The sequence below is a fragment of the Marilutibacter penaei genome (genome assembly GCF_014145395.1).
GTDB classification, from domain to species: Bacteria; Pseudomonadota; Gammaproteobacteria; order Xanthomonadales; family Xanthomonadaceae; genus Marilutibacter; species Marilutibacter penaei.
Window position 1 is genome coordinate 1 of sequence record NZ_JACHTE010000010.1, and the last position, 55,059, is coordinate 55,059.

A 55,059-nucleotide genomic window follows, 5' to 3' on the forward strand; every position below is an offset into this window, starting at 1 on the left:
CCGAACCGCCGCCGGCCCGCGAGCCCGAACCGGCGCGTACGCCCGAACCCGCCCCGGTCGCCAGCGCGCCCGCGCCGCGTGCGCCGGCGGCCGCGGACGTCGGCTTCGCCGTGCAGATCGGCGCCTTCAGCCAGGCGGCGCAGGCCGGCCAGCTGCGCGACAAGGCGCGTGCGGCCGGCTTCAGCAGCTTCATCGAGCAGGTCCAGACCGACCAGGGCACGCTGAGCCGGGTCCGGGTCGGACCGGTGGGCAGCCGTGCCGAGGCCGAAGCGCTGAAGGCCGAGGTGGCGGCGAAACTGGGCGTCGACGGCATGGTCCGACCGCACCCGTGAGGGCGGTGACCGGGGTCGGTGCGAACGGGCGGTCGCGGCCATGACGGCGATCGACTGGGTGCTGTTGGCGATCGTCGCGATGTCGGCGCTGTTTGGCGCGCTGCGCGGACTGGTCGGCGTGATCGCTTCGCTGGCGGCCTGGCTGCTGGGCGGCTGGGCGGCCTTCCGCTACGGCGGTGATGTCGCGCTGATGCTGGCCGGCGGCACCGCGCCCACGACCGGCCAGCTGTTCGCCGGATATGCACTGAGTTTCATCGGCGTGATGGTGCTGGTGGGCGTGGTCGGCTGGAGCGTGAAGAAGCTGCTGCACACGGTCGGGCTGTCCGGCCTGGACCGCGCGCTCGGCCTGGTGTTCGGCGTGCTGCGCGGCGTGTTCGTGGTCTGCGTGCTGGTGCTGCTGATGGGCTTCACCGGCCTGCCGCGCGAGCCGGAGTGGCGGCATTCGCGGCTGGTGCCGCTGGCGCTGCCCGGGGCCTTGTGGCTGCAGGGCTGGCTGCCGGAATGGGCGGTGCAGCAGATCGATTTCAGCGGCGAGGCCCCGGTGGCCGCGTCGGACGTATTGCAGGACGTTTCGCAGGGCGTGCCCCTGCCCCTGCCCACCCCGGTGCCGCCGGCACCGGTCGACACTGACCAGGATCCATAAGCTATGTGCGGCATCATCGGTATCGTCGGCCAGAACGACGTCGCGGCCCAGTTGTACGACGGCCTCACGGTGCTCCAGCACCGCGGCCAGGATGCGGCGGGCATCGCCACCGCGCAGGGCACCCGCCTGCGGGTCCACAAGGGCAACGGCCTGGTGCGCGACGTGTTCGACGAAGCGTCGATGCAGGTCCTGCAGGGCAATATCGGCATCGGCCATTGCCGCTACCCGACCGCGGGCAGCGAGGGCTCGGACGAGGCGCAGCCCTTCTACGTCAACTCGCCCTACGGCATCGTGCTGGCGCACAACGGCAACCTGATCAACACCGAGGCGCTGCGCGACGAGGTGTTCGCTCAGGACCGCCGCAACATCAACACCGAGTCCGACTCCGAAGTGCTGGTCAACGTATTCGCGCACGAGCTGGACACCCAGAAGGGCCTGACCCCGGAGACGGTGTTCCGGGCGATCGAGGGCGTGAACCGGCGCTGCCAGGGTGGCTACGCGGTGGTCGCCGCAGTGCTGGGCCTGGGCCTGGTCGCATTCCGCGACCCCAACGGCATCCGCCCGCTGGTGCTGGGCAAGCGCCACCGCGACGGTCGCGACGAATACGCCGTGGCCAGCGAGTCGGTGGCACTGGACCTGACCGGCTTCGAGCGCGTGCGCGACGTGCGCCCGGGCGAGGGCATCGTGGTCACCATGGACGGAGAACTGCATGCGCGCGCCTGCGCCGAGGAGAAGCCGCACACGCCGTGCATGTTCGAGTACGTCTACTTCGCGCGTCCGGATTCGATGATGGACGATGTGTCCGTGCACAAGGCGCGCATGCGCATGGGCCAGACGCTGGGCGAGAAGATCCTGCGCCTGCGCCCGGACCACGACATCGACACCGTCATCCCGATCCCCGACTCCTCGCGCGACGCCGCGCTGGAGGTCGCCAACGTGCTGGGCGTGAAGTACCGCGAGGGCTTCATCAAGAACCGCTACGTGGGCCGCACCTTCATCATGCCGGGGCAGGGCGAGCGCGCGAAGTCGGTGCGCCGCAAGCTCAACCCGATCCCGCTGGAGTTCCGCAACCGCGTGGTGCTGCTGGTGGACGATTCGATCGTGCGCGGCACCACCAGCCAGCAGATCGTGCAGATGGCCCGCGAGGCCGGCGCGCGCAAGGTGTACCTGGCTTCGGCGGCGCCGCCGGTGCGGCACCCGAACATCTACGGCATCGACATGCCGACGCGCGAGGAACTGATCGCGTACAACCGCGAGGAGCAGGACATCGAGGCGCTGCTGGGTTGCGACTGGCTGATCTACCAGGACCTCGAGGACCTGGAGAAGGCCGTGTCCGGCCCGAAGAGCCGCATCGCCCACTTCGATTCGTCCTGCTTCAACGGCGTGTACGTGACCGGCACCGAGGCCGACTACTTCGAGCGCATCAAGCACCTGCGTTCGGACGAAGCGAAGATCCAGCGCCGCGCGTCGTGAGCGTGGCCGGGGCGCGGGCATGACGTCGTTGCATGAGGCGGCCCGTGCCTGCCTCGACGCCGCGACCCCTGATTCGAAGCCCGAGGCCACGCTGGCCGCGGCCGCGGCCTTCGCGCGCGGTGAGCTGGACATGGACCCCGATGCGCCGCCCGCGGAGGCGATCCGCATGCCCGGCCGGCCCGCGCGGCCGCGCCTGGTGCACCCGCGCGAGTTGCCGCGCCGCGGGCTCGGCAGCGAGGCCGGGCGCGCCGCCTTCATCCACGCAATCGCGCACATCGAGTTCAACGCCATCGACCTGGCCTGGGACGCGGTCTACCGCTTCCGCGGCCTGCCTGCGGCGTTCGCCCGCGACTGGGTGGGCGTGGCCGCCGACGAGGCCCGGCACTTCCTGATGCTGCGCGAGCGCCTGCGCGCGCTCGGCCATGACTACGGCGACTTCGATGCCCACAACGGGCTGTGGGAGATGGCCGAAAAGACCGCGCATGACGGCATGGCGCGGATGGCGCTGGTGCCGCGGGTGCTGGAGGCGCGTGGCCTCGATGTCACCCCGGGGATGATCCTCAAGCTGCGCGCGTTGGGCGACGACGTCACCGCCGACGTGCTGGAGGTGATCCTGCGCGAGGAAGTGGCGCACGTGGCGGCCGGTTCGCGCTGGTACCGCTGGTACTGCGAAGGCGCCGGGGTCGAGCCGCGCGCACGCTTCCGCGAGCTGTTGCGCGAGTACGCCAGCGGCTACCTGTACGGGCCGTTCAATGTCGAGGCGCGGCTGCTGGCGGGTTTCGATGAAGACGAACTGGCGTCGCTGGACGCGCTGGCCACGCGTCGCGACCCGGCGCACTGAACGCGCTCAGGCGGTCAGCGCCTCCAGACGGGTGCCGGTCGCGTCGACGCGCAGCACCGAGCCCTGTTCGTACCAGTCGCCGAGCACGATGCGCGTGCAGGCCTGCCCGTCGACATCGACCGCATGGATCGCCGGCCGGTGGGTGTGGCCGTGCACCAGGGTGTCGATGCCGTAGCGGTACAGGGTGTCGTGGACGGTGGCCGGGGCGACGTCGGTGATCGTCTCCATCCGGCCTTCGTCCTTCAGCCCCGACTGGTGCGCCTGGCTGGCGGCGCGCGCCTGCCGGGCGAAGGCCAACCGCGCGTCCAGCGGCTGCGCGAGGAAGCCGGCCTGCCAGCGTGGATCGCGCACCTGTGCGCGGAAGGCCTGGTAGGCGGTGTCGTCGGTACACAGCAGGTCGCCATGCATCAGCAGGGTCGGGCGGCCCTCCAGCATCACCACCGCGGGATCCGGCAGCACGGTCATGCCGGCGCGTCGCGCGAAGGCGTCGCCGAGCAGGAAGTCGCGATTGCCGCGCATGAAAAACACCGGCACGCCGGCATCGACGAGGGCGCGCACTTCATCGGCCACCGTGGCGCCCACCTCGGACGGATCGTCGTCGCCGACCCAGGCCTCGAACAGGTCGCCGAGGATGTACAGCGCGTCGGCCTGCCGGGCCTCGCCGCGCAGGAAGGCGACGAACAGATCGGTGATGGCGGGCCGCTCGGGATCGAGGTGCAGGTCGGAGATGAAGAGGGTGGCCATCGGCGCATTCTACCCGGCCGATCCAGGGGCACTGGCACCGACACCGGCGCTGGCCGGCGCGCTCCGGTAAAATCGCGGGTCTCCCCGTTTCGCGTCGAGCCCCGCATGACCTGCCGTACCCGCTTCGCCCCCAGTCCCACCGGTTACCTGCACATCGGCGGCGCGCGCACCGCGCTGTACTGCTGGCTGGAGGCGCGTCGCAACGGCGGCGAGTTCGTGCTGCGGGTCGAGGACACCGACCGCGAGCGCAGCACGCAGGCGGCGATCGACGCGATCCTGCAGGCGATGGACTGGCTGGGCCTGGACTATGACGAGGGCCCGGTCTACCAGACGCAGCGTCTCGACCGCTATCGCGAAGTCGCCGACCGCATGCTGGCCGACGGCACCGCGTACTACGCCTACGAGAGCAAGGAAGAACTCGAGGCGATGCGCGAGGCGGCGATGGCCGCGGGCCAGAAGCCGCGCTACAACGGCGCCGCGCGCGATGCCGGCCTGGCGTATCGCGACGACCCCAACCGGGTGGTCCGCTTCCGCAACCCGCAGGGCGGATCGGTCGTCTGGGAGGACAAGGTCAAGGGCCGCATCGAGATCAGCAACGACGAGCTCGACGACCTGGTGATCTTCCGCTCCGACGGCTACCCGACCTACAACTTCGCGGTGGTGGTCGACGACATCGACATGGGCATCACCGACGTGGTGCGCGGCGACGACCACGTCAACAACACGCCGCGCCAGATCAACATCTACCAGGCGCTGGGCGCGCCGGTGCCGCACTTCGCGCACCTGCCGATGATCCTCGACGAGCAGGGCGCCAAGCTGTCCAAGCGCACCGGTGCGGCCGACGTCATGCAGTACCGCGAGATGGGCTACCTGCCGCACGCGCTGCTGAACTACCTGGTCCGGCTGGGCTGGTCGCATGGCGACCAGGAGATCTTCTCCATCGAGGAGATGACCCGGCTGTTCGACCTCAAGGACGTGAACGCCAAGGCCTCGCGCCTCGATACGGCCAAGCTGGGCTGGCTCAACCAGCAGTACCTGAAGTCCGACGACCCGACGGCGGTCGCGCCGTACCTGGAATGGCACCTGCGCGACCAGGGCCTGGACCTGGCCATCGGGCCGGCGTCGGCCGATATCGTCATCGCGATGCGCGACCGCGTGCAGACGCTGAAGGAGATGGCGGAGCGCTCGAAGGTCTGGTTCGGGCCGCTGTCCGGCTACGACGATGCAGCCGTGGCCAAGCACCTGACCGACAAGGCGCGTGCACCGCTGGCCGATGCGCGCGAGCGGATCGCCGCGCTGCCGGCCTGGAGTGCCGAGGCGATCACCGGCGCGTTGCAGCAGAGCGCCGAGGCGCTGGGCGTCGGCATGGGCAAGGTGGCGCAGCCGATGCGCGTGGCGATCACCGGCACCCAGGTCAGCCCGGACATCGGCCACACCGTCTACCTGTGCGGCCGCGACGAGGCGCTGTCGCGTATCGATGCCGCGCTTGCCCTGTTGCCCGAGGGCGCATAGACGAGGGAGATGAGCATGTCGCACGCCTGCACCGACCCCAAGCACCATGTCCACGACGCCGAGGCGTTCGTGCGCGAAGTGGAACGCCAGTGCGAACGGCGCGGCCTGCGCCTGACCCCGATCCGCGCGCACGCATTGCAGTTGATCGCGGACGCCGGGCGGCCGGTGAAGGCCTATGACCTGCTCGACCAGATGAAGGAAACACACGACTCGGCCGCGCCGCCGACGGTGTATCGCGCGCTGGACTTCCTGCTCGAGCACGGCTTCATCCACAAGCTCGCGTCGATCAACGCCTTCGTCGGTTGCCACCATCCCGGCGCGGAAGCGCACGCGGTGCCCTTCCTGATCTGCGACCGCTGCCAGTCGGCCACCGAGCTGGAGGACGAGGACATCGTCGCGTCACTCGACCGCCGCGCGCGTGCGCTGGGCTTCGTCCCCCAGGCGCAGACGCTGGAGGTGCACGGCATCTGCGCGGAGTGTGCGAAGCAGGAGTGACGGGACGGCCGTCCGGGACGGCCGCCCGCGTGGCGCTGGTGCCCTAGAAGTAGCTGCGGATGCCGAAGGCGAAGCCGCGGCCGGGCAGGGGCGCGAGGTCCTTGAGAAAGGACGTGTGCACGCGCGCTTCCTCGTCGAGCAGGTTGCTGCCGTCGACGAAGACTTCCCAGGAGCCGCCGCTCGCGGTGTCGATGTGCCAGGCGAGGTGGGCGTCGACCAGGGTGTAGCCGGGGGTCGGCGTCTCGTTGGCGGCGACGTCGTCCTGCTCCATGTAGCGGATCGCGCCGAGCGAGGCACGCCACGCACCCAGCGACCAGTCGAGGCTGCCGCCGACGCGGGCCGGTGCGATGCGCGGCAGGGCGCCGCTGCGCTCCAGCGTGACCGTGTAGTCGTGGCTGTGGTCACCGTGCGGCACCGAGATGTCGACGTCGCGCGTGCCGCTGCCGGTCAGCTCGGCATCGACGATGTCGCCGAACACGGTGAGGTCCCACAGGCCGCTGGCGTTCTGGGCGAAGGTCCAGGTGCCCTCGACCTCGCCACCGGTGAAGCGGGCGTCCTCCTGCGTCCACAGATAGACCGGCCCGCCGTCGTCGACGCCCGTGTCTGCGAGGTAGATGAAGTCGTCGAACCGGGCCTGGTACAGCGAGGCCCCCAGTTTGAAGGGTCCGGAGTGCCAGTGCAGGCCGATCTCGGCGCGGTTGGCGGTCTCGACGTCGAGCGTCGGGTCGCCCAGTTCGACACTGCCGGTGGCGACGTGCAGGCCGCTGGAGTACAGCTCCTCGGCGACCGGTGAGCGCTGCGCGCGGTCGAGTCCGAAGGACAGGTGGAAGTCGTCGCTGATGTCCCAGCGCAGCGCCGCGGACGCGCTGAAGGTGTCGAAGTCGTTGTCCGGGAACGCCACTTCCGCGTTGTTGACGACACGGGTGGCGCCATCGACGCCGATGCTGTTGCGGTCGTAGCGGGCGCCCAGTTCGACCCTGACCGGGTCGAAGTCACGCTGGCCGATCCAGAACAGGCCAACGTCGCGGGTCTCCGAACCCGGAACGAAGGCCTCGTCGCCGATGGCTTCGAAATCGCGCTGCGCCCACTGCAGGCCAAATGCACCGTCCCAGCCGGCGATCGGCGAGTGGAGCGCTTCAAGGCGCGCCTCGGTGCTGGTGCTGTGGAACACGGTGCCGACCTCGTCGCCCTCGTACTCGGTGTGGGTGTAGTCGGTGTGGGCCATCTTGGCCTTGAGGGAGGCGAACGGACCGATGTCGTCGAGTCCGCCCCGCACCTCGTAGCGACGCTGGTCCATCACGATGGTCACGCCCTCTTCGTGTGCGTTCGCCTCGTCGTGGTCATGGTCGTCGTCGTGATCGTCATCGTCATGACCGTGGTCGTGGTCCTCTTCCTCTCCATGGCTGTGGCCGGGGACCCCGTAGCGGGTGCTGTACAGGCTCGCCGAGGCGCCGAGAAAGCCGCGCTCGCCGACCCAGGACAGGCCGAAGGCACCGGCGTCGGTGCGGATCGCGCTGTTGGGCAGGGTGCCGAACGCGCCTTCCTCCTCGTGCTCGTCGTGGTCGTGGTCATCGTCGTCGCCGTCGTGATGCTCCTCCTCGTGGGCATGCTCGCTTTCCGCGTACCCCGGGATGTCGTAGTCACCGGTTTCGCGGTGCAGGGCATCGACATGGAACACCCAGCGCCCATCGCTGGACGTACCATCCAGGCGCACCATGCCGGTCTTCTCGTCGTTGACCGTGCCGCCGCGCAGTTCGGCGCGGCCCTGCAGCGGTTCGGCGGTGGTGCGCTCGGGCACGCGGCCATCGACCACGTTCACGGCGCCGCCGATCGCGCCGCTGCCGTACAGCAGGGTGGCGGGGCCCTTCAGCACTTCGATCTGCTCGGCCAGGAACGGCTCGACGCTGACCGCATGGTCGACGCTGACCGTGGACACGTCGCCGGTGCCCAGGCCGTCGCTCAACACCTGCACGCGCGCGCCGTCGAGGCCGCGGATGGTCGGGCGGCCCACACCGGGGCCGAAATAGCTGGACTGCACGCCGGGCAGCTTCGCGACGGTCTCGCCCAGCGAATTGGCTTTCGCATCGTCCAGCTTCTCGCCCGCCAGCACGTCCACCGGACGCATCAGGTGTTCGGCGTCGTCGGCCAGCGGCGTGGCCTTGACCTCGACCGCGTCCAGGTCAACGGGCGCGTGGTCATGCGACTGGATCGCCGGATCGGCGTGGGCGGCGAGGGGCAGGGCGGTGGCGAGCGCGAGCGCGAGGGGCAGGCGACGGAGCGGGGGGACTGGATTCATGGGCAGCATGGGGTGGATGAGGTAAAGTGGCGTCGGGACATGTCGGAATGTTATATTATAACAATCCGCTGTCCAGCCCCTCCCATTCGTCACGTTCATGTCCCCTGCCTCCCGCCACCGCCTTATCGACCGCTTCGGGGCCCTGGGTTCCCTGTTGTGCGCCGTGCACTGCGCCCTGTTGCCCATCCTGATCGCGACCCTGCCTTCGCTGGGGATCGCCGGCTGGCTCGATGACCGTTTCGAAGTGGCCTTCGTCGTGTTCGCCACGGCGCTGGGCCTGTTCAGTGTGATCTGGGGCTACCGTCGGCACGGGGCGGTCCGCGCGCTGTCCCTGCTCCTGCCCGGGTTGGCCGTCCTCTGGATTGGCGTGCTGTACCGGCCGCTGCACGAGTCGCTGGTCCCGCACGCGGTGGCGATGACCTTCGGCGGCACCCTCGTCGGCCTGGCCCATCTGGCCAACCTGCGGCTGAACCACGGGCACGTGCACGACGCCAGCTGCGCGCATTGACGTCGCCAGGGGCCGTTACCGGCAGAGCTGCGTGTTACAATGGCCGGTCACGCACCGTGCGTATTCACTACATCCAACGATTCCGGAGCACCAACCATGGGCAAGGGCGACCGCAAGACCGCCAAGGGCAAGCGCTACAACTCCAGCTACGGCAACGCCCGTTCCAAGGCCGTGACCAAGTCGACCGGCGCCGCTTCGGCCCCGGTGACCAAGAAGACCACCAAGACGGCCCGCAAGGTCGTGGCAAAGAAGGCCGCCAAGGCCTGAGGCCCGCAGCGCGGCCCTGGCCGCGACGCCGCTGAAAAACCCCGCTCGCGCGGGGTTTTTTCGTTCATGGCGCCCGGACGGTCCGGCGCGGTACGCCGGAGGTACCCTCAGCCGATGAAACGCCCCCCGGCATACACCCCGCGACACAGGCGACCGCCGAGCCAGTAACCGAGCTCCGACGGATGGCGGATGTCCCAGAGCGCGAAGTCGGCGCGCGCGCCCACGCGCAGCACGCCACGGTCGTGCAGGCCCAGCGCATGCGCCGCGTTCACGGTCGCGCCGCGCAGGGCTTCCTCCGGGGTCAGGCGAAAGTGCGTGCAGGCCAGCTGCATGGCCTGTCGCAGTGACAACAGGGGCGCGGTGCCGGGGTTGCAGTCGGTGGCCACGGCCATCGCCACGCCCTGTTGGCGGAACGCCTCGAGCGGCGGCAGTTTCGTCTCGCGCAGGACGTGGAATGCGCCGGGCAGCAGCACCGCGACCACGCCGGACGCCGCCATTGCCGCCACGCTTTCCGCGCTGCTGTACTCGACGTGGTCGGCAGACAGGCCGGCGAAGGCCGCGACCAGGCCGGCGCCGCCCAGGTCGCTGAGCTGGTCCGCGTGCAGCTTGACGGGCAGGTCGAGCAGGCGTGCGGCCTCGAACACCCGGCGGGTCTGCGCGGGCGTGAAGCCGATGCCTTCGCAGAAGGCGTCGACGGCGTCGACCAGGCCCTCGCCGTGCAACACCGGCAGCCATTCGACCACGGCATCGATGTAGGCCTCGGCGTCGCCGGAGAACTCAGGGGGCAGCGCATGCGCGGCGAGGTACGTGGTGCGGACCTCGATGCCCAGCACCTCGCCGAGGCGGCGCGCGACCCGCAGCATCTTGCGTTCATTGTCGAGGTCCAGCCCGTAACCGGACTTGATTTCGAGCGTGCTGACGCCGTCCGCGACGAGCGCGCGTGCACGCGGAAGCGATTCGCGCAGCAGGTCGTCCTCGCTGGCGGCGCGGACCGCGCGGACGCTCGACAGGATGCCGCCGCCGGAGCGGGCGATGTCCTCGTAGCTCGCACCCTCGAGGCGCATCTCGAATTCGCGTGCGCGGTCGCCGGCGAATACCAGGTGGGTGTGGCAGTCCACGAGGCCCGGCGTGATCCAGCCGTCCGCTTCGATCACCTGGTCGGCGAGGCTGTCTTCGTCCCCCGGCAACTGGACCCGCGCGCCCACCCAGGCCAGTCGACCGTCCTTCCAGGCGATCGCGCCGTCGGTGACCTCGCCATAGCCCCGGGTGTCGTCGAGGGTGGCCAGCGAAGGGCCGACGATCAGGCCATCCCAGCGGGAGTCAACGTCGGGAACGGGCGTCATCATGCAGCAGGCTCCGGTGCGAGGCGCGGCGCGAGGCGTTGGGCCAGCGCCTTGTAGATGGGCGTGGGGCACAGCAGGTTGGAACTGGCACGGGCCAGCAGCACCGTGGCGAGGATGGGCAGCAGCAACTCGTGGTTGTCGGTCAGTTCGATCGAAATGACCGCGGATGTCAGCGGTGCCTGGGTCACGCCGGCGAGATAGGCGCACATGCCCAGCAGCACGATCGCGGAGGGGTCCACGCCTGGAAACAGCAGGGCGAGGTTGTCGCCAATCCCGGCCCCCACTGCCAGTGCCGGCGAGAACAGCCCGCCGGGGATCCCGGCGACGTAGGACACCAGATTGGCGGCGAACTTCGCGATGCCGAACCCGGCGCCCGGTTCGCCGTGCTGTTGCAGCAGGGCATGGGCCTGTTCGTAGCCGGTGCCGAAGACCGTGCCGCCGAGGGCGATGCCGAGCAGCGCGAGCAGCATGCCGCAGGCCGTGGCGAACAGCACCGGACGGTCTGCACGGAGGCGTCCAAGCCAGCGCGGCCGGCCATCGACCGCGCCGATCACGAGGCGTGCGAACAGGCCCCCGAGCAGCCCACAGACGATGCCGCAGGCCGCGATGGCCAGCCAGCCCTCGCCCAGTGGCAGGCGCGCGCTGATGTGGCCGAAGTAGGCGTAATCGCCGAGCAGTCCGAGTGATACCACGCCGCCGATGATCACCGCCGTCAGCAAGGTGCCCGAAAAGCGTTGCTCGAATGCGCCGCTCAGCTCCTCGATCGCGAACACCACGCCGGCGAGCGGCGTGTTGAAGGCAGCGGCGATGCCCGCGGCGCCGCCTGCCAGCAGGAAGCGCGAGGCCTGGTACGGATCGGAATATCCGAGGCGGCGGCCGATGGCGTGCATGATCCCCGCGCCGACGTGCACCGTGGGCCCTTCGCGACCGACGGAGGCGCCTCCGAGCAGCGCGACAAGCGTGAACGCCATCTTGCTCAGCGACACCCAGAGGGACAACTGCGCGGCGCGGAAGTCGTCGCGCGTGACCTGCAGCGACGCGATCACCTGGGGGATGCCGCTGCCTCGCGTGGGCGCCAGGCGGCCACGCGTGGCCCAGGCGAGCAGTGCGAACGCACCGGGCGTCAACAGCAGCGCCCACCAGGGCGAATGCTCGCTGACCCGCACGAAGACGCCGAAGGCGGCATCGCCGACCTTGGCGAAGACGATCGCGGCCAGCGCCACCGCGACGGCGCCGCCCCACAGGGCCAGCCGACGTTTCCACTCGGATGGCGACCAGAGCGGCGCCGGCCCGCCGGGATCGGGGGCCGGTTGGGGAGGACGGCCAGGACTCATCGGTCCATTGTAGGGGTTGGGCATGTCGAGGTCCGGTCGAAACTCGCCAGCCTGCGCGCCGCGCGAGACAATGGCGGTGCCTCCCATCGTCCATGGATTGCCTGCATGAGCCGAAAATCGCTTCCCGAGGGTGCGTTGTGGACGCCAGATGGCTGGCGGGAAGGCCAGCGGGCGACGGTGGATGCACGGGGACGGATCGAAGCCCTGGAGACGCACGCGCCGCGCGGACGGCGCCTCCTGCCCGGCATCGCCAACCTGCATTCGCATGCGTTCCAGCGTGCGATGGCCGGCATGGCCGAGCGGCAGACGGATCCGAACGACTCGTTCTGGACCTGGCGCGAGACCATGTACCGGTTCGCGGCGCGTTTCTCGCCCGACACGTTGTATGCGGTGGCCGCGCAGCTCTATGTCGAGATGCTCGAAGCGGGCTACACCACCGTGTGCGAATTCCATTACCTGCACCATGCGCCCGGTGGCCGGCCGTATGCCGACCCAAGCGCGATGTCGCAGGCGCTGGTGGCCGCGGCGCGTGATGCCGGCATTCGCATGACCCTGCTGCCGGTGCTGTACATGACCGGTGGCTTCGACGGGCGCGCACTGGGCGAACGCCAGCAGCGCTTCGGGCACGCGGTCGACGATTACCTCGCATTGATCGACAGGTTGTGCGAGGACGCCAACGAGATGCTGCACGTGGGGTGCGCGCTGCACAGCCTGCGCGCGGTGCCGCCCGATGCGATGCAGCAGGTGCTGGCCACGCTGCCGCCAGCGATGCCGGTGCACATCCACATCGCGGAGCAGGTGCCGGAGGTCGAGGACTGCCTTGCGGTGCGCGGCGCGAGGCCGGTGCAATGGCTGCTCGACAATGCCGACGTCGACGCGCGCTGGACCCTGGTGCATGCCACCCATCTCGATGCGGACGAAGTCGCCGGCATCGCGCGCAGCGGCGCGACCGTGGCGATCTGCCCGACCACCGAGGGCAATCTGGGCGACGGCCTGTTCCCGCTGCAGGACTACCTGGCCGCTGGCGGTCGCTGGGGCATCGGGTCCGATTCGCACATCTCGGTGTCGCCGGTGGAGGAGCTGCGCTGGCTGGAGTATGGCCAGCGGCTGGTGGCGCGGCGTCGCAATATCGCCGTGTCTGCCGACACGCCCAGCGTCGGCGAAACCCTGCTGGCCGGCACGATGGCAAGTGCGGGCGCTTCCACCGGACATGACATCGGCTTGCTGGAGGCGGGCCGGTACGCGGATGCAGTCGTCCTCGACCCGGACGCCCCGGTGCTGGCGGGTGCGACTGACGAAGACCGGGTCGACCGCTGGCTCTTCAGCGGCAACCGGCCGCTGGTCGACGAGGTGTACGTGGGCGGCCAGCGCGTCGTCGAGTCGGGGCGCCACCGCGACCGCGCCGCCATCGCGGCCCGCTATCGCGATGCGCTCGCCGCCTTGATGCGGGAATGATCCGGTTTCGCGACCCGTGCGGGCGTTTCGTCATCCGCAGCCGGGGTTTCGTCGCGGGCCCCGGCAGGCGGTCCGCGGCGGCGTGACACTGGCGGCTCCATCCATGGAGGACTCCCGATGAAGATCCGCAAGCCGCGCTTCGTTTCCATCCTGGCGCTTGTGCTGGGTACGTCGGCCGCTACTGGCGCTTGCGCCGGCGTCCAGCCGGAAGCCGATATCGATCCTGGCCTGCAGGCGACCGTCGAACGACGCATCGGCGGCGACCGCAGCGGTGCGTGCCTGGCGGTTGGCGTGGTGAAGGTGGAAGGCAATGCGCCGCGGATCCGTCGCGCCTACGCCTGCGCCGACCCGAAAGAAGCGGGCCGGATCGGCGCGAACAGTGCCTTCGAGATCGGCTCGGTCAGCAAGACGATGACCGCGACCCTGCTCGCGGGCCTGATTGAATCCGGCCAGGCCAGCCTCGACGATCCGCTGGCGGACTACCTGCCTGAAGGCACCGGGGTGCCGCGATACGGCGAGCAGGTAATCCGGCTCCGGCATGTCGTCAGCCACACCAGCGGCCTGCCTGCGTTGCCGCCGGGCGTGCCGCTGGCCGACCCGCGCGACCCCTATGCGGCCATGACCCCCGATGCGCTGCTCGGAGCGCTGGACCGGGTGCAGCTCACGCAGGCGCCGGGCGAAACGTTCGCGTATTCCAACTTCGCGTCGATGCTGTTGTCGCTGGCCGTTGCGCGCCGCGCGGGCGAAGATTTCGATGTGCTGCTTCGCGAGCGCCTCTTCCAGCCGCTGGGCATGGGCGGCGCGCATCTGGATGCGCCGCCGGAGGGCATCGTCGCCGCCGAAGGGCACCTCCCCAATGGAAGTCGCACCCCGGCCTGGCACTTCGACCCGGCACTGGCTGGCGTGGGCGGCGTGCGGGCCACCCTCGACGACATGCTGCGCTATGCGGAAGGCGAGCTGGGTCGCGCACCGCAGCCCCTCGCCGATGCGATCGAACTCACCCAGCAACCGCTGCAGACGCCTGCGGGCACCCCGATCGCGATGAACTGGATGCTGGCCGATGTCGGTGGCCACGCGATACTGGCGCACGAGGGCGGCACCGGCGGGTTCTCGTCGCTGGTCGCGATCGACCGCGAGCGAGGGCGCGGCGTGGTGGTCCTGTCCGACACCGCGCTGACGTCGCTCGGCGGACTGGGCGACCTCGGGATGCACCTGCTGGACGAGCGCCAGCCGCTGCCCGGCCCGCGCAAGGCGGTTCCGGCACCGGACGCGTTGATCGATGCGCTGGTGGGCGAGTGGCAGTTGCAGGGCGGTCCGGCCATGAGCGTCCGGCGCAAGGGCGACGCGCTGGAGATCCAGGCGCCCGGACAACCGGCCTTCGAGATGGGCCATGACGACCGTGGCGACTTCTACCCACTGGCCTTCGATGCGCTGATGCACCCGCTGCAGGGGCCTGATGGCGGGTACACCTTCGTCTGGCACCAGGGCGGTGGCGCCATGCCGGCACGGCGCCTCGACGCTGTCGCAGCGGGCGCGGCCGCTGGGCTGCTGTCGGACTATGCGGGCACCTATCCGCTGGCACCGACGGACATGACGCTGACCGTGAGCGAGCGTGACGGCGTACTGCACGCACAGGCGACCGGGCAGGGCGCGTTCGCGCTGGTGCCGGCGGGCGGGGACGTCTTCCGCGCGGATGCGTTCGGCATCGAGATCCGTTTCCAGCGCGACGGGTCTGGACGGGTGGTGGCGCTCGCCCTGCACCAGGGCGGCCAGGTGCTCGGGGGCGAGCGTCTGTGAACGTATCGCCGGCCAGCGCCCCGAGCTATCCGCTGGGCAGACCGTTGCCGGCCGAGGTGCTGGTCGGCGGTCATTCGGTCTGGTCGCGCTACCGCCAGTATCCGGTGTTCAGCCTGCCCTGGTTGCGGGGCCGGAGCCTGCTCTTCGCGGGCGTGTTGCTGGTCCTGGCACTGATGACCGGCTTCGGCTCCGGGTTCGCGTTGCAGGACTACCGGATCGGAGTGCTGGCCGGCGCGCACATGTTCGCGGCCTTCATGCTGATGGCCACTGCGGGTCCCGCGCTCGCCAGCTGGGTGCGCTATCGCCAGTGGCCGCTGCGCAAGGAGCGCTGGGCCGTGGTCTTCGCGGTGCTGGTCGGCATCGTGGCCAGCTATGCCGTCGACATGTGGGCATCGGGCTACATCGAGCGCACGGTCGGTGCGGCCCTGCGCGCGGACGGCATGGCACAGCCCGACATTTCGGGCGCCTCCACGCCGGAGCGGATCCTGGCCCTGCTGGTGAACCTGGCGTCCCTGTTCGTGGTCTATGGGGCGTTCGGCGGTGGGCTGGCCCTGCGTGCGTACTTCAGCGAGCAGCGCCGCTGGCAGTCGGCGTTGCAGCGCGACGCGCTCGCGCGTTCGCGCCAGGCGCGCCACGACAGCGACCTTCGCCTGGGGGCGCTGCAGGCGCAGGTCGAGCCGCACTTCCTGTTCAATACCCTGGCGTCGGTGCGCGCACTGGTCAGGCAGTCGCCGGAACAGGCCGAGCAGACGCTGGATGCGTTGGTGGACTACCTCAGGGCGACCATCCCGCGCATGCGCGGCGGCGACGCACCCTCGACGCTGGGCCAGCAGATCGACGTGTGCACGGCCTACCTCGACGTGATGCGGCTGCGCATGGGCGGGCGCCTGGCGTGGGGCGTCGATGTCGACGGTGGCCTGCGCGCGCACCCGTTCCCGCCGCTGCTGCTCATCACCCTGGTCGAGAACGCGGTCAAGCACGGCATCGAGCCGCTGCGCGGCGACGGGCGGATCGACGTACAGGTGGCGGTCGAAGACGATGCCCTGGCCGTGCGCGTGGTCGACGACGGCGTGGGGCTCCAGCCGGGCATCGGCAGCGGTGTCGGCCTGGCCAACGTGCGCGAACAGTTGCAGGCCCGTTTCGGACCGAAGGCAAGCCTGGCGCTGCGACCCGGCGCGGTCGGCGGCACGGTGGCGGATGTGCGGGTGCCCCTGGAGATTCCGTCATGAACGTGGACGCGCCGCGCATCCTGGTCGCCGAGGACGAAGCCCCGCAGCGCCGCGCCCTGGTCGCGATGCTGGCCGAGGCGTGGCCGGGCCTGCCGGCGCCCATCGTCTGCGAGGACGGCATTGCCGCGCTGCAGGCCATCGCTGCGCAGCCGCCGGACGTTGCCTTCCTCGACATCCGCATGCCGGGGGTGAGCGGACTCGATGTCGCACGCGCGGTGGTGGCCGCCGGGGGGCAGGTCGTATTCACCACCGCCTACGACGAATACGCGGTCAACGCCTTCGAAGCCGGCGCAATCGATTACCTGCTCAAGCCGGTGCAGCCCGCGCGCCTGGCACAGGCCGTCGAGCGCCTGCGCGAGCGGCTCGAGCAGGCACCGGACGAGGGTCGCGTGCGCGCAGTCGAAGCGCTGGAGGCGCGGATGCGCCCGTCGGCTGATCGCCTGGTGCGCTGGATCACCGCCAGCGTCGGCGACAGCATCCGCATGATCGGCATCGACGAGGTGCTGTACTTCCAGGCCCAGGACAAATACGTCTGCGTCGCCACCAGCGAAGGCGAGGCGATGATCCGGACCCCACTGAAGGACCTGCTCGTGGGGCTGGATCCGGATGTGTTCTGGCAGGTGCATCGGGGCGTGGTCGTGCGTGTCGCGGCGATCGACCGCGTCCGGAAGGATGAACTCGGCAAGTGGCGCCTGTCGCTGCGTGGGCAGGAGACATCGCTCCCGGTCAGCGCGGCCTTCGTGCATCGTTTCCGGGGGATGTGAGGCGGCCTCAGGCGGCGAACAGGTCGTCGTCGACCGCAGGCAGGGCGCCTTCGAGGCGAAGCAGGAAGCGCTTGGCGGGCAAGCCACCGCCAAAGCCGGTCAGCGATCCGTCGGCGCCGATGACCCGGTGGCAGGGCAATACGATCGGCAGCGGGTTGCGGCCGTTGGCGGCGCCGACGGCGCGGGTGGCCGAAGGCCGGCCCAGCCGCGCGGCCATCTGCGCATAGCTCCGGGTCTCGCCAAAGGGGATGCTTGCGAGCCCGAACCACACGCTGCGCTGGAAGTCGGTGCCCTCGGGCGCGAGCGGCAGGTCGAAACGGGTGAGGCGGGCTTCGAAGTACGCGTCCAGTTGCGCGGCGAGCGCGTCCAGCAACGGGTGCGCGCCTTCGTGCCAGCGACGATCGCGCGGCACCGGATGGCGTTGCGCATCGAACTCGATCGCGTGCACGCCGGCGTCGGAGGCCGCGATGCGCAGGGGGCCGACCGGACTGGGTTGGATGCGATGAAAGATCGGGGCGGGCGTGTTCATGCTGGGGACCTCCGCTTGGCGGTGGGGCGTACAGGCGCGGCCGCGTCCGCGGCGCTGCGCCAGAGGTGGATGACGGCGTAGGCGCGCCACGGTCGCCACGCCTCCGCATCTGCGGCCAGCTGGCGGGCGGTCAGTCGCGTGCCGTCGGTCGGCAGCGTCCTCTGCAGTACCAGGTCTTCCGCCGGAAAGGCATCGGGATGGCCGAGCGCGCGCATGGCAACGTACTGCGCCGTCCACGGGCCGATGCCGGGCAGGGCCGTCCAGCGCTCGACGAACTCATCCAGCGTCTGTTCCGGGCGGAAGTCGACCTGGCCATCGAGCAGTGCGCGCGCGACCGCCCGTATCGAGCCGGCACGTGCGGTGGTCAGACCGATGCCCGCGAAGTCGGCGTCGGCGAGTGCCGCCGGCGTGGGAAACAGGTGGGTCAGTCCCTCGGCCAAGGGGGCGTCGCAGGGGGTGCCGAAGCACTGGGCGAGGCGCGCGGTGATCGTGCGGGCCGCCGCCACGCTGACCTGCTGGCCGACGATCGCGCGTACTGCGATCTCGAAGCCGTCCCAGCCGCTGGGCAGGCGCAGGCCGGGGCGCCGGTCCAACCGTGGCTGCAGGCGCGCGTCGGCGGAGAGCGTGCCCGCGATGGTGCCGGGGTCGGCGTCCAGGTCGAACATGCGCCGCACCCGGGTCACGACCGGCTGCAGGCGCAGCGGCGGCACGCCGTGCAGTTCCAGCTTCAACGCGGGCTCGTCGCCCGGCCATGCGCGGACCTGCAGCCAGCCGGGCGCGGCCTGGCCATCGTCCACGGCGATGACGCGCCGGTACGAGGCGTCGTCGACCACTTCCACGCCGGGCAGGGCGCGCCCGCGCAGGAAATCCAGCATTGCACTGAAATCGTATGGCGGCCGATAGGCCAGCCGCAGCGCCAGCGTCTCGCCGCCGGTCGCCGCGGTGTTGCGGCGCAGTTCGCGCGGCGCCATCCGGTAGGCGTCCTTGAACGTTGTGTTGAAGCGGCGCAGGCTGCCGAACCCGGCGGCCATCGCGATATCGGTGACCGGCAGGTCGGTCTCGGTCAGCAACTGCTTGGCGAACAGCAGGCGCCGGGTCGCATGCACGCCGAGCGGCGCGGCGCCCAGGCGCTCGACGAACAGCCGCCGCAATTGGCGTTCGCCCAGATGCACGCGCTCGGCCAGCGTGGCGACCGGCGCATCGGCCAGGAGACCGTCGTCGATGAGACGGATCGCCCGCGCGACCGTGGCATCGCCGCGGCGCCAGTGCCCGTCGGCGGGCGACAGCTCGGGCCGGCAGCGCAGGCAGGGACGATAGCCGGCGGCCTCGGCCGCGGCGGCATTGGCGAAGTAGCGCACGTTCTTCTCGCGCGCCGGCGGCGCCGGGCACACGGGCCGGCAGTAGATGCCGGTGGTCGCCACCGCGGTGAAGAACAGGCCGTCGAAGCGGATGTCCCGGCTCAGCCGCGCCTGCGCGCAGACGTCGGCTGGGAGGTCGGGCCGGGCATGTTCAGCGTGGGCGAGGGCGTCGACGAAGGACATGGGTGCAGGCTAGCACCGCAGGCCCGCACGAACTCGCCGGATTCGGACATCAATGCAGGCGGCGTCGGACGGCCTGTGGGTTCACTCGTCGGAGGGCCCCGCGTCCGATGCCAGGGCCGGCAGCAACGGCGTGATGTCGCCGTCGTTGCGCGCGGGCGCGATGCCAACCAGCCGCGCCAGCAGCGGGTAAACATCGACATTGTCGAACGCGGGAAGAGTCACGCCGGCGCGGAACGCGGGGCCGCGTGCAATGAACAGGGCACGCATCGAGGGAAGCGCCGGATCGAAGCCGTGCGAGCCGCGCGTGCCGGCCGCCTGGCGCATCGGGAGGTACTCGGCGGGAATCGCGTCCCAGCCTTCGTCCATCTGGCAGACGATGCTCGGCACGCGCGCATGGCGGCCATAGGCCCAGCGGGCGGGCAGGTCCTGCTTGCGCCAGCACTCGTAATGGTCGTGGCGACCGACAACGCGGCTTTCGATCCCGGCGCCGCGGCCACGCACCGGCTCGATGCCCACGGACTGGCCATAGGACACCACCTTGCCGTCGCGGGGCGACACGATGTCCTCGACCGCGATTGCCTGCGTCGCCGGCACCGTGGCCATGCCGTGGTCCGAAACGACGATCAGGTTGACCGCGTCGAGTTGCCCCTGCTCACGCAGGCCGTCGAGCAGCTGGCCGATCGTGGCATCGGCTTCGCGGATGGCGGCGTGTGCTTCCGGCGAGTCGGGGCCATGGTCATGGCCGGCCTTGTCGACGCGCTCGAAGTACAGCGTGGCGATGCGGGGCCGGGTTGCCTCGGGTTCGGCCATCCAGCCGAGCACGGTATCGACCCGTGTATCGAAGGACAGATCGGGGTCGAAGGCCTGCCAACGGTCCGGCCGGACGCCCTGCACGGCAGCCTCGCTGCCCGGCCAGAACAGGGTTGCGGTGGGCAGCCCCGCCTTGTGGGCGCCGACCCAGACCGGTTCGCCCGCCCACCAGCGGCCGTCGCCCACGGCCTCGCGATTGCTCAGGCGGAAGGTCCCCAGTCCCGCGTCTTCCATGCTGTTGTGGACGATGCCGTGGCGGTCCGGGCGCAGGCCCGTGACGATGCTGTAGTGGTTGGGAAAGGTCAGCGACGGGTACGACGGGTTCATCCATTCCGCGCGCACCCCGCCTTCGACGATGCGCTGCAGGTTCGGCGTGATCCCGAGGTCGAGGTAGTCGGCGCGGAAGCCGTCGATCGAAACGAGGAGCACCGGTGGACGGTCGTTCGCGCCGTTCGGGGAAGACGGGACGGGTGACGATGCGCAGGCGGCCAGCAGGAGGGTGGCGAGCAGGACCGCGGTGCGCGTGGCAAGGGCCCGAAACGGCATGAAAGGCATGGCGCCATGATACCGGGCGCATGTTTCGTCTCGCGGACAGCGGAGGCGCGTGCTGCCGGGTGGGCTTGGCCAACGGCATCCGCGGCGCGAATCGCGGCTGCCGCCAATGCGGCTCAACAGGCGTCCGTCCGTCGCAGCACGTAGTCGAGTCCGCGCGCCAGGTGCCGGCGGAACAGCCGGTCCGCATACATCTCCGGCGTGTGGCCCAGCCCCGTGTACCAGCTTCGTCCGCCGTCGAAGGCGCGGCACCAGGCGATCGGATGGTCGTCGCCCATGGTGCCGCCGGCGTAGGCGGACTCGTCGACGGTGGCGATCACGGTGACATCGGTCCGTGGATTGCGCCGGTAGTTGTAGAGCTCGTCGGTGACCGTCCACGCCTCGCCGTCGGCAAGCACGCCGGGCTGTTCGAAACGCACCGGACTGCGTTGCAGGCCTTCCGGGTGCCCTTCGAACCAGGCCCCCACGAGTTCGCCGTACCAGGGCCAGTCGTATTCGGTGTCCGCCGCCGCATGGATGCCCATGAAGCCGCCGCCGTCCCGGATGAAGGACTGCAGCGCATGCTGCTGGGCATCGTCGAGCACGTCGCGGGTGGTACTCGCGAACACCACTGCGTCGTAGCCGGTCAGGCGACGCTGTTCGAAGAAGGTCGGATCCTCGGTAGCGTGGACGTCGATGTCCGCCTCGGCCGACAGGGCTTTCAAAGCGGCGAGCGCGGCCGGAATCGAATCATGCCGCCAGCCCGAGGTCCGTGTGAACACAAGGATGCGGGCGGGCGCGTCGGCCCTCGGCACCGGGGCGACGGCCGGGCCGGCGGTCGTGGGCCGCCAGGCAGCGGCGAGGAGGGCGAGGGCGATGAAGAGGATCGGGGTGCGAGGCGCGTTCACATGGCCAGAGTGCCACATCGGCGGCGTGCGACGGCTCGCGCGCGTCGTGCGTAACGAAGAAGGCGGCAACCGGCCGCCCCGGAGGAGTGCCACCGACATGGACCGTTTGCCAATCCGCGCCATCTTTTGCATCCCCGTCCTGGCCTGCCTGTCCGTGCCCGTCTCCACGGCCATGGCGGCGGCGCAGGACATCGACGATCCAGGCGTGCATCTGGTGGAGCCCGAGCGCCCCGGACGGGCTCCCGCCGTGCCGTTGCCGATCGTGCCCAAGGCGGGCGCCACCTGCGCCCGGGAGGTGGGCGCGGGCATGTCCGGCGATGCATGCCCGGCGCGTCGGGGGCGGGCCGTCCAGCCCGAAGTGGACGAAGCGCCAGGCAACGGCTACGAGGCTGGCATCCATGTCGAGGATCGTGCCTCCCGCATCCCGGACCGTCGCGGCCGTTGACGCGCGTCAGCGGGCTTCCAGGCCCTCGACGAGCCGGCGCAGCGAGGTTTCGTAGAAGCGGCGGAATGCCTCGTCGTCGTAGGTGAAACGCTTGTTCCGGTACAGCACCACCAGGCCGTGCGTGTGCGCCCACAAGGTCATCGTGACCTCCCAGGCGTCGTCCGGCTTCAGCGCGCCCACGGCCATCGCATCGGCCACCGCATCGGCGACCACGGTCAGCGTGGGCGATTGCCGCGCCTGGAAGTCCTCGGGATAGCGCCGGGCGTCGCGCCGCGTCATCGAGAAGGCCAGGTCGAACAGGTGTGGATGCGCAAGTGCGTAATCGAGGTACAGGCGATGCACCGCGATCAGCCGCGTCATCGGATCGAGCCCGCGCGCCCGCGCGTCCCAGTGGCGTGCGATGGCCTCGAAACTGTCTTCGCCGATGCGCGCGAGCAGCGCGTCGCGGTTCTCGAAATGGCGGTAGATCGCCATGGGCGTCAGTCCGACGGCAGTGGCGACGGCGCGCATCGTCACTGCCCCGGCGCCGCCGCGTTCGAACAGACGGCGAGCGGCCTTGAGGATGCGTTGGGCGGTGTCGGCGCGGGTCGGCATGTATACAGCGTATACAAAGTGGCGCCGTTCGGCGGATTTGCGACAGAAACGGCCGTTCCGCAGGCCGGTCGGGTTGCCCGGGGCGGGCGGGCCAGCGCGGGTCGGCGGGATAATGGACGCCACCGCACGCCCCCAAGCCCGCATTCCCATGGAGCCCGCCATGAGCCAGAGCGCCCGCACCCGCCACGACCCCTCCCGCACCATCCACGCGCCGCGTGGCAGCGAGCTGAACTGCCGCTCGTGGCTGACCGAGGCGCCGTTCCGGATGCTGCAGAACAACCTCGACCCGGACGTGGCCGAACGCCCCGAGGACCTGGTCGTCTACGGCGGCATCGGTCGTGCCGCGCGCGACTGGGAGAGCTACGACGCGATCCTGGCATCGCTGAAGACGCTGGGTGACGACGAGACGCTGCTGGTGCAGTCGGGCAAGCCGGTCGGCATCTTCCCGACCCATGCCGACGCGCCGCGCGTGCTGATCGCCAACTCCAACCTGGTCCCGGCGTGGGCGAACTGGGAGCACTTCAACGAGCTCGATCGCAAGGGCCTGATGATGTACGGGCAGATGACCGCGGGCTCGTGGATCTACATCGGCTCGCAGGGCATCGTGCAGGGCACCTACGAGACCTTCGTCGAGATGGGCCGCCAGCACTACGGCGGCGACCTCACCGGCAAGTGGATCCTGACCGCCGGTCTGGGCGGCATGGGCGGGGCGCAGCCGCTGGCGGCGTCGCTGGCCGGCGCCTGCAGCCTGACCATCGAATGCCAGCAGAGCCGCATCGACTTCCGCCTGCGCACGCGCTATGTCGACGAGCAGGCCACCGACCTCGACGATGCGCTTGCCCGCATCGAGAAGTACACCGCCGCAGGCGAGGCGAAGTCGATCGCACTGCTTGGCAATGCCGCGGAACTCCTGCCGCGCATGGTCGAGCGCGGCGTGCGCCCGGATGCGGTCACCGACCAGACCAGCGCGCACGATCCGGTGCACGGCTACCTGCCGATCGGCTGGACCGTCGAGCAGTGGGAGCGCATGCAGAAGGAAGATCCGGGCCGCGTGCGCGATGCCGCCAAGAAGTCGATGCGCACCCACGTCGACGCCATGCTCGCGTTCCATGCCCAGGGGATCCCGACCGTCGACTACGGCAACAACATCCGCCAGATGGCCAAGGACGAGGGCTGCGCGAATGCCTTCGACTTCCCCGGCTTCGTGCCGGCCTACGTGCGCCCGCTGTTCTGCCGCGGCGTCGGGCCGTTCCGCTGGGTCGCGCTGAGCGGCGATCCGGAAGACATCTACAAGACCGACGCCAAGGTCAAGGAACTGATCCCGGACGACGCGCACCTGCACCGCTGGCTCGACATGGCGCGCGAACGCATCAGCTTCCAGGGCCTGCCGGCGCGCATCTGCTGGGTCGGCCTGGGCCTGCGCCACAAGCTCGGCCTCGCGTTCAACGAGATGGTCCGCAACGGCGAGCTGAAGGCGCCTGTGGTGATCGGCCGCGACCACCTCGACAGCGGCTCGGTGGCGTCCCCCAACCGCGAGACCGAGGCGATGGCCGACGGTTCAGATGCCGTGTCGGACTGGCCGCTGCTCAACGCCATGCTCAACGTCGCCGGCGGCGCGACCTGGGTCTCGCTGCACCATGGCGGCGGCGTCGGCATGGGCTACAGCCAGCACAGCGGCGTGGTGATCGTCTGCGACGGCAGCGAGGCCGCCGACAAGCGCATCGCGCGCGTCCTGTGGAACGATCCGGGCACGGGCGTCATGCGCCATGCCGATGCCGGTTACGAGATCGCCAAGGCCTGTGCGAAGGAGCAGGGCCTCAAGCTGCCGATGCTCTGAGCTTCAATCCGCCCTGGACCTCAACCCGGGGGATCCCCGGCGGTGTCTGCCCCGGGGCGCGGGCGCAGGACGATCCGTGGCCAGCGCCCCTGGCGTTCGATCGCGATCCGTCCTGCGTGCGCCAGGTAGGCGACGCCGACCGCGGTCGCGGCCAGCCCGGACGCGGCGCCGATCGACATCGCCCAGCGTGGCCCGAAGGCGTCCGCGACCCAGCCGACCAGCGGCGCGCCGAGCGGGGCGCCGCCCAGGGTGATGGTCATCAGCAGGGCCATCACGCGACCCCGCAGCGCCGGCTCGGTGCTCAGCTGGACGGCGGCGTTGGCGGTGGTGGTGAAGGTCTGCGCCGCCAGGCCGATGACTGCCAGCACTACGCCGAAGCTCCAGTAGCCGGGCATCACCGCCGCCACCGCGAAGCCGGTCCCGAACAGCAGCGCACCGCCGAGCAGCGAGGCCACGCCTGGCTTCTCGCGCCCGGCGGCGAGCAGCGCACCGCTCACTGAACCGACCGCCATCATCGAGGTCAGGAAGCCGTACTGCCCGGCATCGCCGCCGAACACGCTGACCGTCATCGTCGAGATGTAGATGGCGAAGTTCAGGCCGAAGGTGCCGATCAGGAACAGCATCACGAACACCGTGCGCAGGTCGCCTCGGCGCCACACGTAGCGCATGCCTTCGCCGAGGCTGCCGCGCGTGCGCACCGGCCGGGGTCGGGGCTGCAGCTCGTCCGCGCGCAGGAACCCAAGCGACGCGATTACGCCGGCATAGGTCAGCGCGTTGACCAGGAACACCCAGCCCACGCCAATGTGCGAGATCAGCACGCCCGCCACCGCCGGACCGATCATCCGCGCCGCGTTGAACGAGGTGGAGTTCAGCGCCACGGCGTTGGCCAGGTCGCGCTGTGTGACGAGGTCCGACACGAAGGTCTGGCGGGCGGGGGCGTCGAACGCGGTCACGCAGCCGAGGAGGAATGCGAACACGTATACGTGCCAAAGTGCGACGTGGCCGAGCAGGCACAGCAGGCCGAGGCCGAAGGCGAGCACGCCCATGCCCGCCTGGGTGGCGACCAGCAGCTTGCGGCGGTCGAAATGGTCGGCGGCATAGCCGGTCAGCGGCAGCAGCAGCACGCGCGGCCCGAACTGCAGCGCGGTGACGATGCCGACCGCGGTCGCGTTGTTGTCGGTGAGTTCGGTCAGGACCACCCAGTCCTGGCCGATGCGCTGCATCCAGGTGCCGACGTTCGACACGATCGCGCCGCTGGCCCAGATCCGGTAGTTGCGGTTGCGCAGCGAGCGGAAGGTGCCGGGCCTCATGCCGCCGGTGTCCCGGCGTGGCAGGTGTCGCAGGGGCCTTGGCGAGACGGCGCGGACGTGCGGGCTGATCGCATCCCGGGAGTGTAGTGCGGCTGGCGTCCCGCCCGTGTCGATCCCGGCATGACACGATCGTCGCAAGGGACAGGCAGAATCCACCCACAGCCCGGATGGACGAATCCCGCGTGAACCCCGATCCCGCCGCCGACGCCGTTCCGGAACCCCACCGCTCGCTCTGGGGCGAGCTGCGGGCTGCCGTGCGCGGTACCGATGCCGACTACACCACCATCCCGCTGCGCCGCGCGGTGTTCCTGCTCGCGGTCCCGATGGTGCTGGAGCTGGTGCTGGAGTCGACCTTCGCGGTCGTCGACATCTTCTTCGTTGGCCGCCTGGGCGCATCGGCGGTGGCCACCGTTGGCCTGACCGAGAGTTACCTGTTCCTGCTGTATTCGATCGCGATGGGGCTGTCGATGGCGGTGACCGCGGTGGTCGCGCGGCGCATCGGCGAGCACCGCGGGCACGAAGCCGCCGTGACCGCGGTGCAGGCCATCCTGGTCGCGGCCCTGGTGTCGGTGCCGTTCGCATTCGCAGGCATCCTGTACGCACGCGAGTTGCTGGCGCTGATGGGCGCGGATGCGTGGACCCTCGAGCACGGGGTCGGCTACATGCAGTGGATGCTTGGCGGCAACGTGGTGATCATGCTGCTGTTCGTCATCAACGCGGTCTTCCGCGGCGCCGGCGACGCGGCGGCCGCGATGCGCGTGCTGTGGGTCGCCAACGGCCTCAACATCGTGCTCGACCCGATCCTGATCTTCGGCCTGGGCCCGATCCCGGCCATGGGCGTGGAGGGCGCGGCCATCGCGACCAACATCGGCCGGGGTGCCGGCGTGCTGATGCAGCTGTGGATCCTGGTTCGCGGCGGCCGCCACCTGCGCATCACCGCGGCCGACCTGGTGGTGCGCGGGGCGACCATGTGGAACATCGTGCGGACCTCGCTCGGTGGCATCGGTCAGATGATCGTCGCGACCACGTCCTGGATATTCCTGCTGCGCATCCTCGCCAGCCTCGGCAGCGAAGCCGTGGCCGGCGCGACCATCGCGATCCGCGTGATGATGTTCACCCTGATGCCGGCCTGGGGCATGTCGAATGCCGCGGCCACCCTCGTGGGCCAGAACCTCGGTGCTGCACAGCCGGCTCGTGCCGAGGCCGCCGTCTGGCGCATCGGCTGGTACAACATGGTGTTCACGGTGCTGGTGTCGGTGGCCTTCTTCTTCGGCCACGAGGCGATCGCCGGCGTCTTCAGCGAGGACCCGCGCGTGGTCGCCATCGCCTCGGAGTGGCTGCGCATCCTGTCGTATTCGTTCTTCGTTTACGGCTGGTGGATGGTCGCGGTGCAGGCCTTCAACGGTGCCGGCGACACCGCCACGCCGACCTGGATCAACGTGGTGTTCTTCTGGATGATCCAGATCCCGTTGTCCTACCTGCTCGCGATCACCCTCGGTCACGGGCATTCCGGCGTCTTCTGGGGCGTGTTCGTCTCCGAGACGTCGGTCGGCGTGTTCACGCTGTGGCTGTTCTCGCGCGGGCGCTGGAAGCAGTCGAAGGTGTGAGCGCCTCAGGCATGCAGGCCCAGCACTGCCGCGGCGGCACGGTCGGTGCTGGCTTCGTCATTGACCAGGCTCGGTGCCAGCCGCGCATAAGTCGGCGAGTAGGGGCTGGTGCTGGCGACGATGCGTCGCGCCATCAAACCGGCGACCACCGCTTCCGGCGACATGCCGGCGACTTCGAACGCGACGACGCCGGCCGACAGCGCCGGATCGCGTGGCGTATGCAGGGTGATGCGGCGGTCGTCGGCCAAGCGTTCCTTGAGCCGGGTGTTGAGCGCAGCGATGCGTTCGCCGATGCGTTCGCGGCCGATCGCCAGGTGCAGGTCGAAGGCCGCGCCCATCGCCCACTGGTGCTCGAAGGCGTGGAAGCCGCCGGGCTCCATCCGCAGTGCATTCATGGGCGTCGCCACTGTGCGCTGCTCAAGCCAGGCCTCGTAGGTCTCGATGTCGCTGAAGCTGGGGATCACCGGGCGCAGCTTCGCCCATGCGTCCGCGTGTGCCCAGAGGATGCCGGTGCCGCGCGGGGCGAACATCCACTTGTGGCAGCCCGCGCAGAAGTAGTCCGCGCCCAGCCGGGCGGCGGCGTCCGGGGTGCTGCCGATGCCATGCACGCCGTCGACGACGATCAGCAGCTCCGGGTGGCGCGCCTTCAGCGCCGCGGCCATCTGCGGGATCGGTAACCGCACGCCGCTGCTGGAATGCACCCAGGTCAGGCCGACGACCCGCGTCTTCGGCCCGACGGCGGCGACGATGCGCTCGACCAGGCGGTCCACGTCCACCGGCTCCGCCGGCGCGTACAACTGCACCTGGCGCGAGGTGGCACCGACGCGTTCGCAGGCATAGCGGATCGACTCGTGGTGCGAGTAATGGTCATGGGTGGTGCAGAGCACCTCGTCACCGGCGCGCAGCGGCAGGCCGTGGTAGACCAGCGCCAGGCTCTGCGTGGTGCTGGCGGTCAGCGCGATCTCTTCGGGTTTCGCGCCGATGTACTTCGCGACGCGCTCGGCGACCTGCATCGCGGCGTTCTCGGCGCCCTCGGAGAACTGGTGGTGCTCCACCGTCTCGTACGGATTGCGGTCCAGCCGCGCACGCCAGCTCTCGATCGCGTCGCGCACCGGGCGCGGGTGGCTGACCAGGAAGAAGCTGGCGAAATGGTCGAGCGCCGGATCCAGCTCGAACAGCCCGCGGATCGCGTTCCAGTCGGTGACGTCGATCGGCATCGAACGGTCGCCCGAGAACGCGGAGGTGAAGCCCCCGGACCACAACAGCCCGGTGGCACCGGCACCCGCCGACAGGCCGAGGAAACGGCGACGCGAGGCGGAAAGGGCCATGGTCGACTCCGGGAGGGATCCTCCCGGGGCCAACGTGGCCGCGCAGGCCGCGCGGCCAGACGGGGGCGTGGTGTCCGACAGGCGGTAGGCCTAGCGCACGCCCTGCGCCCACGCACAGCGCCCGCTCGGCCTGGCCGAAAGCTGCTTGATGGCATGTTCCCCACGGCTTCAGGCGCGCGTGTCGGCATTGAATATGTGGGTCATCAAACTGTAATGAAGCAAAGCCTGGGAGGTATCATTGCGGGGGGCCGCGCCGGCTGGGCGGCGACACGATCGACACGGAAGCGAACATGCAGCAGACAGGACCGATGAATGCCTATCCGTTGACGTCGGCTCCCATTGTTCGCCACCACCGGCTGGTGTTTTTCCTGGCGATTTACGTGGCCTACGTGGTGGCGCTGTTCTGGTTCGCGAATGTACGGGATGCCGGCGATCCCGGCCGGTCCCTGGTACGCCTCCTGACGCCTGTGGTCGAGCTTTCGCTCCTGGGCATGGCCTGTGCCGCCTGCATGCGCATGGCCACGCGTCGCACACGGCGCTGGCCCTGGATCCTCATCACCGGGGTCATCGCCGCGACGGCTGCAGGGGTGTACCTCGTGCAGATCTATTCGCTTCGAATTTCCAGCAACTTCATCAGTGTATTGGCGTTGCAGAACGCCGATTCGATTGCATTCGTGCAGTCACCACGGCTGAAGCTGGCGGTGGCCTTGGCGATGCTGTGGGTGGGCCTCTTCTGCATCGCTGCAGCCCTCGCGAGCGCCGCGCCGGCGACCCTCCGCCGGGCAATGTCCGAAGGCTGGCGTTCCAGCGTTTTCATCTCCGCCAGTAGCGGCTTGTTGCTGCTGTTCGCTTACGCCATCACCTTGCAAGGCAGGAATCCCCGGCTGGAACCCGGATTCCGCGAGGCCCCCATGGCCAGCCTGTTGGCGAACCTCTACCGTGCGAACACCGACCCGGCGCCCGAAGTGCCATCGCCGGTCGTCCCACGTACAGCGGACCTTGGCTGCTTTTCCTTCCCCGAAGCCGGGCCCGAAGCGCCGTTTCCTTTCCAGCGGACGCGCGCCTTCCGGTCGCTGTTGCCAGCGACGGGTGGCGACGCGTCGCGGCCACCGAACATCATCGTCCTGTTCACCGAAGGCCTGTCCGCGCGCCTGGTAGGAGCCTATGGCGGACGGTATCCGGGGCTCACCCCAAACATCGACCGCCTGGCCGCGCGGTCGATGCGGGTTGACGACTACTTCAACCACACCGCGGCGACGTTCCGTGGGCTGATCGGCCAGTTGTCATCGGGGTTCTCCTATGCCGGCGGTGGTGGCGCGGGCGGTTGGACCCAGGAAGGAACATTGGAAGGACTGAGCAGCATCCGCCGCCAGACCTTGCCGCTCATCGCCAACGAAGCCGGTTACGACACGCACTTCTTTGCGCCCCACAAGGCGCACCGGCCGATCATCGGCATGCTCCATTCGATGGGATTCGGCACGGTGCATACCTATGAAAGCATCAGCCACGACTGGCTGGGGGGGCGTGCGGTGACCCGTCATGGGACAGCAGCGCTGGATGACGCGAGCCTGTACGCTGGCGTCGTCGCCTTCTTGCACGACAGGGAGGCTGCCGGCGAGAGGCAGCCCTTCTTTCTGGCGACCTACAACATCGGCACGCATGCCTTCCTGTCCAGCGCGGATGGCGAAGTCCCTTACGGAAGCGGCGATAACCCGGTGCTGGACAAGGTCCACAACCTCGATCGTGCGCTTGGTGAATTCCTCGCCTATTTCGAGGCCAGTCCGTACGCCAGGAACACCCTTCTGGTCCTGACCAGCGATCACGCGACGTATCCGGAGCCTCCCTACCGCGAGGTGGCCGGTTCCGACCTCAAACCGCTCTTCGTCGATCGGATCCCCTTGCTCGTGCTGGACCCATCGCGTGCGCTCCCGGCGACCCTGGAGGCGGAGGGCCGCACCTCACTGGACCTGGCACCCACCGTGCTGCAGCTGGCGGGCCTGCAGACACGTTCCAATGCGTTCCTGGGGGCCTCGTTGTTCGAGCCGCGGCGCTTGGATGTGGGAATCGCCGCGCTCGGCTCGCGATACTTCCTGACGCGCCCGGATGGGGTATATGGCATGGACGAGATTCCTGAAGGGGACCGGGCGGACTTTGATTGCGCCGTCGAAGTGGTGCGCCGCTTCTATGAGGTGGAGCGTGATAACCGGATATTCAGCGGCTCGAATGCTGGCAGCGTGCCCGTTGCGCGTTGAGGACACGCTTGATCGTACGGGGTTAGCCGACGCACAGCGCCCGCTTGCGTTCGGCCGACAGCTGCTTGATCGCATGTTCCGCACGGCTGGCACTGCCACGGTCGGGGTATTCGAACCGCGCGAGCAGGCGCTCCGGCGGCCACGCACGGGTGAAGCGCGCGCCCTTGCCGGCGAGGTGCTGCGCGTAGCGGCGCTCGACGTCGGTGGCGATGCCGGTATAGATGCGGCCGCCACGGCATTCGATCAGGTAGACATACCAGGGGGCCATGCATGGCGAGTCTAGGGCAGGGCGACACATCGCGGGTACCGGGACCGGCTGCTAGGCTCGCCGTGTCTCAACGCGCCCGGTTCGCCATGTTGCCATCTCGCGTCTTCGCGCTGTGCCTTGTCCTGCTGCTTGCCGCGTGCGCATCGGCGCCGACCGATCGCGCGCCCTATCGCAGCCCGGCCGAGATCCGCGCCGAGATCGTCCGCCGCATGCCCGCGGGCACGCCCGACCGCGAGGGTTGGGCGACGGACATCCAGGTGGCCTTCACCGCGCAGGGCATCGAAGCGTCGCCGGAGAACCTGTGCGCGGCGCTCGCCGTCACCCAACAGGAGTCCACCTTCCAAGCCAATCCGGAAGTGCCTGGCCTGGCCCGGATCGCCCGCGAGGAGATCGACCGGCGTGCCGGCGCGCTGCACGTGCCGGGCTTCGCCGTCGACGCCGCGCTGAAGATCCGCTCCACCGACGGCCGCTCCTATGCCGACCGCATCGCCGGCGTACGCACCGAGCAGGAACTGAACACGATCTTCGAGGACTTCACCGGGCGCGTGCCGCTGGGCGACACGTTGTTCGGCGAGCTCAACCCGGTGCGCACCGGCGGGCCGATGCAGGTCAGCATCGCTTTCGCGGAGGCGCATGCAGGCGACTATCCGTATCCGGTGGACACTTCCATCCGCCACGAAGTGTTCACCCGCCGCGGTGGCATGTACTTCGGCATCGCCCACCTGCTGGGCTATCCCGCGAACTACGAGCGTCCGCTGTACCGCTTCGCCGACTTCAACGCTGGCTGGTACGCCAGCCGCAATGCCGCATTCCAGGCCGCGGTGTCGACCGCGACCGGCATGCCGCTGGCCCTGGACGGCGACCTGCTGCGGCCCGGCGCGCCACTCGACGATCCTGGGCAGACCGAACGCGCCGTGCGCGCGCTGAAGCCCCAGCTCGGCATGGACGACGGCGACATCCGGCGCGCGCTCGAGCGCGGCGACCGCTTGGATTTCGAGGACACCCCGCTGCATCGCGAGGTCTTCGCACTCGCGGAGCAGGCGGCCGGAAAGCCGCTGCCGCGCGCGGTGTTGCCCGGGATCAAGCTGGAAAGCCCGAAGATCACCCGTGACCTGACCACCGCGTGGTTCGCCGAACGCGTCGACACGCGCTGGGCGCAATGCATGCAGCGCTGAGCGTGCCTACCAGTCGGTACGCGTCGGCAGCAGCTTGTGCAGCTCGGCGTCCGTGAGGTTGCGCCACTGGCCGGGCTTGAGGTGGCCGGCCTGCACATTGCCGATGCGCACGCGCACGAGCCGCTTCACCCGGTAGCCAAAGTGCGCCGCCATCAGCCGGATCTGCCGGTTGAGACCCTGCACGAGGGTAATGCGGAAGCCCATCGGGCCGAGCTTCGAGGTGCGGCAGGGCAGGGTCATCTGGCCGTGCACCGGCACGCCGCGGGCCATGCCACGCAGGAAGGCATCGTTGACGTCGTGGTTCACCGCGACCAGGTATTCCTTCTCCAGCTTGTTCTCGGCGCGCAGGATCTCGTTGACGATGTCGCCGTTGCTGGTCAGCAGGATCAGCCCTTCCGACTCCTTGTCGAGCCGGCCGATCGGGAAGATCCGGCGCTCGTGGCCGACGAAGTCGACGATGTTGCCCTTCACCGAGGACTCGGTGGTGCAGGTCACGCCGACCGGCTTGTACAGCGCGATGTAGACATGCTGCTTCTTGCCGCGCGCGACAGTGCGCGGGCGCAGGGGTTCGCCGTCGATCGCCACCGCGTCGTCCTCGGCCAGCTCGGCGCCGATGCGCGCGCGTTCGCGGTTGACGGTGACGCGGCCCGCGGCGATCAGGCGGTCGGCTTCGCGGCGCGAACAGACGCCGGCATCGCTGATGAACTTGTTCAGGCGCATGGGAGTGGCGGGGCGGCCCGCGGCGCTGCCACGGGACCGGCAGGCGGGCGCGCATGCTGGCACATCCGGCGCGCCGGCGCATGTGCGGGCGCCCGGGCCGGTGGACGCTGTTCAGCCGCGCCCGACCGTCCAGGTGAGTTCCGCACACCGTCCACGCCAGCGGTACCCTGTGTCCCCCGGACCGGAGGATCGCCATGAAGCACGCCCTGTACCCCCACCGCGGCCCCGTGCCGCAGGACGTCATCGACGCGGTCGAATTCGAACTGCCGGCGCCCGGGCCCGGCCAGGTCCGCGTCGAGGTGCTGGCCGCGGCGATCAATCCGTCCGACGTGCTCACGCTCACCGGCGAGTACGGCATGCTGCCGCCGTTGCCCGCGGTGGGTGGCAACGAGGGCGTCGGCAAGGTGGTCGAGCTGGGGAGCGGGGTGCAGGGTCTGGCGGTCGGCCAGACCGTGCTGCTGCCGGTCGGCTGCGGCACCTGGACCACCCACCTCAATGCCGATGCGGCCGCGCTGGTGCCCCTGCCCGAAGGGGCCGACCCACGCCAGCTCGCCATGCTGACCGTGAACCCGCCGACCGCGGCCCTGCTGCTCAGCGACATCCTGCCGCTGCAGGCCGGCGACTGGGTGATCCAGAACGCCGCCAACTCTGCCGTCGGCGGTTACCTGGTGCAGATCGCCCGGGCGCGCGGCATCCACGTGGTCAACGTTGTCCGTCGCGAGAGTGCCGTGGCCGACGTGAAAGCCTCGGGCGCCGACATCGTGCTGGTCGACGGCGATGACCTGGCCGAACGCGTGCGCGACGCGACCGGCGGTGCGCCGATCAAGCTGGGCATCGACGCCGTCGGCGGCGCGGCGACCGGCCGCATCGCCGCGGCGCTGGCCTCGGGCGGCACCGTCGTCAACTACGGCGCGATGTCCGGCGAGCCCTGTGCGCTCTCTCCGGGCGAACTGATCTTCCGCGGCATCACCCTGCGTGGCTTCTGGCTGGCCTACTGGTTCAAGGTCACCGATGCCGCGACCCGCAACGCGCTGTTTGCCGACCTGGTACGGCAGATCGCGACCGGCGCGCTGTCGGCGCGGATTCAGGCGACCTACGGCCTGGACGACATCAAGCAGGCGGTCGCCGAGGCGGCGGCCGGCGAGCGTTCGGGCAAGATCCTGCTGCTTCCCAACGGCTGAGGCCGCGGGCGGGCGTCAGGCCGACGCGCCGCTTTGCGCGGCGCGCTCGTGCAGCAGTGCGCGCTCGCGTCCGTTGCGCGCGAGCGAGGCCGCATGCTCGAAGGCCTCGCGCGCCTCTGCATGGCGACCCAGCCGGGCCAGCAGGTCGCCGCGCACGGCCGGCAGCAGGTGGTAGTCACGGAGCGCGGTTGCGTCGACATGGGCCTCCAGGTGGGCGAGCCCGGCGGCGGCCCCGTCGGCCATCGTGATCGCGACCGCGCGGTTCAGCTCGACGACCGGCGAGGGCATGGCGCGGGCGAGTCCCGCATACAGCGCGGCGATGGCGCGCCAGTCGGTGTCCTCCGCGCGGGCAGCACGCGCATGGCAGGCCGCGATCTCCGCCTGCAGCGTGTAGGGACCCGGCTCGAACCCGCGTGCCGCGGCGATCCGCCGGGCGCGTGCCAGCGCCTCCAGCCCGCGGCCGACCAGCAAGCGGTCCCAGCGGCCGCGGTCCTGGTCCTGCAGCAGCACCGGATGGCCATCGGCATCGACCCGTGCATGGGTGCGCGAGGCCTGGATCTCCATCAGCGCGACCAGGCCATGCGCCTCGTCCTCGGCGGGCACCAGGCCGACCAGGATGCGGCCCAGCCGCAGCGCCTCCTCGCACAGTGCCGGACGCAGCAGGTCGTCGCCGGCGGTGGCGGCATAGCCTTCGTTGAAGACCAGGTAGATGACCTCGAGCACCGAGCCCAGGCGTGCGTGCAGTTCCGCCTCGCGGGGCAGCTCGAACTGCACCCCGGATTCCGCCAGCGTGCGCTTGGCACGGACGATCCGCTGCGCGATGGTCGCCTCGCGCGCCAGGAACGCGCGGGCGATCTCGCCGGTGGTCAGCCCGCCGAGCAGGCGCAGGGTCAGCGCGACGCGCGCCTCCGGCGAAAGCACCGGATGGCAGGCGACGAACATGAGTCGCAGCAGATCGTCGCCCACCGGGTCGTCGAGCGCGTCCTCCTCCACGCTGCGCCGTTCGGCCTGTGCGTCCTCCAGTTCCAGCGCGACCTGCAGGTGCTTCTGCTGCGCCATCTGGCCGTGGCGGAGGCGGTCGATCGCACGGCGCCGGGCGGTGGTCGTCAGCCATGCTCCCGGGTTGTCGGGAATGCCATCGCGCGGCCAGGTTTCCAGCGCCGCGACCAGCGCGTCCTGGGCCAGGTCCTCGGCCAGGCCCACGTCACGCAGCATCCGGGCCAGCGTCGCGATCACGCGGGCCGACTCGATGCGCCAGATGGCGTCGATGCGCCGGTTGAAGTCATGGTCCGTCATGCCCGGGCGATCACAGCACCGCCGCCCGCACGCCGCAAGTGCAGCCCGCGACCGGCGCCGGGGTCACGGGCCGTCGATGCGCGCGCGCAGTTGCTCCTCCTGCTCCCGCAGCTCGGGCGTGAAGGCCTCGCCGAAGTCGTCGGCCTCGAACACCGGGCGGATTTCGATGTCGGACACGCCGGGCATCGGGTTGGGGCAGCGCTTCACCCATTCGATCGCCTCGTCCATCGAACGGACCTGCCACAGCCAGTAGCCGGCGACGAGTTCGCGGGTTTCGGCGAAAGGGCCGTCGGTCACGTGGCGCGCCGGGCCGTCGAAGGTCACCCGCACGCCGCGCGACGACGGGTGCAGGCCCTCGCCGGCAAGCATGATGCCGGCCTTCACCAGCGCTTCGTTGTAGCGGCCCATGTCGGCCAGGAGCTGCTGTTCGGGCATGACGCCGGCTTCGGAGTCGGCGGTGGCCTTGACGATGACGAGTACGCGCATGGGGAATCTCCCGGATCGGTGGCGAGGGCGCCGGTGCCCCCGTTCAAGAGTGCGACGAGCCGCGCACGCGGTTTTCGACACGGGCGCGATCCGCAAGGGGGCCCCTCGGTCCCCTGGCCCGTGCCGGGTACAGGCGACGTTCAAGCCGGTGTTCACCCTGCGTTGAACACCTCGGCGCCGCGGCCCCCTAGACTGGACCCACGCGGCTCCGCGCCGTGACACCCCTTCTCCGGACTTCCATGCGCCGTTCCGCCCCGATCCACCTGTGGTTGTCGACCTGCCTGCTGGCGGCCTGTTCCTCGCCCGCGCCTGCGCCGGTGTCCGGCACCACCGCCGACGCCGCGCCCCCCGCGATCACCGATGCGGGTCCACTGCTCGACACCGGACCCACGCGCGACCGCGAGCGCACCGACTACGGCGCGACCGTCATCGAACTCCCGGAGCCGCGCGCGCCGGAGGACGAGGCCTACGACCAGGCCCCGCCCGAGACCGACTGGACCCCCATGCAGCTGCCCGAGGGCGAAGCCTCGATCAGCTGCGACCGTGACTACGCCACCGCCGGCGATGGCGTGCCCCTGGCCTCGCTGGGCTTCAGCAATGTCTGGAAGACCCTGCAGCCCTGCCAGGACAGCGACGTGGTGCGCGTGCGTTACACCGGCAAGGTCGATGCCGGCTTCACCGCGCTGGTCCAGCGCGTCGCCGACATGGCCGACACGCTGGGCATCACGTCGCGCATCCTCGACATCGACTCCACCGGCGGCCAGGTGGAGGAGGGGGTGCGCGCCGGCGACTCGATGGCCGAGGGCGGCTGGCTGGTCTGGGTGCGCGAGGACTCCGTGTGCCACAGTTCCTGCGTGCTGATCCTCGCCGCCGGCGACATGCGCATGGTGTCCGGCCCGGTGGGCATCCACCGGATGCTGCGGATCGGCTCGAAGGCAACCTCCCGCGCCGAGCTCAACCAGGAGCTGCGCGAGATCCACGAGCAGGTCGGCCAGTACCTGCAGCGCAACGGTGCCGCCACCCAGGTCGCCGACCTGATGATGACCGTGCCCAACCGCAGCCTGCGCCTGCTCACCCCGGCCGAACTGTCGCGGTTCGGCCTGTCCGGCCGCAATGCCGCCGAGGACGACCTCGACCGCATCCGCCTGGGCCGCAAGTGCGGCGACGGCTTCGTGCGCCGCAAGGACAGCTTCTTCCGCGATTACGACATGCTCTGCTCCAATCCCGGCGATGAAGTCGCCGACATGGGCCAGTGCGGGCGGGACCTCAAGTCGCGTTACGGTTTCCCCGACGCGGCCTGTCCCAACGACGGCCCGATGCCCGAGTACGACTGACGCGCGCTGGCGCGGGCGACCGCCAGCGGCCAGAATGGCCGCGGTTTCAAGGGGAGCGTCGGCGGGGAGCGCCGACGGGGGCAGCACATGATCATTCCGGAGTTCTGGGCCGAGGCCCGGATCGAGCACGGCCGCCGCAGCCGGCACCGCGCCTTCACCGTGCGCCGCTTCGGCTGGTCGGACGAAAGCCAGGAAGCCGCGCAGGCGCACGCCGATGCCCGCGTCCGCGAAGCGCATGCGCGCATCGTCGCCGGCGAGCCGCTGCTCAAGCGCGAACCCAAGGTGCCCTACAACGGCGCCGAAGGCATGCCGATCCGCGAGGAAATCGTGCAGCGCCAGGGCGACACGATCATCTCGCGCAACAGCTACGGCGCGTTATGCCTGAACACGCCGGACGTGCTGTTCGCCGACATCGACTTCCCGAAAGGCGTGCCGACCCGGTTATGGGGGAGCGTGCTGGCGCTGTGGGTCATCGGCGCGATCGCCTTCGGCAATGCAATGGATTCGGCCGGAAAAGGGGTCGCCCTGGTCATCGCCGGCCTTTTCCTGTCCTGGCCGCTGGCAAGTGGCGTACACCGGGCATGGCAGGCGCTGCGGGGTGGGCCGGAACGCATGGCACTGCGGCGCGTGCAGGCGTTCGTGGCGAAGCATCCGGGCTGGCGCCTGCGGCTGTACCGCACGCCCGCTGGCCTGCGCCTGCTCGCCCTGCATCGCCGCTTCAGCCCGGGCGATCCCGAGGTTCAGACGCTGTTCGAGGCCATCGGCACCGACCGCCTCTACGCGCGGATGTGCCAGCGCCAGCAGTGCTTCCGCGCCCGTGTCAGCGCCAAGCCCTGGCGCATCGGCATCCGCCGCCATCTGCGGCCGCGCACCGGCGTCTGGCCGCTGACCGACGAGCAGCGTCCACTGCGCGAGGCCTGGGTGCGCGAATACGAAGCCCGCGCGCAGGACTTCGCTGCCTGCCGCTATCTGGAAACGCGCGGCGACGGCCAGGTCGATGCAGAGGCCGACGCCGTACGCGTGCTGCACGACGCGCTGGCCGGTGCCGACAGCGGGCGCCCGATTGCCTGAGCGCCAGGTCGGCGTATGAAGCTCAGGCCGCGACGACCTCGATCTCGACGTCGTCGAGCGCGACCACCTGGCCCGCGCGGATCTTGCAGGTCTTGCGCAGTTCCACCTCGCCGTCCACAAGCACCGCGCCGCTGGCCACGATCTGCTTGCCCATGCCGCCACTGTCGCACAGGCCGGCGAGCTTCAGCAGCTGGTTGAGTTCGACGAAGTCGCCGTCGAGTTCGAATCGGATGCGTTCCATGCCGGGCCTCAGCGCTGGTTGGCGCTGAAGCGACCCGGGCCGAGCAGGGCGAGGGCGATCGCGGACACCAGGAACATCGCCTGCAGTTCCAGCGCCCACCCGCCCTGGCGGTTGAGGTGGCCGAGCTCGCCCATGTGGACCAGGGCGATCGCGAACAGCATGTTGACCGCGACCAGCACCGCGCCGACGCGCGCGTGCCAGCCGATGACCAGCATGATCGGGCCGAGGATCTCGCCGACCAGCACGCCATAGCCGAGGAAGCCGGGCAGGCCGTGGGCCTCGACCAGGCCGATGATGCCGGCCATGCCGCCCTTCAGCTTGGCCGCGCCGTGCAGCATGACCAGCAGGCCGAGGGTGACGCGGAGGAAGAGCTTGGCGAGGTCGTGCTGGGTGGCGGGGTTCATCGTCGTCCGGGCGCGGTGGCAGGCGAGCAGGATAGCGGTCTGGCCGCCCCGCCGGCGAGGGCTATTCGGTGATGTCCTTGGCTTCCACCACGCCCAGTGCCTCCGGCTGGGCCAGCCGCTTCGGCCGGTGCAGCAGCGGGTGCAGCAGCACCGCCCCGAGGATGATCGCCACGCCCAGGTAGAAGCGCGTGCTCAGCTCCTGCTGTTCGCCGAGCAGCACGATGGCCAGGGCGATGGCGTAGATCGGCTCCAGGTTGACCGCCAGCTGCGCGGAGAACGCGCTCATGTGCCGCAGCGCCACCAGCGACAGTGCGAAGGGCAGCAGGGTGCAGCCCAGCGACAGCACCAGCAGCAGGCCGGCATCGCGCAGCCCGGGCAGCTCGGTCAGCGGACCGGCGAAGGCCGGGAACAGCAGCGGCATCAGCGGCGCGAGCAAAGTCAGCGCCAGGGTGCCGGCACCCAGTTCCAGCGCGGTCACCGTCAGCGGATCGCCGTGCTCGACCAGCCGCTTGTTGAGCGAACCGAACAGCGCGACGAACAGTGCCGAGAGGGCGCCGACCGCGACGCCGACGCGCATGTCATGCGGCACGCCGTCGACCACCAGCGCCACGCCCGGGAGCACTGCGATGCCGAGCAGCAGCTCGTGCAGGGCGAAGCCGCGCCGCGCCAGCCAGGGCTCGATCAGCGCAGTGAAGGCGGTGGCCAGCGCGATGCAGGTCGCCGCCACCGAGGCGTTCGCCAGCTTGATCGCGCCGTAGAAGGTCAGCCAGTGCAGCGCCACCAGCACGCCGATGCCGGCATAGGCGGCGACCAGCCGTGGCGGCATCGTGCGCAGGCCGCGCCACACCCGCGGCACCAGCGCCAGCACTGCGACCACGACCAGCATGCGCCACCACACCAGCGGCAATGCCGGCAGGCTGATCAGCTTGCCGAGGATGGCGGTGAAGCCCCAGAGCACCACGCAGAAGTGGATCTGGAACTGGGCTTTCGCGGTCGGCGACATGCGCGCGGGGAGGTGGGCGTGAGGGGCGCGGCGAGTCTGGCAGACCCGGCGGCGCGCGGGGAGGGGGTCAGCCCTGTTCGAGCAGCCAGTCGACGAAACACGCTGCCGCCGGCCGTAGCCGCCGGTGCGCCGGGTAGACCACGTAGTAGCTCCAGCGCGCCTCCATCGACGGCCCGGGCAGCCGGACCAGGCGGCCGGCGGCCAGGTAGGGCGCCGCGATCCGCTCGCGGGCCAGGGCCACGCCGAGGCCATGCGCGGCGGCGTTGAGCGCGTCCGAGGTGTCGCTGAAGGTGTGGTGCTCGTCCACCGTCGCGCCGTGCACGCCGGCCGCGCGGAACCAGTCCAGCCAGCCCTGCCGCGCATGGTCGGCGATCAGCCGGTGCCCGAGCAGGTCGCGCGGGTGCGCGATGCCCTCGCGGCCCGGCCAGTCCGGCGCGGCGACCGGGAACATCGCGTCGTCCATCAGCCAGTGCGCGCCCAGCCCCGGCCAGTGGCCCGGCCCATGGCGGATGCCGACATCCGGCCCGCCCTCGTCGAAGCGGGTCAGCGCGATTTCCGTATCGAGGTTGAGGCGGATGTCCGGGTACCGGCGGCTGAAATCCGGCAGCCGCGGGATCAGCCAGGTGTAGGCGAGCGAGTGCAGCGTGGTGACGCGCACGCGGCTGGCCTCGTCCTCCCGCGTGCGCAGCTGGTGGACCACGCCGTCCATGTCGGCCAGCGCCGAACCGGCGGCGTCGGCCAACTGCCGGCCCTCCGCGGTCAGCGACACCCCGCGCGCATGGCGCTGGAACAGGGCCACGCCCAGGCGCGCCTCCAGCTTGCGCACGTGGTGGCTGACCGCGCTGGCGGTCAGGTGCAGCTCTTCCGCGGCGTGGGTGAAGTTCTGGTGGCGGGCGGCCGACTCGAACACCGCCAGCGCCGGCAACAGCTCGGCACGCAGGGCCATGGGAGCCTCAAACATGATTTGTGGCTGGGCCACAAAGTATGCGCTTGTTGTGGATGGGGCGCCGCTCGACAATGGCCAGCCACGAACAGGATGCGTTCCTGATGCTTTCCGCCGACGCCGCCGCCCCCACCGGATCGATCGCGCCCACGCCCCGGACCGCCCCGCCCGAGGCGGCCGCCCGGGACTGGAAGACCCCCCTCGAACTCGCCGTGCTCGGGGCGATCTGGGGCGCGTCGTTCCTGTTCATGCGCGTTGCCGCCCCGGACTTCGGCGCGTTCCCGCTGGTCGAGATGCGGCTGGCACTGGGGGCGGTCGTGCTGCTGCCCTTCCTGTGGCGCGCACGGCGGCAGTTCCCGCTCGCGCTGTGGCCCAGGCTGGCCGGCATCAGCCTGATCAACTCGGCGGTGCCCTTCGTGCTGTTCGCCTGGGCGGCGACGCAGGCGCCGGCCGGCATCGGCGCGATCAGCAACGCCATGACCGTGCTGTTCACCGCGCTGATCGGTTTCCTGTTCTTCGGCGAGCGCATCGGCACGCGCCGCGCGGTGGCGCTGGTCGCGGGCTTCGCCGGCGTCGTCGTGCTGGCCAGCGGCAAGGTCGCCGGCGCCAGCATTGGCCTGGCCGTGCTGGCCGGCGCCGGCGCGGCCTTCCTCTACGGCATCGGCATCAACCTGGTTCGTCGCCACCTGACCGGCCTGCCGGCCGCCGCGGTCGCCGCCGCCACCCTCAGCTGCGCCGCCCTGCTGGTCGCGCCGCTGGCGGTCATGCACTGGCCGGCGACGCCGGTCCCGCCACTGTCCTGGCTGTCCGCGGCCCTGCTCGGCGTGCTGTGCACCGGCATCGCCTTCGTCATGTACTACCGCCTGATCGCCCGCATCGGCGCCAGCCGCGCCGCCACCGTCACCTACCTGGTGCCGCTGTTCGGCGTGGCCTGGGCCTGGTGGCTGCTCGACGAACCGCTGACCCTCACCATGGCCATCGCCGGCGCGATCATCCTCGGCAGCGTGGCATTCAGCGAGCGGAGTAGCCGCCGATGAACGCCCCCGTGCAGCACCGCGTGGTGTTCGACTTCGAGATCGACTTCAGCAACGGCGGTGGCCTGCAGGGCCAGGGCTTCCGCCTCGACATCGAGGGCGACACCATCGACGACGATGCGCTCGCCGACTACCTCGTCCGCGACCTCCGCCTGCTGATGGTCGGCGAGGTCCGCATCCTCGACAAACGCATCATTTGCGAGGCGCACAAGCGGGTGGGCGGCGAAACCGGCTGAAGCAGGCGCGCCCCCTCCGCGGGGCCGCGGCTGGACATCGGCATGCACGATCAGGAACAGTCGGGTCCGGTCCCTGTCCCCTGGAGGCGTGTCCATGAAGGTCCGCCGCATCGTGTCGAACATCGCCGCCTCCGACACCGCCGCGGGGCGCGCGTTCTACGGCGACCTGCTGGGCCTCGAGACACTGATGGACCACGGCTGGATCGCGACCTGCGGCTCGGGGGAATCGGCGCGCGTGCAGCTCAGCATCGCGACCGAAGGTGGCAATGGGACACCCGTGCCGGACCTGTCGATCGAAGTCGACGACCTCGACGAAGCCCTGGCCCGCATGCGCGCGGCCGGCCATCCCATCGTCTACGGCCCGGCCGATGAAGACTGGGGCGTCCGGCGCTTTTACGTCCGCGATCCCTACGGCACCCTGCTCAACATCCTCCAGCACGCCTGAGCAGCCGCCTGCTGCCCCGCATCTCTGGCGAGCAGGTATGCATGGAGCGCAGCAACGGGTCTTTGCGCATCCTGTCGGTAATCCACCCCGCCCGTACCCGCGCCGTCACCTATCGGGTGCCGCTGTTCGGCGAGGTAACGCTCAGCCCTTGGCCCATCGGCCGAAGCCGGTCACGGGGCCCAGCTTGATCACGAGCGCCGCCACTGCCAGCGGCCCGAGCGCGGCGAGGGACACGGCCATCAGGTCGAGCTTCGCGACGAATGGCTGCGACGGCATGCCGGTCGGCACGAGGTCCCAGAACGGATTGCCGCGTTCGCTGATCGTCAGCGGCCCTGTCGACGGCATGCCGAGCGCGACGGTTGCCAGGACCATCGCGATCCAGACAAGTGCACAGATGCCCAGTGCCCTGGGGCTGGCCTTGAGTTTCATTGGAGACGTCTCCCTCGAGTGCGGCGGCGGGCGGGGCCCACTGGAATCTACCCGAGTATAGGCATGGCCCGCAGGGGCCGGCTTTGCCGATCAGGCGCGCTCGTGCGCGACGGGCGGAAGCGGATGGCCACCGCGATCGGTGGCCTCGTGCGCGAGGTCGCCGATCTGGCGCATGAAGTCCGCGACTTGAAACGCGAGGTCGGCGACTTCGCGCGTGAAGTCGACGACGTGACGCGCGATGTCGATGACCGGGTGCGCCAAGTCGCGGATATGAAGCGCGAAGTCAGCGACTTGGCGCACGAAGTCGCGGACATGATGCGCGAAGTCGCTGACCTGGCACGTGAGATCGTGGACATGGCGCGTGAAGTCGTAGACCTCGCGTATGAAGTCGCCGACACCGGCCTTCGCGAACATGAATGGGGTGGCTGGGCGGCCTGTTGCCGGCACGCGCCACGGCCCGCCCTGTCACCCCCCTGAAACGCCCCGTCCCCACACTCGCGCGTTTGCGCAACAGGCCTGCGGGTGGCGGGGGAACGGCGTGGCGGATCCGGGACGTGCGGGAGGGGTGCGGAGCGAGGCCATGGACGACATGGCGCGGACGCGCTGGTTCGCCCTCCACGTGCTGCCGCACGAGCCGGCGCTGCGCGCGTGGCTGGGGCGGCGGCGCAGTGCGGGCTTCGACGTGGACGACATCGTCCAGGAGAGCTACGCGATCCTGGCCGAGCGCGAGCGGCTGGACGACATCCTCAACCCGCGCGCCTACCTGTTCCAGGTGGCGCAGTCGCTGGTGGTCCGCAACATCCGCCGGGCGCGAATCGTGCCGATCCTGGCGGTCGAGGACCTCGGGCCGGTGGAGTTCGTCGATGGCGGGGCCACGCCCGAGCAGCGGGCGATCGAACGCGACGAGCTGCACGGGCTGGCGGAGGTGATCGCCGCGATGCCAGGGCGGACCCGCGAGGCTTTCGTGCTGCGGCGCGTGCACGAGCTGCCGCAGCGGGAGATCGCCACCCGCATGGGGGTGTCCGAGAACACCGTCGAGAAACACATCGCCCGCGGCATCCGACTGCTGGGCGAGTGGGTGGCGAATGGCGGAACGCTGCCCGCCAAAGCCTCAAGGCAGTTGGAGCGTGAAATCAGGAAAGCCAATGGACGGACGCGAAACCAGTCGTGAGATCGAGCGCGCGGCCACGCAGTGGGTCGCGCGGATGGACCGTGCGCCGCTGTCGCACCGGGACGAGGCGCGCCTGCAGCGCTGGCTGGCCGGCGATGCGCGGCGCGCCGGCGCCCTGATGCGTGCCAAGGCCCTGTGGCACCAGGCCCGCGCGCTGCAGGGGACCGGGCAGTTGCATGCACTGGCCGCACCGCCGTCGCGGACGCCGGTCCAGGTTCCCGCGTCGCCCCGGCGTCGGGCGGGTAGGGGGCTGCGGCCGCTGCGCTGGGCCAGCGCGCTGGCGGCGTCGCTGGTGCTCACGGTCTTCCTGCTGCTCACCGTGCAGGTGCCGGCGGCGTACGCCACCACCAAGGGCGAGATGCGCCGGGTCGCGCTCGCGGGGGGATCGGTGCTGACCCTCAACACCGACACCCGGGTGAAGGTGCACGACGACGACGGCCAGCTGCGCGTCGCGGTCGAGCGTGGCGAGGTGTTCATCGACGCGCGCAATGCCCGGCCGGACCTCGTGGTGGAAGTGGACCGGCGCCGGATGACGGCGCGCAATGCGACCCTGCTGGTGCGGAAACTGGACGGCGAGCCCACCCATGTGTCCGTCGAGACGGGTGCGTTGGAGATCCCCGCGACCAGGACCACCGTGGCCGCGGCGACCCGCCTGTTGCTTCGCGACGGTCCCGACGGCCTGCAGCTGAGCCCCCTGCCGTCGGGCCAGCTGCAGCGCGAGATGGCCTGGCGCGAAGGCAAGATCGCCTTCGAGGGCGAGACCCTCGCCGAGGCCGTCGCGGATTTCGCGCGCTACAGCGACCTGCGCATCGACATCATCGACAACGGCCTGGCGCAGATGCCGATCACCGGCCTGTTCGATGCGAACGACCCGGAAGGCTTCGGCAATGCCGTCGCGCAGGTGTTCGACGCCGATGCACGCCGCGAGCGCGACCGCGTCGTGCTGTCGCGCCCGGTCGAGCCTGTGCGCACGCATTAAATTTTCGTGACAGGGGGCGGAACCCGCGTGCCGGCTGCTCTTTCTTCCTGAGTGCCGCGACCCCACGCGGCGACCGAGAGCCGACACCCCATGACGTCCTGCAAGCGACTCCTGTTGACCAGCGCCGTGATCGCCGCGCTGGCCCTTCCTGCCCATGCCTTCGCGCAGGTGCGCCAGTTCAACGTGCCGGCGCAGCCGGCCGTCACCGCCATCCCGGAACTGGCGCGCCAGGCGCAGTTGCAGATCATCGCGCCGGCCGGTGCCCTGCAGGGCATCCAGACCCCCGCCGTGTCCGGCGAGATGGACGCGCGCGAGGCGCTGCGCCTGCTGCTGGTCGGCACCGGCCTGGAGATCCAGTCCGACGAGGGCGGCGTGATCACCCTGCGCGAGAAGTCCGTGTCCGCGCCGGACGCAGAGGCCGGCACCGGCACCGGCACCGGCTTCATCCTCGGCCGCGTGATGGATCCGGTGACCGGCGAGTACCTGCGCAACGCGCGGGTCAAGATCGACGGCCGCCAGGTCGCGGTGTCCGGCGAACGCGGCGAGTTCCGCGTCCACGAGGTGCCGGCCGGCGCCGCGGTGCTGACCGTCGAGTTCACCGGCTTCAGCCCGGTCCAGCAGACCGTCGATGTCCGCGCTGGCCAAACCAGCGAACCGCTGTTCGAGCTGTACAGCAGCCAGGCCCCCGCGGCGGACGCCGCCACCCTCGACACCGTGCAGGTCGTGGGCGCCCGCGAGGGCGACGCGCGCGCGATCATGGAGCAGCGCGCGGCGATGAACATCACCAACACGCTGTCCGCGGACAGTTTCGGCGAGATCGGCGACGGCAACCCCGGCGAGTTCCTGAAGTACATGCCGGGCGTGGACTACGACGTGGTGGCCGACGATGCGCCGCGCAACATCTCGCTGCGCGGCCTGCCGGCCAAGTACACCGGCGTGACGCTCAACGGCGTGAGCCTGCCCGGCGTGGATGCCAACTCGTCCAGCTCACGCACCTTCAGCTTCGAGCAGTCCGCGCTGGCCGGCGTCGACTCCATCACCGTCTACAAGACCACCAGCGCGGACATGGATGCCAATGCCCCCGCCGGCACCATCGACATCCGCACCAAGCGCGCCTTCGACGCGCGCGGCCGCCGGATCACCGCGACGCTGGGCGGGAACACCCACGCCGGCCTGTGGGACAGCGAGAACACCGGCTGGATGGAAGGCGGTTACGACACCAAGTTCCTGCCGACGGCCACGCTCAACTATTCCGACGTGTTCCTTGACGGTCGCCTCGGCATTGCCGCCGGCATCAGCAGCGTGACCAGCCTGGTCGAGCAGGCGCAGATCACGGCCGGGCGCAACTACGTGGCCACGGAGGCCAGCCCGTATCCCTACGCGGTCACTTCGATCTCCGCGGCCGGCTACGACCGCGAGTACAACCGCCGTGTTGCCCAGGTGGCGGTCGACTACAAGGCCACCGACGAGCTGATCCTGTCGCTGGCCGCCAGCGTCGCCCGCGGCGACATCGACCCGAACCGGATCACCCCGCGACTCGCGAACTCGCGCGCGTCCACCGGCGATCCGTCGATGTACTGGACCACGAACTACGCGGACACCGCTCAAACGTTGAGCACCGACGTCACCTACACCTACAAGATCGGCTACACCCGCAACCTGGTGCCGAGCTTCGTGTGGCAGAACGAGCACTTCAAGCTCGACGGCAAGCTGTTCCACGTCAGCGCCGACAGCCGCTACGACTCCGGCAAGAAGGGCCAGGTGTCGGACGTGCTCAACACCATCAGCGCGCCCGGCAACTACAGTGCGTGGCGCAGCGACTGGATGCACCAGGACTGGAAGATCCAGCAGTTGGACGGTCCGGACTGGTCGCTGCCGGAGAGCTACACCATCGGCAGCTATGCCGGTGCACTCGGCAGTTCCACCCGGCCTTCGATCCGCACCACCAGCGGCAGCAGCGCCGAGCTCGACTACGACGGTGGCAGCCTCGACTTCGAGTTCTACCAGGACTTCGGCGACGTGCCGGTGACCTGGAAGACCGGCCTCAAGGCAACCCGCGGCGAGTACGACTTCGGCAACACCTCCGACGCCAACATCTGGACCTACGACGGTCCGCTGAGCAACGCCGAGTTCCTGCGCGCGGTGCAGAGCGCGAACGTGTGGCACTCGGGCGAGTCGGGCATGGTCGTCAATACGCTGGGCGGCGGCGACCTGTACGTCTACAGCCTGGAGAAGATCTACGACATGATGCAGGCGAACCCGGAGCACTGGCTGCACAGCCTGACGCCGGCCCAGTGGTACAACGCCTACGTGGGCAATGTCAGTGCGCTGGACGAGGACGTCCAGTCCGCCTATTTCATGGGCACCGCGGAGTTCGCCTACAAGTTGAAGGTGCAGGCGGGCCTGCGCTGGGAACGTACCCGGACCACCAGCCACGACTTCGACCCGCTGAGCCCGGAGGCGATCGCCGCCGCGGGTTACGACGTCGACCCCGACAGCGGCCGTGCCACCACCGTCGAAGGGCTGGAGTACCAGTACTTCACCAACCCGCGCCGCGAGAACAAGGCGAGTTACGACGACTTCTTCCCGAGCGTCTCGCTGAAGTACAGCATCAGCGACGGCTTCGACGTGCAGGCGGGTTACAGCAAGACCATCCAGCGCCCCGAAGTGGGCGACCTGGCGGGCGTGTGGTCGGTGGCGTATGGCACCGAGGACGGCAACGTGCTCTCAGCCCCCAACGCCGACCTGCTCCCCGAGTACTCCGACAACCTGTCGCTGCGGGTGGTGAAGTACTTCGAACCGGTCGGCCTGGTGGCGTTCGGCGTGTTCCACAACCGCATCGAGGACCTGATCAGCGATGTTTCGATGACGCCCGAGGAATTCGGCTACACCGGCGACGAGCCCATCGACCTGGTGAATACGCGCAGCAACCTGTCCGATGACATCACCATCAACGGCTATGAGTTCGAGTTCAACCACGCCATGGATTACCTGCCGGGCGCGCTGAGTGGCCTGACGGTGCGCGGTTCCTACACCCATACCAATCCGTCGGTGGTGCTGCCGCGCGTGGCGCAGCAGGTGGCCAACCTGGGGTTCGCATGGCGCCACGGCCGCACGCGACTGAACCTCAACACCGTCTGGAGCGACGAGAAGGACCGCGGCCTGACCGGCAACATCACCAACGCGTTCGGCGTGGTGATGAACCAGAAGCAGCCCTTCGACGACTACCTGGAAGTGAACCTGTCCGGTGCCTACACCCTGATCCCGAAGACCCCGGGCAACTGGCTCGGGCTGGAGGCGTACTTCAGCGCCAACAACATCTTCAACCAGAACCGCCACACCGTGTACTCGAACGGCGAAACGGGATTGAGCGAGAAGGGCCACCACAGCCAGATCTACATCACCAGCGGACGTCGCGCTTCGATCGGCCTGCGCGCCCGGTTCTGACCGCCTGCCGTCGCGGCCGGCACCTGGCCGGCCGTCCACACCCCTACTGCAAGGTGCTGCATGACGTCCTCCGTATCCTTCGATCGCCGCCGCTTCCTGCTCGGCGCCGGTTCGCTGGCGCTGTTCGCCGGCCTCTCACCGTTCCACCGGGTCGTCGCGAACCCGCGCCTGGGCGGCTATCCCTTCACCCTGGGCGTCGCCTCGGGCGATCCGCTGCCAGGCGGCTTCGTGCTGTGGACGCGGCTGGCGCCGAAGCCGCTTGAAGAACACGGCGGCATGCCGATGGTGGCGGTGCCGGTGCGCTGGGAGCTGGCGGCCGACGATGGCTTCCGCCGCGTCCTGCGCCGGGGCGAGACGCTGGCCCTGCCTGAGCTGGGGCACAGCGTGCATGTCGAGCTGGACGGGCTCGCACCGGGCCGGCCGTACTGGTACCGCTTCCACGTCGAAGGCGCGGATGCGAGCCCGGTCGGGGTGGTCCGCACCGCGCCGGCGCCGGACGCCCTGCCGGAGCGCGTGCGCATCGCGGTGGCCGGTTGCCAGGCCTACTACCACGGCTGGTTCGAGGCCTATCGCCACCTGAGCGAAGAGGACGGCCTGGACGCGGTGTTCCACTACGGCGATTACATCTACGAGGGGCCGGCCGGCCGCAAGAAGGACCAGTTCCCGACATACGACGCCGCAGGTCGGCTGGTCGCCGAGCGTGACCACGTCGGCGACGAAATCTACTCGCTCGACGACTACCGCCGGCGCTATGCGCTGTACAAGAGCGACCCGGACCTGCAGGCGGCGCATGCGGCCGCGGCCTTCGTGATGTCCTTCGACGACCACGAGATCGACAACGACTGGAACAATGCCCGGGACCAGGACGGGCGGGCGCCCGAAGTGTTCGCGCTGCGCAAGTTCGTCGCCATGCAGGCCTGGTACGAAAACCTGCCGGTGCGGCGCGCGCTGCTCCCCCGTGTGGATGGCGGGACGCGCTATTACCGCCGGCTCGACTTCGGGCGACTGCTGCGCATGCACGTGCTGGATACCCGCAGCCATCGCCTCAACCAGGCCTGCGAGCCGCCGGCATCGCCGGGTTGCCGGTTCCAGCCGGGCCAGCCGTCCAGCATCCTGGGCGACGCCCAGGAGGCCTGGCTGGACCAGGGCCTGGACAACGACGCCGGCTGGAACCTCATCGCCCAGCAGGTGTTCGTGATGCCGCTGAAGGCGAAGAACGCGGACGGCACGCTGCGGGAGTTCGACGACAAGTGGGACGGCTTCCCGCAGTCGCGCCAGCGCCTGGTCCACTCGATCCGCGAGCGCGGGTTGACCAACGTGGTCGTCGCGACCGGCGACGCGCACATGAATGCCATCGGCGACATCCCGCTGAGCGACGAAGCGCCGGAGGGTCCGGCGGTGGCCGCGGAGTTCCTGGCCACCTCCATCTCGTCCAATGGCGATGGCGCTGTGGACTCGCCCAACGCGACCCGCTTCCTGCACGGCGAGAACCCCTTCCTGCAGTCATGCGACAACCTGCGCGGCTACCACCTGCACGACATCACCGCGAAGGAGTGGCGGACCGACGTGCGCGCGATGGACCAGGTGCAGCGCAAGGGCGGCCGGATCCGCACCCACGAACGCTTCTTCGTCACCCCGGACCGGGCAGGCCTGCAGCGGGGCTGAGGCGGGACGGCACAGAAGATGCGGCGATCATGCAGACATCTCCTTACAAAATGAGGTCCCGAACCTCGTGCGAGGGGTTCCTGACCTCATCGATGGCGTTGCGAACCGTGTGATTGAGGTCGCGGACCCTTTCATCGGGGTCCTGCACCTCGGCGATCAGGTTGCGGACCCTGCCGTCCGCGTCTTCGACCACGTGCGTGGCGTCAGGCGTCTCGCGGATGGGGCCGCGGACCTCGTGGGTCGGGCCCGGGACGGCGTGAGAGAGGTGCGGCGCCTCGGCATGACGCTGGCGGGATGGATACGGCGGGACGCATCCACCACGTCCGTCCGAGGGCAGGAATGCCGACCTGCCGTCTGGCCGCCAAGCCGCAAGCGCCCTCAGTCGCGTCGCTTCGAGGTCTCGCGACTTTCCACGAACTCGGGGAACGTCTCCGCCAGCGAGTCCGTGTCCGGCAGGACGTAGAACACGCCGCCCTTCTCGAACGTCGGCGCGATGATCTCGTCGTAGAACGAGGGCGCGACATTGATGCAGCCGTGGGTGACGCGGTTGTCGTCCGGCTCCGGCGATGCAAGGCGCTCGGGGCGTCGCTCGGCGGGAACGCCGGTGGCGGTGGGGTGCATGGAGACCGCGGAATCGTAGTCCACCCACAGGACGCGTCCGGCGTCGATGGATTGGCCGAAGCCGCCGATGAAACGGCCGGCGGGGGTGGTGCGGTCGCGGCCGGGAATCTCGCGCAGCGCGAGGCCGGCGACGCCGGGGGCCGAGTGGTCGCCCACGGCCGAGCCGAACAGGCCAGGGGCAGCGCCGCGGAGCCGGCCGTCGCCACCGAATACGAGGATCTGGGCGGCATCCTTGTCCATGATCGCGAAGGGGTAGCCTTCGGTGTCCCGGGTGGCGACCACCCAGCCCGCGAGATCGATCACCGTGCTGGAGACCTCCTGGCCTGGCGGGAGCTGGTCGTTGACGGCGTCCGTCGGCTCGGCGGTGTCTTCCTGGGCGCGGGCCATGCCGGCGCTCGCGAGGGACAGCGCCAGCACCAGCGCCAGAACCGGCGCGACGCGGGCGGCCCGGATCACAGGGTGCGTGGGGGTACGGATAGGACAGCTCCGGGGCATGCAGATGAAGTGCGGGGAGGAGACGGATGGCCCGTGCAGGCCACCCGCTCCGGGTCCGGACCGTTCGTCGGGAACCGGCCGGACGCGATCAGGCCATCAACCGCGCGGAACGCGGCCCGGCGAACCTTCGAGGCGCTGGACGCGGCTCTCCAGCGAATCCAGCCGCTGGTTGGCCTGCTGCGCGGACTGGTTGGCGGATTCGGCGCTGCGGGCTGCGCCCTGCACCTGCGTGTCGAGCTGGTCGAGACGCGAGTTCACCCTTGCGAAATCGTCGTCGTAGGTGGCGCAACCGCCAAGGACCAGTGTGGCGGCCAGGGCAACGCCCAGGGTGAGTGCCTTCGGGGGAAGTTGTTTCTTGAGAGACATGGCAATGCTCCTTCGTCCGGGGGTGTCGGAACTGAATATAGCGGCGTATTGGCCGCGGGCGCGAAGCGCCTTCATTTAGTGTTGGTGGACGTCGATGGATTGTGAAGACCTGAATCGCGTGCGATCGACGAACTCTCAGTGAGCGTCACGATCGCTGCGTGCGCGCTGTCCGTCCCGGCGTGTGAGGCCAGTCACTCCTTGCCACCCAAGCGCTCCATCCGCTGCTGCGCCCGGGCCAGCGTGCCCCCCGTTATCGCCCACACCAGCGCCAGTGCAGCGCCGACGAGTGCGGCGATCGCGGGCTGGCTGGCGAGCATGTCGACCAGCGTCTTGCTCCAGGCGCTGACGGCATCACCGCCGCGGTAGACGACGGTGTCGATGAAGTTCTTGCCCTTGTACTTGGCCTCGGGCGAGACGACGGTGTAGAGCATTTCGCGACCGGGGCGGACGAAGCCGTACTCGCCGGCGCGGCGGACGATCATCACGATGGCGAGCACGGCGAAGGTCGGGGCCAGCGCCAGCCAGAGGAAGCCGCACATCACCACCAGTGGCACGGCGACCAGCAGGACGCCGATGCCAAGCTTGCGGGCGACGCGGCCGGTGATGAACAGCTGCGAGAGGATTGCAAGTGACTGGACGATGGTGTCGATCATGCCGAACACGCGGGTCTGGTCGGCGCGGTCGGGGAAGGTCGCTTCGACCAGGCGCGCCTGTTCGAAGTAGAGGAAGGTGGTGACGCTGGCCAGCAGCAGCACGAACACGGCGATGCCGAGCAGGTAGGGCGAGCGCAGCACGGTGGTGGCGCCGGCGAAGGGATTGCCGCCGAGCCGGCGCGAGCGTGCGGCGGCGTCGGTGGCGATGTCGCCGGTCTCGACCGGATTGCGGTCGCGCCAGCGCTGCAGGGCCATCGCGGCGGCGATGGCGGCGACCAGGAAAACAGCAGCGAGCGCGAGCAGGCCGCCGTGGCCCAGCGGACCGACCAGGGTGATGCCGAGGATTGGACCGGTCAGGCCGCCGAGGCTGGCGCCGGCCGCCATCAGCGCGAAGGTGCGCTTGGCCTGGGCGGTCGGGAACAGGTCGACCAGCACGCTCCAGGCCAGCGAGATGGCGATCATGTTGAACACGGACAGCCAGACGTAGAACGCGCGGGCCATCCACACGTTGTCAGGCTGCAGGCCGATTGCCAGCGCGAAGCCCAGGAGGTTCAGGACGAAGAAGCCATAGACCCAGGGCAGGATGCGCCGGCGGGCGACGCGGCCGGCGACCCAGCCGAACAGCGGCATTGCCGCCAGCGTGGCGACGAAGGTGGCGGTGAACAGCCATTGCAGGTTGTCCACGCCCCCGGCGATGCCCATGGTCTCGCGCACCGGCCGCAGCATGAAGTAGCCGGTGAACAGCAGGAAGAACAGCAGGGCACCGCCGGCCACCGGCAGCGCCTCGTCCGGCTCGAGGCCGAACAGGCGTGCCAGGGTGCGGGTCAGGAAGGGCGGCGTCGCGTCGCCGGTCGGCATCGGTCAGGCCAGCGCGGCGACCAGCGCGTCGCGCTGGGTGGCGTCGAGGAAGGGCGAGACGCCGGCCTTGAGGTTGTCAACCTGGTGCTTCGGCTTGGACGTCGCCGGGATCACTACCGTGACTGCGGGATGGCTGAGCACGAACTTCAGGAACAGCTGCCCCCAGGAGTCGGCCCCGACGTCGGCCGCCCAGCCCGGCAGCGGCTTGTCCTTGACCTGGCCGAACAGCCGGCCGTCCTCGAAGGCGCGGTTGATGATCACCGCGATGCCCATCTCCTGCGCCAGCGGCAGCACTTCGCGTTCGGCCCCGCGCGTGACCGGCGAGTAGTTGATCTGCACGAAGTCCGGCTTGAGGCGGCGCATCGCCGCGGCCAGGTCGGCCTGGGCGCCCTCCTGGAAGTGGGTCAGGCCGGAGTAGCGCACCTTGCCCTGTTCCTTGAGCGACTGGATGACCGCGAACTGGGTGTCGGTGTCGCGCAGGTTGTGGACCTGCAGCAGCTCGACCTTGTCGGTCTTGAGGTCGCGCAGCGAGCCGGCGAACTGGGCCAGGCCCTCGTCGCGCCCGGTGACGCCGGACAGCTTGGTGGCGACGAAGATGCGGTCGCGATTGCCGGCCGCCGCCATCAGCTCGCCGAGCACCGGCTCGGAGCGGCCGTAGGTCGGCGCGGTGTCGATCAGGGTCGCGCCGGACGCGACGAACAGGCGCAGCACCTCGTGGAGCGGGGCGCGCTCTTCGGGACTGCCACCGACGTCAAGGCTGCCGGAGGTGCCCATGCCGATCACCGGCAGGGTCTCGCCGGTGGCCGGGATCGGCCGGGTGGCGATGGTGCCGGGAGCGGGCGGGCGCACCGGGGGCATCGGGCTGGTGGCGTCCTGCGCGCAGGCCACCAGCGGTGAGAGGGCAAGTCCGCCAGCAGCGTAGGCGGCCAGGGTGAGGAAATCGCGTCGCGTGCCCATGCAGAGGTCTCCTGTGTCGGGGGGGCCAGACTGCTACACGCGATGTTAAGCGCTTGCGCCCGTGCCGGCCCAAGCGCCAATGGTCATGCGCGGTCTCAGTCGATCGGCTGGTCCAGCATCAGCTGCCGCACGAAGCGCACCGGCGGCGAGCCGTAGGACAGCACCTGGTCGTGGTAGGCCTTCAGGTCGAAGGCCTCGCCCTGCTTTGCTTCCCAGGCCTGGCGCAGGTCGAGGTGCTCGCTGTAGCCGACGTAGTAAGTGGGCAGCTGGGCCGAGGTCAGCTGCGCGCGCACCCACTTGCCGGCGGCCTCGCGCTCCTGCTGGAAGGTGGTCACGGTCATCAGCTGCATGGCCTCGTCGCGGGTCATGCCGTCGACGTGGATCGCCTGGTCGAGCAGGGCGTTGGCCATCGCGCGCAGGTTCCACTTGCGGTTGATCAGCTGCATCAGCGGATCGTTGTCCATGTAGCCGGCGTCGGCCATGATCTTTTCCGCGTACATGGCCCAGCCTTCGACGAAGGGACCGGAGTACAGCACCGCACGCAGCGTGGACGGGTACTTGTTGGCATGCGCGAGCTGCAGGAAGTGCCCCGGCATCGCCTCGTGGATGCTCAGCTCATGGATCGATCGGGTGTTGTACTCGCGCAGGAAGGAATCGACCTGGTCCTGGCTCCAGTCGTCCGGGATCGGCGACACCGCGTAGAAGGTGTCCAGGCCCTTGTCGAGCGGGCCCGGCGGATCGCAATAGGCAACCGCGACGCCGCGCTGGAACTCGGGCATCAGGATGATCTTCACCGGCGTGTCGGGCACGGTCACCAGGCCCTTCTCGCGCACGAAGGCGGTGGCCTCCTCTGTGC

General features: G+C 70.0%; 53 protein-coding genes (1 of these 53 only partly in view). 27 read left to right on the plus strand and 26 right to left on the minus strand.

The annotated features are described in order from the left end of the window. The 4 genes from H4F99_RS13405 to H4F99_RS13420 all read left to right on the plus strand — a co-directional run. A partial coding sequence (locus H4F99_RS13405) for an SPOR domain-containing protein (protein WP_182670330.1) occupies positions 1–332 on the plus strand: 332 nt, incomplete at its 5' end. A 40-nt stretch (positions 333–372) separates the two neighbouring features. After that, the gene (locus tag H4F99_RS13410; protein ID WP_182670331.1) at positions 373–975 is read left to right on the plus strand and encodes a CvpA family protein; all 603 of its coding nucleotides are present in this window, start codon (positions 373–375) and stop codon (positions 973–975) included. A gap of 3 nt (positions 976–978) precedes the next feature. Then, positions 979–2,448 (plus strand): amidophosphoribosyltransferase, encoded by a 1,470-nt coding sequence (gene purF, locus H4F99_RS13415; RefSeq protein ID WP_182670333.1) that lies wholly within the window; start codon positions 979–981, stop codon positions 2,446–2,448. A gap of 19 nt (positions 2,449–2,467) precedes the next feature. Beyond that, positions 2,468–3,289 (plus strand): ferritin-like domain-containing protein, encoded by an 822-nt coding sequence (locus H4F99_RS13420; protein ID WP_182670335.1) that lies wholly within the window; start codon positions 2,468–2,470, stop codon positions 3,287–3,289. Positions 3,290–3,295: 6 nt separating this feature from the next. Here H4F99_RS13420 and lpxH read toward each other — a convergent pair whose 3' ends face one another. Beyond that, positions 3,296–4,033 carry a UDP-2,3-diacylglucosamine diphosphatase gene (gene lpxH / locus H4F99_RS13425; RefSeq protein WP_182670337.1) on the minus strand — a complete coding sequence of 246 codons (738 nt, stop codon included), beginning with the start codon at positions 4,031–4,033 and terminating at the stop codon, positions 3,296–3,298. Between the two features lie 105 nt (positions 4,034–4,138). On the opposite strand from lpxH, the gene gltX reads away from it, so the two are divergent. Together gltX and H4F99_RS13435 are read left to right on the plus strand one after the other, a co-directional pair. Continuing rightward, a complete protein-coding gene (gene gltX, locus H4F99_RS13430; protein ID WP_182670339.1) occupies positions 4,139–5,545 on the plus strand; it encodes a glutamate--tRNA ligase in 1,407 nt (468 codons plus the stop codon). A 9-nt stretch (positions 5,546–5,554) separates the two neighbouring features. Then, positions 5,555–6,040, plus strand: coding sequence for a transcriptional repressor (locus H4F99_RS13435; RefSeq protein WP_182670341.1), 486 nt, complete (start codon positions 5,555–5,557; stop codon positions 6,038–6,040). Between the two features lie 43 nt (positions 6,041–6,083). Here H4F99_RS13435 and H4F99_RS13440 read toward each other — a convergent pair whose 3' ends face one another. Beyond that, positions 6,084–8,336, minus strand: a complete 2,253-nt coding sequence (locus tag H4F99_RS13440; protein ID WP_182670343.1) for a TonB-dependent receptor — start codon at positions 8,334–8,336, stop codon at positions 6,084–6,086. Between the two features lie 97 nt (positions 8,337–8,433). On the opposite strand from H4F99_RS13440, the gene H4F99_RS13445 reads away from it, so the two are divergent. Continuing rightward, the gene (locus tag H4F99_RS13445; protein WP_182670345.1) at positions 8,434–8,844 is read left to right on the plus strand and encodes a MerC domain-containing protein; all 411 of its coding nucleotides are present in this window, start codon (positions 8,434–8,436) and stop codon (positions 8,842–8,844) included. A 96-nt stretch (positions 8,845–8,940) separates the two neighbouring features. After that, a complete protein-coding gene (locus H4F99_RS13450) occupies positions 8,941–9,111 on the plus strand; it encodes a 30S ribosomal protein THX (RefSeq protein ID WP_246372154.1) in 171 nt (56 codons plus the stop codon). A gap of 107 nt (positions 9,112–9,218) precedes the next feature. On the opposite strand, the gene hutI is transcribed toward H4F99_RS13450, so the two are convergent. After that, positions 9,219–10,457 carry an imidazolonepropionase gene (hutI, locus tag H4F99_RS13455; protein ID WP_246372170.1) on the minus strand — a complete coding sequence of 413 codons (1,239 nt, stop codon included), beginning with the start codon at positions 10,455–10,457 and terminating at the stop codon, positions 9,219–9,221. Further along, positions 10,454–11,788, minus strand: a complete 1,335-nt coding sequence (locus H4F99_RS13460; RefSeq protein ID WP_182670349.1) for a chloride channel protein — start codon at positions 11,786–11,788, stop codon at positions 10,454–10,456. The genes hutI and H4F99_RS13460 overlap by 4 nt, the downstream gene beginning before the upstream one ends. Positions 11,789–11,893: 105 nt before the next feature. Here H4F99_RS13460 and H4F99_RS13465 point away from each other — a divergent pair, with 105 nt between their 5' ends. From H4F99_RS13465 to H4F99_RS13480, 4 genes are all read left to right on the plus strand, one after another. Then, complete coding sequence (locus H4F99_RS13465) at positions 11,894–13,243, plus strand: formimidoylglutamate deiminase (RefSeq protein ID WP_182670351.1); 1,350 nt, start codon at positions 11,894–11,896, stop codon at positions 13,241–13,243. Positions 13,244–13,360: 117 nt separating this feature from the next. Then, positions 13,361–15,040 carry a serine hydrolase gene (locus tag H4F99_RS13470; protein WP_182670353.1) on the plus strand — a complete coding sequence of 560 codons (1,680 nt, stop codon included), beginning with the start codon at positions 13,361–13,363 and terminating at the stop codon, positions 15,038–15,040. Next, positions 15,037–16,269, plus strand: coding sequence for a histidine kinase (locus H4F99_RS13475; RefSeq protein WP_182670354.1), 1,233 nt, complete (start codon positions 15,037–15,039; stop codon positions 16,267–16,269). The genes H4F99_RS13470 and H4F99_RS13475 overlap by 4 nt, the downstream gene beginning before the upstream one ends. Positions 16,270–16,271: 2 nt before the next feature. After that, positions 16,272–17,033: a response regulator gene (locus tag H4F99_RS13480; RefSeq protein ID WP_182670537.1), complete on the plus strand. Its 762-nt coding sequence runs from the start codon at positions 16,272–16,274 to the stop codon at positions 17,031–17,033. Between the two features lie 7 nt (positions 17,034–17,040). Here H4F99_RS13480 and H4F99_RS13485 read toward each other — a convergent pair whose 3' ends face one another. From H4F99_RS13485 to H4F99_RS13500, 4 genes are all read right to left on the minus strand, one after another. Then, positions 17,041–17,562 carry a methylated-DNA--[protein]-cysteine S-methyltransferase gene (locus H4F99_RS13485; RefSeq protein WP_182670356.1) on the minus strand — a complete coding sequence of 174 codons (522 nt, stop codon included), beginning with the start codon at positions 17,560–17,562 and terminating at the stop codon, positions 17,041–17,043. After that, a complete protein-coding gene (locus tag H4F99_RS13490) occupies positions 17,559–19,103 on the minus strand; it encodes a DNA-3-methyladenine glycosylase 2 family protein (protein ID WP_182670357.1) in 1,545 nt (514 codons plus the stop codon). Before H4F99_RS13490 ends, H4F99_RS13485 begins: the two co-directional genes overlap by 4 nt. Positions 19,104–19,184: 81 nt before the next feature. Further along, positions 19,185–20,468, minus strand: coding sequence for an alkaline phosphatase family protein (locus tag H4F99_RS13495; RefSeq protein ID WP_246372173.1), 1,284 nt, complete (start codon positions 20,466–20,468; stop codon positions 19,185–19,187). Positions 20,469–20,581: 113 nt separating this feature from the next. Then, the gene (locus tag H4F99_RS13500) at positions 20,582–21,352 is read right to left on the minus strand and encodes a ThuA domain-containing protein (protein WP_343064223.1); all 771 of its coding nucleotides are present in this window, start codon (positions 21,350–21,352) and stop codon (positions 20,582–20,584) included. A gap of 97 nt (positions 21,353–21,449) precedes the next feature. Between H4F99_RS13500 and H4F99_RS13505 the strand changes: the two genes are divergently transcribed. Further along, on the plus strand, positions 21,450–21,797 hold the full coding sequence (locus H4F99_RS13505; RefSeq protein ID WP_182670360.1) for a hypothetical protein: 348 nt from the start codon (positions 21,450–21,452) through the stop codon (positions 21,795–21,797). A 6-nt stretch (positions 21,798–21,803) separates the two neighbouring features. Here H4F99_RS13505 and H4F99_RS13510 read toward each other — a convergent pair whose 3' ends face one another. Continuing rightward, on the minus strand, positions 21,804–22,391 hold the full coding sequence (locus tag H4F99_RS13510; protein WP_182670362.1) for a TetR/AcrR family transcriptional regulator: 588 nt from the start codon (positions 22,389–22,391) through the stop codon (positions 21,804–21,806). 160 nt (positions 22,392–22,551) lie between these two features. Between H4F99_RS13510 and hutU the strand changes: the two genes are divergently transcribed. After that, positions 22,552–24,228, plus strand: a complete 1,677-nt coding sequence (hutU, locus tag H4F99_RS13515; protein ID WP_182670363.1) for a urocanate hydratase — start codon at positions 22,552–22,554, stop codon at positions 24,226–24,228. A gap of 20 nt (positions 24,229–24,248) precedes the next feature. Here hutU and H4F99_RS13520 read toward each other — a convergent pair whose 3' ends face one another. Beyond that, positions 24,249–25,538, minus strand: a complete 1,290-nt coding sequence (locus H4F99_RS13520) for an MFS transporter (protein WP_182670365.1) — start codon at positions 25,536–25,538, stop codon at positions 24,249–24,251. Between the two features lie 167 nt (positions 25,539–25,705). Here H4F99_RS13520 and H4F99_RS13525 point away from each other — a divergent pair, with 167 nt between their 5' ends. Continuing rightward, the gene (locus H4F99_RS13525; RefSeq protein WP_182670367.1) at positions 25,706–27,145 is read left to right on the plus strand and encodes an MATE family efflux transporter; all 1,440 of its coding nucleotides are present in this window, start codon (positions 25,706–25,708) and stop codon (positions 27,143–27,145) included. Between the two features lie 5 nt (positions 27,146–27,150). Here the strand turns inward: H4F99_RS13525 and H4F99_RS13530 are convergent, their stop codons facing one another. Next, positions 27,151–28,473, minus strand: a complete 1,323-nt coding sequence (locus tag H4F99_RS13530) for an aminotransferase class V-fold PLP-dependent enzyme (protein ID WP_182670369.1) — start codon at positions 28,471–28,473, stop codon at positions 27,151–27,153. Between the two features lie 290 nt (positions 28,474–28,763). Here H4F99_RS13530 and H4F99_RS13535 point away from each other — a divergent pair, with 290 nt between their 5' ends. Further along, on the plus strand, positions 28,764–30,725 hold the full coding sequence (locus H4F99_RS13535; RefSeq protein ID WP_182670371.1) for an LTA synthase family protein: 1,962 nt from the start codon (positions 28,764–28,766) through the stop codon (positions 30,723–30,725). Between the two features lie 22 nt (positions 30,726–30,747). On the opposite strand, the gene H4F99_RS13540 is transcribed toward H4F99_RS13535, so the two are convergent. Further along, a complete protein-coding gene (locus H4F99_RS13540; RefSeq protein ID WP_246372190.1) occupies positions 30,748–30,993 on the minus strand; it encodes a GIY-YIG nuclease family protein in 246 nt (81 codons plus the stop codon). Between the two features lie 86 nt (positions 30,994–31,079). Between H4F99_RS13540 and H4F99_RS13545 the strand changes: the two genes are divergently transcribed. Beyond that, positions 31,080–32,168 carry a DUF1615 domain-containing protein gene (locus H4F99_RS13545; protein ID WP_182670375.1) on the plus strand — a complete coding sequence of 363 codons (1,089 nt, stop codon included), beginning with the start codon at positions 31,080–31,082 and terminating at the stop codon, positions 32,166–32,168. Positions 32,169–32,174: 6 nt separating this feature from the next. Here the strand turns inward: H4F99_RS13545 and H4F99_RS13550 are convergent, their stop codons facing one another. Then, the gene (locus H4F99_RS13550; RefSeq protein WP_182670377.1) at positions 32,175–32,888 is read right to left on the minus strand and encodes a pseudouridine synthase; all 714 of its coding nucleotides are present in this window, start codon (positions 32,886–32,888) and stop codon (positions 32,175–32,177) included. Between the two features lie 194 nt (positions 32,889–33,082). On the opposite strand from H4F99_RS13550, the gene H4F99_RS13555 reads away from it, so the two are divergent. Further along, positions 33,083–34,069: a zinc-dependent alcohol dehydrogenase family protein gene (locus tag H4F99_RS13555; protein WP_182670378.1), complete on the plus strand. Its 987-nt coding sequence runs from the start codon at positions 33,083–33,085 to the stop codon at positions 34,067–34,069. Between the two features lie 15 nt (positions 34,070–34,084). On the opposite strand, the gene H4F99_RS13560 is transcribed toward H4F99_RS13555, so the two are convergent. After that, positions 34,085–35,365, minus strand: a complete 1,281-nt coding sequence (locus tag H4F99_RS13560) for an RNA polymerase sigma factor (RefSeq protein ID WP_182670380.1) — start codon at positions 35,363–35,365, stop codon at positions 34,085–34,087. A 63-nt stretch (positions 35,366–35,428) separates the two neighbouring features. Continuing rightward, entirely contained in the window at positions 35,429–35,851 is a 423-nt protein-coding gene (locus H4F99_RS13565; protein ID WP_182670381.1) for a YciI family protein, read from the minus strand. Between the two features lie 239 nt (positions 35,852–36,090). Between H4F99_RS13565 and H4F99_RS13570 the strand changes: the two genes are divergently transcribed. Both H4F99_RS13570 and H4F99_RS13575 read left to right on the plus strand, forming a co-directional pair. After that, positions 36,091–37,185 (plus strand): COG3904 family protein, encoded by a 1,095-nt coding sequence (locus tag H4F99_RS13570; RefSeq protein ID WP_182670383.1) that lies wholly within the window; start codon positions 36,091–36,093, stop codon positions 37,183–37,185. An 87-nt stretch (positions 37,186–37,272) separates the two neighbouring features. After that, complete coding sequence (locus H4F99_RS13575) at positions 37,273–38,256, plus strand: hypothetical protein (protein WP_182670385.1); 984 nt, start codon at positions 37,273–37,275, stop codon at positions 38,254–38,256. 22 nt (positions 38,257–38,278) lie between these two features. Here the strand turns inward: H4F99_RS13575 and H4F99_RS13580 are convergent, their stop codons facing one another. The 4 genes from H4F99_RS13580 to H4F99_RS13595 form a co-directional block, all read right to left on the minus strand. Further along, the gene (locus H4F99_RS13580; protein WP_182670387.1) at positions 38,279–38,497 is read right to left on the minus strand and encodes an RNA-binding S4 domain-containing protein; all 219 of its coding nucleotides are present in this window, start codon (positions 38,495–38,497) and stop codon (positions 38,279–38,281) included. Between the two features lie 8 nt (positions 38,498–38,505). Then, a complete protein-coding gene (locus H4F99_RS13585; protein WP_182670389.1) occupies positions 38,506–38,901 on the minus strand; it encodes a DoxX family protein in 396 nt (131 codons plus the stop codon). Between the two features lie 61 nt (positions 38,902–38,962). Beyond that, on the minus strand, positions 38,963–39,904 hold the full coding sequence (locus tag H4F99_RS13590) for a DMT family transporter (RefSeq protein ID WP_182670391.1): 942 nt from the start codon (positions 39,902–39,904) through the stop codon (positions 38,963–38,965). Between the two features lie 67 nt (positions 39,905–39,971). Continuing rightward, on the minus strand, positions 39,972–40,850 hold the full coding sequence (locus H4F99_RS13595; protein ID WP_182670393.1) for a LysR substrate-binding domain-containing protein: 879 nt from the start codon (positions 40,848–40,850) through the stop codon (positions 39,972–39,974). Between the two features lie 101 nt (positions 40,851–40,951). Between H4F99_RS13595 and H4F99_RS13600 the strand changes: the two genes are divergently transcribed. The 3 genes from H4F99_RS13600 to H4F99_RS13610 all read left to right on the plus strand — a co-directional run bounded on the left by H4F99_RS13600 (position 40,952) and on the right by H4F99_RS13610 (position 42,562). Then, on the plus strand, positions 40,952–41,884 hold the full coding sequence (locus H4F99_RS13600) for a DMT family transporter (RefSeq protein WP_182670395.1): 933 nt from the start codon (positions 40,952–40,954) through the stop codon (positions 41,882–41,884). Continuing rightward, positions 41,881–42,117, plus strand: coding sequence for a cyclase (locus H4F99_RS13605; RefSeq protein WP_182670397.1), 237 nt, complete (start codon positions 41,881–41,883; stop codon positions 42,115–42,117). Before H4F99_RS13600 ends, H4F99_RS13605 begins: the two co-directional genes overlap by 4 nt. Before the next feature lie 94 nt (positions 42,118–42,211). Continuing rightward, positions 42,212–42,562 (plus strand): VOC family protein, encoded by a 351-nt coding sequence (locus tag H4F99_RS13610; protein ID WP_182670399.1) that lies wholly within the window; start codon positions 42,212–42,214, stop codon positions 42,560–42,562. 141 nt (positions 42,563–42,703) lie between these two features. Here the strand turns inward: H4F99_RS13610 and H4F99_RS13615 are convergent, their stop codons facing one another. Both H4F99_RS13615 and H4F99_RS13620 read right to left on the minus strand, forming a co-directional pair. Then, positions 42,704–42,991 carry a hypothetical protein gene (locus H4F99_RS13615; protein WP_182670400.1) on the minus strand — a complete coding sequence of 96 codons (288 nt, stop codon included), beginning with the start codon at positions 42,989–42,991 and terminating at the stop codon, positions 42,704–42,706. Positions 42,992–43,081: 90 nt separating this feature from the next. Continuing rightward, positions 43,082–43,405 (minus strand): hypothetical protein, encoded by a 324-nt coding sequence (locus H4F99_RS13620; protein ID WP_182670401.1) that lies wholly within the window; start codon positions 43,403–43,405, stop codon positions 43,082–43,084. A 166-nt stretch (positions 43,406–43,571) separates the two neighbouring features. Between H4F99_RS13620 and H4F99_RS13625 the strand changes: the two genes are divergently transcribed. The 4 genes from H4F99_RS13625 to H4F99_RS13640 all read left to right on the plus strand — a co-directional run bounded on the left by H4F99_RS13625 (position 43,572) and on the right by H4F99_RS13640 (position 50,253). After that, positions 43,572–44,162 carry an RNA polymerase sigma factor gene (locus H4F99_RS13625; RefSeq protein ID WP_182670404.1) on the plus strand — a complete coding sequence of 197 codons (591 nt, stop codon included), beginning with the start codon at positions 43,572–43,574 and terminating at the stop codon, positions 44,160–44,162. After that, positions 44,137–45,141, plus strand: a complete 1,005-nt coding sequence (locus H4F99_RS13630) for a FecR family protein (RefSeq protein ID WP_182670406.1) — start codon at positions 44,137–44,139, stop codon at positions 45,139–45,141. Before H4F99_RS13625 ends, H4F99_RS13630 begins: the two co-directional genes overlap by 26 nt. A 90-nt stretch (positions 45,142–45,231) precedes the next feature. Beyond that, positions 45,232–48,588, plus strand: a complete 3,357-nt coding sequence (locus H4F99_RS13635) for a TonB-dependent receptor (RefSeq protein WP_182670408.1) — start codon at positions 45,232–45,234, stop codon at positions 48,586–48,588. A 60-nt stretch (positions 48,589–48,648) separates the two neighbouring features. Continuing rightward, the gene (locus tag H4F99_RS13640) at positions 48,649–50,253 is read left to right on the plus strand and encodes an alkaline phosphatase D family protein (protein WP_182670410.1); all 1,605 of its coding nucleotides are present in this window, start codon (positions 48,649–48,651) and stop codon (positions 50,251–50,253) included. A 378-nt stretch (positions 50,254–50,631) separates the two neighbouring features. Here H4F99_RS13640 and H4F99_RS13645 read toward each other — a convergent pair whose 3' ends face one another. The 5 genes from H4F99_RS13645 to H4F99_RS13665 form a co-directional block, all read right to left on the minus strand. Continuing rightward, positions 50,632–51,288: a hypothetical protein gene (locus tag H4F99_RS13645; RefSeq protein ID WP_182670540.1), complete on the minus strand. Its 657-nt coding sequence runs from the start codon at positions 51,286–51,288 to the stop codon at positions 50,632–50,634. Between the two features lie 177 nt (positions 51,289–51,465). Further along, on the minus strand, positions 51,466–51,735 hold the full coding sequence (locus H4F99_RS13650; RefSeq protein WP_182670412.1) for a hypothetical protein: 270 nt from the start codon (positions 51,733–51,735) through the stop codon (positions 51,466–51,468). A gap of 191 nt (positions 51,736–51,926) precedes the next feature. Then, the gene (locus H4F99_RS13655; RefSeq protein ID WP_182670414.1) at positions 51,927–53,246 is read right to left on the minus strand and encodes an NTP/NDP exchange transporter; all 1,320 of its coding nucleotides are present in this window, start codon (positions 53,244–53,246) and stop codon (positions 51,927–51,929) included. Positions 53,247–53,249: 3 nt separating this feature from the next. Continuing rightward, positions 53,250–54,203, minus strand: coding sequence for an aldo/keto reductase (locus tag H4F99_RS13660; RefSeq protein WP_182670416.1), 954 nt, complete (start codon positions 54,201–54,203; stop codon positions 53,250–53,252). A 95-nt stretch (positions 54,204–54,298) separates the two neighbouring features. After that, on the minus strand, positions 54,299–55,059 hold the 3' end of the coding sequence (locus H4F99_RS13665) for a DUF885 domain-containing protein (protein WP_182670418.1). 1,057 nt of this gene lie beyond the right edge of the window; 761 of the gene's 1,818 nt are visible here — the last part of the coding sequence; the start codon falls outside the window, past its right edge — the gene reads right to left on this strand; the stop codon is at positions 54,299–54,301.

Excerpts from the sequence above, each read along its gene's own strand:
- H4F99_RS13410 (WP_182670331.1), top strand. The coding sequence starts at position 373 with ATGACGGCGATCGACTGGGTGCTGTTGGCGATCGTCGCGATGTCGGCG.
- purF (WP_182670333.1), top strand. The coding sequence starts at position 979 with ATGTGCGGCATCATCGGTATCGTCGGCCAGAACGACGTCGCGGCCCAG.
- H4F99_RS13420 (WP_182670335.1), top strand. The coding sequence starts at position 2,468 with ATGACGTCGTTGCATGAGGCGGCCCGTGCCTGCCTCGACGCCGCGACC.
- lpxH (WP_182670337.1), bottom strand. The coding sequence starts at position 4,033 with ATGGCCACCCTCTTCATCTCCGACCTGCACCTCGATCCCGAGCGGCCC.
- gltX (WP_182670339.1), top strand. The coding sequence starts at position 4,139 with ATGACCTGCCGTACCCGCTTCGCCCCCAGTCCCACCGGTTACCTGCAC.
- H4F99_RS13435 (WP_182670341.1), top strand. The coding sequence starts at position 5,555 with ATGAGCATGTCGCACGCCTGCACCGACCCCAAGCACCATGTCCACGAC.
- H4F99_RS13440 (WP_182670343.1), bottom strand. The coding sequence starts at position 8,336 with ATGAATCCAGTCCCCCCGCTCCGTCGCCTGCCCCTCGCGCTCGCGCTC.
- H4F99_RS13445 (WP_182670345.1), top strand. The coding sequence starts at position 8,434 with ATGTCCCCTGCCTCCCGCCACCGCCTTATCGACCGCTTCGGGGCCCTG.
- H4F99_RS13450 (WP_246372154.1), top strand. The coding sequence starts at position 8,941 with ATGGGCAAGGGCGACCGCAAGACCGCCAAGGGCAAGCGCTACAACTCC.
- hutI (WP_246372170.1), bottom strand. The coding sequence starts at position 10,457 with ATGATGACGCCCGTTCCCGACGTTGACTCCCGCTGGGATGGCCTGATC.
- H4F99_RS13460 (WP_182670349.1), bottom strand. The coding sequence starts at position 11,788 with ATGAGTCCTGGCCGTCCTCCCCAACCGGCCCCCGATCCCGGCGGGCCG.
- H4F99_RS13465 (WP_182670351.1), top strand. The coding sequence starts at position 11,894 with ATGAGCCGAAAATCGCTTCCCGAGGGTGCGTTGTGGACGCCAGATGGC.
- H4F99_RS13470 (WP_182670353.1), top strand. The coding sequence starts at position 13,361 with ATGAAGATCCGCAAGCCGCGCTTCGTTTCCATCCTGGCGCTTGTGCTG.
- H4F99_RS13485 (WP_182670356.1), bottom strand. The coding sequence starts at position 17,562 with ATGAACACGCCCGCCCCGATCTTTCATCGCATCCAACCCAGTCCGGTC.
- H4F99_RS13490 (WP_182670357.1), bottom strand. The coding sequence starts at position 19,103 with ATGTCCTTCGTCGACGCCCTCGCCCACGCTGAACATGCCCGGCCCGAC.
- H4F99_RS13495 (WP_246372173.1), bottom strand. The coding sequence starts at position 20,468 with ATGCCTTTCATGCCGTTTCGGGCCCTTGCCACGCGCACCGCGGTCCTG.
- H4F99_RS13505 (WP_182670360.1), top strand. The coding sequence starts at position 21,450 with ATGGACCGTTTGCCAATCCGCGCCATCTTTTGCATCCCCGTCCTGGCC.
- H4F99_RS13510 (WP_182670362.1), bottom strand. The coding sequence starts at position 22,391 with ATGCCGACCCGCGCCGACACCGCCCAACGCATCCTCAAGGCCGCTCGC.
- hutU (WP_182670363.1), top strand. The coding sequence starts at position 22,552 with ATGAGCCAGAGCGCCCGCACCCGCCACGACCCCTCCCGCACCATCCAC.
- H4F99_RS13520 (WP_182670365.1), bottom strand. The coding sequence starts at position 25,538 with ATGAGGCCCGGCACCTTCCGCTCGCTGCGCAACCGCAACTACCGGATC.
- H4F99_RS13525 (WP_182670367.1), top strand. The coding sequence starts at position 25,706 with ATGGACGAATCCCGCGTGAACCCCGATCCCGCCGCCGACGCCGTTCCG.
- H4F99_RS13530 (WP_182670369.1), bottom strand. The coding sequence starts at position 28,473 with ATGGCCCTTTCCGCCTCGCGTCGCCGTTTCCTCGGCCTGTCGGCGGGT.
- H4F99_RS13535 (WP_182670371.1), top strand. The coding sequence starts at position 28,764 with ATGCAGCAGACAGGACCGATGAATGCCTATCCGTTGACGTCGGCTCCC.
- H4F99_RS13540 (WP_246372190.1), bottom strand. The coding sequence starts at position 30,993 with ATGGCCCCCTGGTATGTCTACCTGATCGAATGCCGTGGCGGCCGCATC.
- H4F99_RS13545 (WP_182670375.1), top strand. The coding sequence starts at position 31,080 with ATGTTGCCATCTCGCGTCTTCGCGCTGTGCCTTGTCCTGCTGCTTGCC.
- H4F99_RS13550 (WP_182670377.1), bottom strand. The coding sequence starts at position 32,888 with ATGCGCCTGAACAAGTTCATCAGCGATGCCGGCGTCTGTTCGCGCCGC.
- H4F99_RS13555 (WP_182670378.1), top strand. The coding sequence starts at position 33,083 with ATGAAGCACGCCCTGTACCCCCACCGCGGCCCCGTGCCGCAGGACGTC.
- H4F99_RS13560 (WP_182670380.1), bottom strand. The coding sequence starts at position 35,365 with ATGACGGACCATGACTTCAACCGGCGCATCGACGCCATCTGGCGCATC.
- H4F99_RS13565 (WP_182670381.1), bottom strand. The coding sequence starts at position 35,851 with ATGCGCGTACTCGTCATCGTCAAGGCCACCGCCGACTCCGAAGCCGGC.
- H4F99_RS13570 (WP_182670383.1), top strand. The coding sequence starts at position 36,091 with ATGCGCCGTTCCGCCCCGATCCACCTGTGGTTGTCGACCTGCCTGCTG.
- H4F99_RS13575 (WP_182670385.1), top strand. The coding sequence starts at position 37,273 with ATGATCATTCCGGAGTTCTGGGCCGAGGCCCGGATCGAGCACGGCCGC.
- H4F99_RS13580 (WP_182670387.1), bottom strand. The coding sequence starts at position 38,497 with ATGGAACGCATCCGATTCGAACTCGACGGCGACTTCGTCGAACTCAAC.
- H4F99_RS13585 (WP_182670389.1), bottom strand. The coding sequence starts at position 38,901 with ATGAACCCCGCCACCCAGCACGACCTCGCCAAGCTCTTCCTCCGCGTC.
- H4F99_RS13590 (WP_182670391.1), bottom strand. The coding sequence starts at position 39,904 with ATGTCGCCGACCGCGAAAGCCCAGTTCCAGATCCACTTCTGCGTGGTG.
- H4F99_RS13595 (WP_182670393.1), bottom strand. The coding sequence starts at position 40,850 with ATGGCCCTGCGTGCCGAGCTGTTGCCGGCGCTGGCGGTGTTCGAGTCG.
- H4F99_RS13600 (WP_182670395.1), top strand. The coding sequence starts at position 40,952 with ATGCTTTCCGCCGACGCCGCCGCCCCCACCGGATCGATCGCGCCCACG.
- H4F99_RS13605 (WP_182670397.1), top strand. The coding sequence starts at position 41,881 with ATGAACGCCCCCGTGCAGCACCGCGTGGTGTTCGACTTCGAGATCGAC.
- H4F99_RS13610 (WP_182670399.1), top strand. The coding sequence starts at position 42,212 with ATGAAGGTCCGCCGCATCGTGTCGAACATCGCCGCCTCCGACACCGCC.
- H4F99_RS13615 (WP_182670400.1), bottom strand. The coding sequence starts at position 42,991 with ATGAAACTCAAGGCCAGCCCCAGGGCACTGGGCATCTGTGCACTTGTC.
- H4F99_RS13620 (WP_182670401.1), bottom strand. The coding sequence starts at position 43,405 with ATGTTCGCGAAGGCCGGTGTCGGCGACTTCATACGCGAGGTCTACGAC.
- H4F99_RS13625 (WP_182670404.1), top strand. The coding sequence starts at position 43,572 with ATGGACGACATGGCGCGGACGCGCTGGTTCGCCCTCCACGTGCTGCCG.
- H4F99_RS13630 (WP_182670406.1), top strand. The coding sequence starts at position 44,137 with ATGGACGGACGCGAAACCAGTCGTGAGATCGAGCGCGCGGCCACGCAG.
- H4F99_RS13635 (WP_182670408.1), top strand. The coding sequence starts at position 45,232 with ATGACGTCCTGCAAGCGACTCCTGTTGACCAGCGCCGTGATCGCCGCG.
- H4F99_RS13640 (WP_182670410.1), top strand. The coding sequence starts at position 48,649 with ATGACGTCCTCCGTATCCTTCGATCGCCGCCGCTTCCTGCTCGGCGCC.
- H4F99_RS13650 (WP_182670412.1), bottom strand. The coding sequence starts at position 51,735 with ATGTCTCTCAAGAAACAACTTCCCCCGAAGGCACTCACCCTGGGCGTT.
- H4F99_RS13655 (WP_182670414.1), bottom strand. The coding sequence starts at position 53,246 with ATGCCGACCGGCGACGCGACGCCGCCCTTCCTGACCCGCACCCTGGCA.
- H4F99_RS13660 (WP_182670416.1), bottom strand. The coding sequence starts at position 54,203 with ATGGGCACGCGACGCGATTTCCTCACCCTGGCCGCCTACGCTGCTGGC.